General features: G+C 51.6%; 60 protein-coding genes and 1 pseudogene (2 of these 61 only partly in view). 32 read left to right on the top strand and 29 right to left on the bottom strand.

All coding sequences use genetic code 11. The features are described 5' to 3' along the window. A protein-coding gene (locus tag ATL17_RS08335; protein ID WP_133572354.1) for a DEAD/DEAH box helicase crosses the window boundary here: on the bottom strand, window positions 1-243 show its 5' portion. Its footprint begins 1,113 nt before the window's first position; 243 of the gene's 1,356 nt are visible here — the first part of the coding sequence; its start codon is at window positions 241-243; the stop codon falls past the left edge of the window. A 264-nt stretch (window positions 244-507) separates the two neighbouring features. Between ATL17_RS08335 and ATL17_RS08330 the strand changes: the two genes are divergently transcribed. The 6 genes from ATL17_RS08330 (at window position 508) to ATL17_RS08305 (ending at window position 5,472) form a co-directional block, all read left to right on the top strand. Then, window positions 508-1,059, top strand: a complete 552-nt coding sequence (locus ATL17_RS08330; protein WP_133572353.1) for a helix-turn-helix domain-containing protein — start codon at window positions 508-510, stop codon at window positions 1,057-1,059. Between the two features lie 6 nt (window positions 1,060-1,065). Next, window positions 1,066-1,599 (top strand): GNAT family N-acetyltransferase, encoded by a 534-nt coding sequence (locus tag ATL17_RS08325; RefSeq protein ID WP_133572352.1) that lies wholly within the window; start codon window positions 1,066-1,068, stop codon window positions 1,597-1,599. Continuing rightward, the gene (locus tag ATL17_RS08320; RefSeq protein WP_133572351.1) at window positions 1,599-2,057 is read left to right on the top strand and encodes a DMT family transporter; all 459 of its coding nucleotides are present in this window, start codon (window positions 1,599-1,601) and stop codon (window positions 2,055-2,057) included. The genes ATL17_RS08325 and ATL17_RS08320 overlap by 1 nt, the downstream gene beginning before the upstream one ends. 91 nt (window positions 2,058-2,148) lie before the next feature. Continuing rightward, the gene (gene guaA / locus ATL17_RS08315; protein ID WP_133572350.1) at window positions 2,149-3,717 is read left to right on the top strand and encodes a glutamine-hydrolyzing GMP synthase; all 1,569 of its coding nucleotides are present in this window, start codon (window positions 2,149-2,151) and stop codon (window positions 3,715-3,717) included. 205 nt (window positions 3,718-3,922) lie between these two features. Further along, window positions 3,923-4,720, top strand: a complete 798-nt coding sequence (locus ATL17_RS08310) for a phytanoyl-CoA dioxygenase family protein (protein WP_133572349.1) — start codon at window positions 3,923-3,925, stop codon at window positions 4,718-4,720. After that, window positions 4,717-5,472 carry a TylF/MycF/NovP-related O-methyltransferase gene (locus tag ATL17_RS08305; protein ID WP_133572348.1) on the top strand — a complete coding sequence of 252 codons (756 nt, stop codon included), beginning with the start codon at window positions 4,717-4,719 and terminating at the stop codon, window positions 5,470-5,472. The genes ATL17_RS08310 and ATL17_RS08305 overlap by 4 nt, the downstream gene beginning before the upstream one ends. A gap of 56 nt (window positions 5,473-5,528) precedes the next feature. Here the strand turns inward: ATL17_RS08305 and ATL17_RS08300 are convergent, their stop codons facing one another. Continuing rightward, window positions 5,529-6,443 carry an SMP-30/gluconolactonase/LRE family protein gene (locus tag ATL17_RS08300; RefSeq protein ID WP_133572347.1) on the bottom strand — a complete coding sequence of 305 codons (915 nt, stop codon included), beginning with the start codon at window positions 6,441-6,443 and terminating at the stop codon, window positions 5,529-5,531. A gap of 92 nt (window positions 6,444-6,535) precedes the next feature. Between ATL17_RS08300 and ATL17_RS08295 the strand changes: the two genes are divergently transcribed. Then, complete coding sequence (locus tag ATL17_RS08295) at window positions 6,536-7,426, top strand: LysR family transcriptional regulator (RefSeq protein WP_166638956.1); 891 nt, start codon at window positions 6,536-6,538, stop codon at window positions 7,424-7,426. Between the two features lie 18 nt (window positions 7,427-7,444). Here ATL17_RS08295 and pdxR read toward each other — a convergent pair whose 3' ends face one another. After that, window positions 7,445-8,872, bottom strand: a complete 1,428-nt coding sequence (gene pdxR / locus ATL17_RS08290) for a MocR-like pyridoxine biosynthesis transcription factor PdxR (RefSeq protein WP_133572345.1) — start codon at window positions 8,870-8,872, stop codon at window positions 7,445-7,447. Window positions 8,873-8,966: 94 nt separating this feature from the next. Between pdxR and ATL17_RS08285 the strand changes: the two genes are divergently transcribed. Then, entirely contained in the window at window positions 8,967-9,323 is a 357-nt protein-coding gene (locus ATL17_RS08285; protein ID WP_166638955.1) for a nuclear transport factor 2 family protein, read from the top strand. Then, a complete protein-coding gene (locus ATL17_RS08280) occupies window positions 9,320-9,772 on the top strand; it encodes a hypothetical protein (protein ID WP_133572343.1) in 453 nt (150 codons plus the stop codon). Before ATL17_RS08285 ends, ATL17_RS08280 begins: the two co-directional genes overlap by 4 nt. A gap of 2 nt (window positions 9,773-9,774) precedes the next feature. On the opposite strand, the gene ATL17_RS08275 is transcribed toward ATL17_RS08280, so the two are convergent. Beyond that, window positions 9,775-10,416: a glutathione S-transferase family protein gene (locus ATL17_RS08275; protein ID WP_133572342.1), complete on the bottom strand. Its 642-nt coding sequence runs from the start codon at window positions 10,414-10,416 to the stop codon at window positions 9,775-9,777. Window positions 10,417-10,553: 137 nt separating this feature from the next. On the opposite strand from ATL17_RS08275, the gene ATL17_RS08270 reads away from it, so the two are divergent. Further along, a complete protein-coding gene (locus ATL17_RS08270; RefSeq protein WP_133572341.1) occupies window positions 10,554-11,120 on the top strand; it encodes an NnrU family protein in 567 nt (188 codons plus the stop codon). 22 nt (window positions 11,121-11,142) lie between these two features. Here the strand turns inward: ATL17_RS08270 and ATL17_RS08265 are convergent, their stop codons facing one another. After that, entirely contained in the window at window positions 11,143-11,727 is a 585-nt protein-coding gene (locus tag ATL17_RS08265) for a TetR/AcrR family transcriptional regulator (RefSeq protein WP_166638954.1), read from the bottom strand. Between the two features lie 251 nt (window positions 11,728-11,978). Here ATL17_RS08265 and ATL17_RS08260 point away from each other — a divergent pair, with 251 nt between their 5' ends. From ATL17_RS08260 to ATL17_RS08250, 3 genes and pseudogenes are all read left to right on the top strand, one after another. Continuing rightward, on the top strand, window positions 11,979-12,545 hold the full coding sequence (locus ATL17_RS08260; RefSeq protein ID WP_133572339.1) for a carboxymuconolactone decarboxylase family protein: 567 nt from the start codon (window positions 11,979-11,981) through the stop codon (window positions 12,543-12,545). Window positions 12,546-12,679: 134 nt separating this feature from the next. Continuing rightward, complete coding sequence (locus ATL17_RS08255) at window positions 12,680-13,243, top strand: thioredoxin family protein (protein WP_133572338.1); 564 nt, start codon at window positions 12,680-12,682, stop codon at window positions 13,241-13,243. Between the two features lie 205 nt (window positions 13,244-13,448). Further along, window positions 13,449-14,290, top strand: a pseudogene (locus tag ATL17_RS08250) (isocitrate lyase/PEP mutase family protein). Between the two features lie 76 nt (window positions 14,291-14,366). On the opposite strand, the gene ATL17_RS08245 reads toward ATL17_RS08250, so the two are convergent. Both ATL17_RS08245 and ATL17_RS08240 read right to left on the bottom strand, forming a co-directional pair. Continuing rightward, window positions 14,367-14,813: a hypothetical protein gene (locus ATL17_RS08245; RefSeq protein ID WP_133572337.1), complete on the bottom strand. Its 447-nt coding sequence runs from the start codon at window positions 14,811-14,813 to the stop codon at window positions 14,367-14,369. Window positions 14,814-14,881: 68 nt separating this feature from the next. Continuing rightward, a complete protein-coding gene (locus ATL17_RS08240; RefSeq protein ID WP_133572336.1) occupies window positions 14,882-15,235 on the bottom strand; it encodes a TraR/DksA family transcriptional regulator in 354 nt (117 codons plus the stop codon). 141 nt (window positions 15,236-15,376) lie between these two features. Between ATL17_RS08240 and ATL17_RS08235 the strand changes: the two genes are divergently transcribed. The 3 genes from ATL17_RS08235 to ATL17_RS08225 are packed head-to-tail and all read left to right on the top strand — an operon-like array spanning window position 15,377 to window position 18,570. Further along, window positions 15,377-16,096 carry a tetratricopeptide repeat protein gene (locus ATL17_RS08235; protein ID WP_166638953.1) on the top strand — a complete coding sequence of 240 codons (720 nt, stop codon included), beginning with the start codon at window positions 15,377-15,379 and terminating at the stop codon, window positions 16,094-16,096. Between the two features lie 43 nt (window positions 16,097-16,139). Then, a complete protein-coding gene (gene der, locus ATL17_RS08230) occupies window positions 16,140-17,603 on the top strand; it encodes a ribosome biogenesis GTPase Der (protein ID WP_133572334.1) in 1,464 nt (487 codons plus the stop codon). A gap of 28 nt (window positions 17,604-17,631) precedes the next feature. After that, window positions 17,632-18,570 carry a leucine-rich repeat domain-containing protein gene (locus ATL17_RS08225; protein ID WP_133572333.1) on the top strand — a complete coding sequence of 313 codons (939 nt, stop codon included), beginning with the start codon at window positions 17,632-17,634 and terminating at the stop codon, window positions 18,568-18,570. A gap of 6 nt (window positions 18,571-18,576) precedes the next feature. On the opposite strand, the gene ATL17_RS08220 is transcribed toward ATL17_RS08225, so the two are convergent. Next, window positions 18,577-19,176 (bottom strand): LysE family translocator, encoded by a 600-nt coding sequence (locus tag ATL17_RS08220; RefSeq protein ID WP_133572332.1) that lies wholly within the window; start codon window positions 19,174-19,176, stop codon window positions 18,577-18,579. Window positions 19,177-19,332: 156 nt separating this feature from the next. Here ATL17_RS08220 and ATL17_RS08215 point away from each other — a divergent pair, with 156 nt between their 5' ends. Both ATL17_RS08215 and ATL17_RS08210 read left to right on the top strand, forming a co-directional pair. Beyond that, window positions 19,333-19,950, top strand: a complete 618-nt coding sequence (locus tag ATL17_RS08215) for a LysE family translocator (RefSeq protein WP_133572331.1) — start codon at window positions 19,333-19,335, stop codon at window positions 19,948-19,950. Next, entirely contained in the window at window positions 19,951-20,712 is a 762-nt protein-coding gene (locus tag ATL17_RS08210; protein ID WP_133572330.1) for a 2-phosphosulfolactate phosphatase, read from the top strand. On the opposite strand, the gene ATL17_RS16905 is transcribed toward ATL17_RS08210, so the two are convergent. The 10 genes from ATL17_RS16905 to rpsF all read right to left on the bottom strand — a co-directional run bounded on the left by ATL17_RS16905 (window position 20,691) and on the right by rpsF (window position 29,477). Continuing rightward, entirely contained in the window at window positions 20,691-20,852 is a 162-nt protein-coding gene (locus tag ATL17_RS16905; protein WP_166638952.1) for a hypothetical protein, read from the bottom strand. The genes ATL17_RS08210 and ATL17_RS16905 overlap by 22 nt on opposite strands. Next, on the bottom strand, window positions 20,849-21,586 hold the full coding sequence (locus ATL17_RS08205) for an SDR family NAD(P)-dependent oxidoreductase (protein WP_133572329.1): 738 nt from the start codon (window positions 21,584-21,586) through the stop codon (window positions 20,849-20,851). The genes ATL17_RS16905 and ATL17_RS08205 overlap by 4 nt, the downstream gene beginning before the upstream one ends. A gap of 3 nt (window positions 21,587-21,589) precedes the next feature. Further along, window positions 21,590-23,107, bottom strand: coding sequence for an amidophosphoribosyltransferase (purF, locus tag ATL17_RS08200; protein WP_133572328.1), 1,518 nt, complete (start codon window positions 23,105-23,107; stop codon window positions 21,590-21,592). Between the two features lie 121 nt (window positions 23,108-23,228). Beyond that, window positions 23,229-23,813: a CvpA family protein gene (locus tag ATL17_RS08195; protein WP_133572327.1), complete on the bottom strand. Its 585-nt coding sequence runs from the start codon at window positions 23,811-23,813 to the stop codon at window positions 23,229-23,231. Between the two features lie 101 nt (window positions 23,814-23,914). Beyond that, the gene (gene radA, locus ATL17_RS08190) at window positions 23,915-25,312 is read right to left on the bottom strand and encodes a DNA repair protein RadA (RefSeq protein ID WP_133572326.1); all 1,398 of its coding nucleotides are present in this window, start codon (window positions 25,310-25,312) and stop codon (window positions 23,915-23,917) included. Next, the gene (gene alr, locus ATL17_RS08185) at window positions 25,313-26,443 is read right to left on the bottom strand and encodes an alanine racemase (RefSeq protein ID WP_133572325.1); all 1,131 of its coding nucleotides are present in this window, start codon (window positions 26,441-26,443) and stop codon (window positions 25,313-25,315) included. Window positions 26,444-26,488: 45 nt separating this feature from the next. Further along, a complete protein-coding gene (locus ATL17_RS08180; protein ID WP_484177338.1) occupies window positions 26,489-27,976 on the bottom strand; it encodes a replicative DNA helicase in 1,488 nt (495 codons plus the stop codon). A gap of 205 nt (window positions 27,977-28,181) precedes the next feature. Beyond that, window positions 28,182-28,778, bottom strand: coding sequence for a 50S ribosomal protein L9 (gene rplI, locus ATL17_RS08175; protein WP_133572323.1), 597 nt, complete (start codon window positions 28,776-28,778; stop codon window positions 28,182-28,184). 69 nt (window positions 28,779-28,847) lie between these two features. Continuing rightward, the gene (gene rpsR / locus ATL17_RS08170) at window positions 28,848-29,102 is read right to left on the bottom strand and encodes a 30S ribosomal protein S18 (RefSeq protein WP_255768534.1); all 255 of its coding nucleotides are present in this window, start codon (window positions 29,100-29,102) and stop codon (window positions 28,848-28,850) included. 12 nt (window positions 29,103-29,114) lie between these two features. Beyond that, window positions 29,115-29,477: a 30S ribosomal protein S6 gene (gene rpsF / locus ATL17_RS08165; protein WP_133572322.1), complete on the bottom strand. Its 363-nt coding sequence runs from the start codon at window positions 29,475-29,477 to the stop codon at window positions 29,115-29,117. Between the two features lie 388 nt (window positions 29,478-29,865). On the opposite strand from rpsF, the gene ATL17_RS08160 reads away from it, so the two are divergent. The 8 genes from ATL17_RS08160 to gmk all read left to right on the top strand — a co-directional run bounded on the left by ATL17_RS08160 (window position 29,866) and on the right by gmk (window position 36,645). Next, entirely contained in the window at window positions 29,866-30,315 is a 450-nt protein-coding gene (locus ATL17_RS08160) for a GNAT family N-acetyltransferase (RefSeq protein ID WP_133572321.1), read from the top strand. Between the two features lie 47 nt (window positions 30,316-30,362). After that, a complete protein-coding gene (gene fabD / locus ATL17_RS08155) occupies window positions 30,363-31,310 on the top strand; it encodes an ACP S-malonyltransferase (protein ID WP_133572320.1) in 948 nt (315 codons plus the stop codon). A 38-nt stretch (window positions 31,311-31,348) separates the two neighbouring features. Then, window positions 31,349-32,086, top strand: coding sequence for a 3-oxoacyl-[acyl-carrier-protein] reductase (fabG, locus tag ATL17_RS08150; protein ID WP_133572319.1), 738 nt, complete (start codon window positions 31,349-31,351; stop codon window positions 32,084-32,086). A gap of 201 nt (window positions 32,087-32,287) precedes the next feature. Continuing rightward, window positions 32,288-32,524, top strand: a complete 237-nt coding sequence (locus ATL17_RS08145; RefSeq protein ID WP_133572318.1) for an acyl carrier protein — start codon at window positions 32,288-32,290, stop codon at window positions 32,522-32,524. Window positions 32,525-32,573: 49 nt separating this feature from the next. Then, window positions 32,574-33,836 (top strand): beta-ketoacyl-ACP synthase II, encoded by a 1,263-nt coding sequence (gene fabF / locus ATL17_RS08140; RefSeq protein WP_133573134.1) that lies wholly within the window; start codon window positions 32,574-32,576, stop codon window positions 33,834-33,836. Between the two features lie 111 nt (window positions 33,837-33,947). Continuing rightward, the gene (gene mltG / locus ATL17_RS08135; protein ID WP_133572317.1) at window positions 33,948-35,063 is read left to right on the top strand and encodes an endolytic transglycosylase MltG; all 1,116 of its coding nucleotides are present in this window, start codon (window positions 33,948-33,950) and stop codon (window positions 35,061-35,063) included. Window positions 35,064-35,101: 38 nt separating this feature from the next. Further along, window positions 35,102-35,995 (top strand): YicC/YloC family endoribonuclease, encoded by an 894-nt coding sequence (locus ATL17_RS08130; protein WP_133572316.1) that lies wholly within the window; start codon window positions 35,102-35,104, stop codon window positions 35,993-35,995. A gap of 8 nt (window positions 35,996-36,003) precedes the next feature. Further along, the gene (gmk, locus tag ATL17_RS08125; RefSeq protein ID WP_133572315.1) at window positions 36,004-36,645 is read left to right on the top strand and encodes a guanylate kinase; all 642 of its coding nucleotides are present in this window, start codon (window positions 36,004-36,006) and stop codon (window positions 36,643-36,645) included. Window positions 36,646-36,928: 283 nt separating this feature from the next. On the opposite strand, the gene rsmA is transcribed toward gmk, so the two are convergent. The 6 genes from rsmA to ATL17_RS08095 form a co-directional block, all read right to left on the bottom strand. Further along, window positions 36,929-37,768, bottom strand: a complete 840-nt coding sequence (rsmA, locus tag ATL17_RS08120; RefSeq protein WP_133572314.1) for a 16S rRNA (adenine(1518)-N(6)/adenine(1519)-N(6))-dimethyltransferase RsmA — start codon at window positions 37,766-37,768, stop codon at window positions 36,929-36,931. 27 nt (window positions 37,769-37,795) lie between these two features. After that, a complete protein-coding gene (gene pdxA, locus ATL17_RS08115; RefSeq protein ID WP_133572313.1) occupies window positions 37,796-38,803 on the bottom strand; it encodes a 4-hydroxythreonine-4-phosphate dehydrogenase PdxA in 1,008 nt (335 codons plus the stop codon). 20 nt (window positions 38,804-38,823) lie between these two features. Continuing rightward, complete coding sequence (locus ATL17_RS08110; RefSeq protein WP_133572312.1) at window positions 38,824-39,723, bottom strand: peptidylprolyl isomerase; 900 nt, start codon at window positions 39,721-39,723, stop codon at window positions 38,824-38,826. A 77-nt stretch (window positions 39,724-39,800) separates the two neighbouring features. Then, window positions 39,801-42,107 carry an LPS-assembly protein LptD gene (locus ATL17_RS08105; protein WP_166638951.1) on the bottom strand — a complete coding sequence of 769 codons (2,307 nt, stop codon included), beginning with the start codon at window positions 42,105-42,107 and terminating at the stop codon, window positions 39,801-39,803. Continuing rightward, window positions 42,104-43,180: an LptF/LptG family permease gene (locus tag ATL17_RS08100; RefSeq protein ID WP_133572310.1), complete on the bottom strand. Its 1,077-nt coding sequence runs from the start codon at window positions 43,178-43,180 to the stop codon at window positions 42,104-42,106. The genes ATL17_RS08105 and ATL17_RS08100 overlap by 4 nt, the downstream gene beginning before the upstream one ends. Beyond that, a complete protein-coding gene (locus ATL17_RS08095) occupies window positions 43,177-44,274 on the bottom strand; it encodes an LptF/LptG family permease (RefSeq protein ID WP_166638950.1) in 1,098 nt (365 codons plus the stop codon). Before ATL17_RS08095 ends, ATL17_RS08100 begins: the two co-directional genes overlap by 4 nt. A 168-nt stretch (window positions 44,275-44,442) precedes the next feature. On the opposite strand from ATL17_RS08095, the gene ATL17_RS08090 reads away from it, so the two are divergent. After that, window positions 44,443-45,930, top strand: a complete 1,488-nt coding sequence (locus ATL17_RS08090; protein ID WP_133572308.1) for a leucyl aminopeptidase — start codon at window positions 44,443-44,445, stop codon at window positions 45,928-45,930. Window positions 45,931-45,948: 18 nt separating this feature from the next. Then, window positions 45,949-46,407, top strand: a complete 459-nt coding sequence (locus ATL17_RS08085) for a DNA polymerase III subunit chi (protein WP_133572307.1) — start codon at window positions 45,949-45,951, stop codon at window positions 46,405-46,407. A gap of 2 nt (window positions 46,408-46,409) precedes the next feature. Here ATL17_RS08085 and ATL17_RS08080 read toward each other — a convergent pair whose 3' ends face one another. From ATL17_RS08080 to ATL17_RS08070, 3 genes are all read right to left on the bottom strand, one after another. Further along, the gene (locus tag ATL17_RS08080; protein ID WP_133572306.1) at window positions 46,410-47,504 is read right to left on the bottom strand and encodes an alpha/beta fold hydrolase; all 1,095 of its coding nucleotides are present in this window, start codon (window positions 47,502-47,504) and stop codon (window positions 46,410-46,412) included. A 125-nt stretch (window positions 47,505-47,629) separates the two neighbouring features. Continuing rightward, the gene (locus ATL17_RS08075; protein ID WP_133572305.1) at window positions 47,630-48,424 is read right to left on the bottom strand and encodes a DUF4344 domain-containing metallopeptidase; all 795 of its coding nucleotides are present in this window, start codon (window positions 48,422-48,424) and stop codon (window positions 47,630-47,632) included. A gap of 17 nt (window positions 48,425-48,441) precedes the next feature. Next, window positions 48,442-50,328: an ABC-F family ATP-binding cassette domain-containing protein gene (locus tag ATL17_RS08070; protein WP_133572304.1), complete on the bottom strand. Its 1,887-nt coding sequence runs from the start codon at window positions 50,326-50,328 to the stop codon at window positions 48,442-48,444. A gap of 136 nt (window positions 50,329-50,464) precedes the next feature. Between ATL17_RS08070 and ATL17_RS08065 the strand changes: the two genes are divergently transcribed. Both ATL17_RS08065 and ndk read left to right on the top strand, forming a co-directional pair. Beyond that, window positions 50,465-50,890: a hypothetical protein gene (locus tag ATL17_RS08065; RefSeq protein ID WP_133572303.1), complete on the top strand. Its 426-nt coding sequence runs from the start codon at window positions 50,465-50,467 to the stop codon at window positions 50,888-50,890. A gap of 109 nt (window positions 50,891-50,999) precedes the next feature. Further along, window positions 51,000-51,422, top strand: a complete 423-nt coding sequence (ndk, locus tag ATL17_RS08060) for a nucleoside-diphosphate kinase (RefSeq protein WP_133572302.1) — start codon at window positions 51,000-51,002, stop codon at window positions 51,420-51,422. Window positions 51,423-51,470: 48 nt separating this feature from the next. Here ndk and ATL17_RS08055 read toward each other — a convergent pair whose 3' ends face one another. Beyond that, complete coding sequence (locus tag ATL17_RS08055) at window positions 51,471-51,836, bottom strand: VOC family protein (RefSeq protein WP_133572301.1); 366 nt, start codon at window positions 51,834-51,836, stop codon at window positions 51,471-51,473. Window positions 51,837-51,913: 77 nt separating this feature from the next. Here ATL17_RS08055 and ATL17_RS08050 point away from each other — a divergent pair, with 77 nt between their 5' ends. After that, window positions 51,914-53,998, top strand: coding sequence for a molybdopterin-containing oxidoreductase family protein (locus ATL17_RS08050; protein WP_133572300.1), 2,085 nt, complete (start codon window positions 51,914-51,916; stop codon window positions 53,996-53,998). 72 nt (window positions 53,999-54,070) lie between these two features. Then, complete coding sequence (locus ATL17_RS08045; RefSeq protein WP_133572299.1) at window positions 54,071-55,351, top strand: AAA family ATPase; 1,281 nt, start codon at window positions 54,071-54,073, stop codon at window positions 55,349-55,351. A gap of 441 nt (window positions 55,352-55,792) precedes the next feature. Here the strand turns inward: ATL17_RS08045 and ATL17_RS08040 are convergent, their stop codons facing one another. Further along, window positions 55,793-56,045 carry the 3' portion of a sulfite exporter TauE/SafE family protein gene (locus ATL17_RS08040; RefSeq protein ID WP_246028666.1) on the bottom strand. It continues 536 nt past the right edge of the window, so 253 of the gene's 789 nt are visible here — the last part of the coding sequence; the start codon falls outside the window, past its right edge; it ends in the stop codon at window positions 55,793-55,795.

Below are 56,045 nucleotides of genomic sequence, written 5' to 3'. Positions count from 1 at the left end.
CGACAAAATCAAACCGCGAAGGCGTTTGCCTTTTTGGGCGGTGCCTTGCGCTTGCAGCTTTTGCACAAGCGGCAAAGAGAAGGCGGCTGTTTTGCCTGTGCCTGTTTGGGCAAGGCCCACAATGTCACGCCCATCCAAAATCGCCGGAATGGCTTTTGATTGAATAGGGGTGGGCTCGTTCAACCCAAGTTTAGGCAAAACAGAGAGAATCGGCTTCGCTAAGCCGAATAGTTCAAAACTCAATGGAATATCTTTCTTGTTGGCGCCGGCAGCATCCGAGTCTCGTTATGAATTAACTTTGCTCGGCTTATGACAGGGATGTCATTCTGATAGCGCGTGGCCAAAAATTATTTCGGGCCGGTCCAAATCATGGGCCAAACAACATTATGCAGCCTTAAAGTCAAGTGAATTCGCCATGCGCCGCGCACATAGCACCCATTCATCGTTAAATTTTCTATTGTCAAATATGAGAAAATATCTCATTTTAGAGAAAAATAGAGAAGTGCGATGGATCAGTTTACCTCACAATTGGCGGAACGACTTAAGCGATTGCGGCAGGATGCCGAGCTGACGCTGGATCAATTGGCCACCCAATCTGGCGTAAGCCGGGCGACCTTGTCGCGCTTGGAAAAGGCAGAGGTGAGCCCAACCGCCGAAGTGTTGGGCAAATTGTGCGCTGTTTATGGCTTGCCCATGTCGCGCCTGATGGCGATGGTGGAAGACGAATTTGTGCCGTTGGTGCACAAGGCCGACCAAGAGGTTTGGCACGATGCCAAAACCGGGTTTACCCGCACCAAAGTTTCGCCACCCGCCGCCAAGCTAAAGGGCGAAATCATCCGTGGCCAGTTGGAACCGGGCAAGACCATCAGCTATGACCAGCCATCTCTGGCCGGGCTGGAGCACCATTTGGTGATGTTGAGCGGCGCACTGTTTATCCGCATTGATGACCAGCATTACAGCCTGAAAGCAGGGGACTGCCTGCGCTACCAGCTTTTCGCCAGTTCCGAATTTATCACCCCGCCCGATAACGGAGCGGACTATCTCATCATGCTTGTGTGAGGATATATGCAGGTTTTTCGCGCTACATTGGACCAATTTGATCAGCACTTTGATGAGCTGGTGGAGATTTTGCAGCTCACTGTCAATAATGGTGCGGCTGTCGGCTTTATCGCACCTTTGAGCGCTGACCGCGCCAGCCAGTTTTGGCGGCAAAATATCCGACCAGAAATTGAGAGCGGGGGACGCGCGCTGTTTTTGGCTGTGGAGGACGGCAAAGCCGTGGGTACAGCACAATTGATTTTGGCCATGCCCGACAATCAGCCCCATCGTGGTGAAGTTTCGAAAATGATGGTGCACCCTGATCATCGCCGCAAAGGCATTGCCAACCAACTGATCGAGCAGCTGGAAGAAGAGGCAAGGGGCCATCACCGCTGGCAGATTACACTGGATACACGCACGGGCGGCGGGGCTGAGCCGTTCTATCATCGCATGGGCTATATGGTGGCCGGGATCATCCCAAATTACGGCAAAAACGCCACCGACGAGAATTTCCACGCCACTACCTATATGTACAAAACGATAGATGAGGCGCGGGCATAATGCCGACAGCTTGGGCAGTTGGCACACTGATGGTTGCGGCTGTTTTCGGCGGCGCGTTGATCGCGGCGCAAGGCCCCATCTATGCCCGCATGGCTATCGGCTTTGGCAACCCCATTACCGCAACACTGGTGGCGTTCATCATCGCCACCTTTGCCATAAGTTTGGTTGCCATTCTAACGGGCGTGCGCTGGCCCAATAGCGGCACGTTTCAATCCATGCCAGCCTGGGTATGGCTGGGCGCACTGATCGGTGTTTATCAAGTGCTCGTTTCTATCTTCGCTGTGCCACGATTGGGCGTCGCGCCGTTTATTCTGCTTGTGATTGTGGGGCAAATCCTCGCCAGCCTGTTTTACGATCATTTCGGGCTGTTTGAGCTGAAAATGCGTCCGCTCAACATGCAGGCAATTGCGGGGGCAGGGATGGTCTTTCTTGGCGCGTTGTTGGTGATCACGCGATAAAACAATCAAATCCGTCAAAAGCGCACACTTTTTGCTGATTTCGGCGCGAATCCCGGTTGCGGAATCTCACAATTGGGGGTAAAGCGTCGCCATGACAGACCTTACTCACGACACCACCCAAAATATCCTCATTGTGGACTACGGTTCACAAGTGACCCAGCTTATTGCACGTCGCGTACGCGAGGCGGGCGTTTATTGCGAAGTTCATCCCTTCAACAATCTTGGCGACAAGCTTGAAACCCTCAAGCCCAAAGGCGTGATCCTTTCCGGTGGCCCGGCAAGCGTGACCGACGAAATGGCGCCAGATATTCACCCCGACATTTGGGCGCTGGATGTGCCCGTGTTTGGCATTTGCTATGGCCAGCAAGCCATGTGTATGGCCCTCGGCGGCAAAGTTGAAGGCGGCGATCACCGCGAATTTGGCCGCGCAGATGTGGAAATCACCGCGCCATGCCCGCTGTTCGAAGGTGTTTGGGAAGTCGGTCAGAAATATCCTGTTTGGATGAGCCATGGCGACCGCGTGGTGGATATTCCTGAAGGATTTGTGGTGAAAGGCAAGTCGCCCGGTGCGCCATTTGCCTTGATCGCACACGAAGCGAAAAAGCGCTTCGCAGTGCAGTTCCACCCGGAAGTGGTGCACACGCCAGACGGCGCGAAACTGATTTCGAATTTCGTGCACAAAATCTGTGGCTGCGATAATTCATGGACCATGGCAGCCTATCGCGAAATGGCCATTGAGCGTATTCGCGAGCAAGTGGGCGATGCCAAGGTAATTTGTGGCTTGTCCGGCGGTGTGGACTCGTCAGTGGCTGCTGTGTTGATCCACGAAGCCATTGGTGATCAACTCACTTGTATCTTCGTAGACCACGGCCTTATGCGGATGAATGAAGCGGAAGAGGTGGTGACCTTATTCCGTGATCATTACAATATCCCGCTGGTGCATGTGGATGCCGAAGACACCTTCATGGGCGAGCTGGACGGCAAGTCTGACCCGGAAGAAAAACGCAAGATCATTGGCCGCTTGTTCATCGAAACCTTTGAAGAAGAAGCGAAAAAAGTGGGCGGTGCAGAGTTCTTGGCGCAGGGCACGCTTTATCCTGACGTGATCGAAAGTGTAAGCTTCACCGGCGGTCCATCCGTAACCATCAAATCGCACCACAATGTGGGCGGCTTGCCGGAAAAGATGAACTTGAAGCTCGTTGAGCCATTGCGCGAATTGTTTAAAGACGAAGTGCGCGATCTGGGCCGTGAGCTTGGCTTGCCTGACAGCTTTGTGGGCCGCCATCCGTTCCCCGGACCCGGCTTGGCCATCCGCTGCCCAGGCGGCATCAACAAAGAAAAAGCAGACATTTTGCGCAAGGCAGATGCGATCTATCTCGATGAGATCCGCAAGTCTGGCCAATATGACAAAATCTGGCAGGCCTTTGCTGTGCTGCTGCCCGTGCAAACCGTTGGCGTGATGGGCGATGGCCGCACCTACGAATTTGTGTGCGCACTCCGCGCCGTCACCTCCGTCGATGGTATGACCGCCGATTTCTATCATTACGATATGGAATTCCTAGGCCGCACCGCCACACGGATCATCAACGAAGTCAAAGGCATCAACCGCGTCGTCTATGACGTGACCTCAAAGCCGCCAGGGACGATTGAATGGGAGTGAGCCGGATTAGAAAACAGGTCTAAATGTCCTGTTTTCCCGGCGAACGCCCGAAGCCAGCGCAGCGCGGCGGAGGGCCAGATAAATCAATTCAACGGCGCATCGATTGATGTGCCGTTTTTGTTTGTTCGTGTGGCTAAATGCGAATTGGTGGTGGACTTCAGTGTTTGCTCGTTCATTATGGGGATTGAAGTAGTGGGGAGAAAAAATGCGAACTGTAGATGATCATGCTGCAGAGTTGACTGACAAAGGGTTCACCATTGTTCCTGACTTTTTTCGACAGTCCTCAATTTTGGAAGAGATCGAATTTGAAGTCGACGCATTTGGAAAAGAATTGTGCGGCCCTGATTTCAGCTTCGATCATTATGATGCCGCCCTTATCACCCGTGAAGTTCAGTCACTCATCTATGATCGACTGAAATATCTGGTTGGGTTGCCGCGTCTGAGCAGCGCAAAACCGCTGATAGAAATGCTTCAGCAACTCGGCCTTCGGCGTTGCTCGCTGATGGGGTGTGACAATATGCGATTTGATCCGCCACACCAGCCAGATCACCTGTTCGATTGGCATCAAGATACATTGTATCTGTTGGGTTCACTCAATGCAGTGACCGTGTGGGTGCCATTTGGTCGCGTTGATGAGCATCATGGAACCATTGAAGTAGCGATCGGTAGCCACAAGAAAGGTATTTTCCCCTACAAACGCATTTCAGATAAGCCGATTGAGCCCTATGTTCCGTTTTTGCAGCGAGATCTGTCGTTGGATTATGATGTTAATTTTCCGACGGAAATTGTTACCGCAAATAGAGGGGATTTGGTGATTTTTAATCAAATGGCGCTGCACCGTAGCTTGCCCAACTATTCTGACAAACCCCGCTGGACAGCACAAATTCGGGTTTCGGATTTAAGTTGCGATTGGTTTCAAAAATCTCGTTTTCCGATGGGCGATCGAACCAACATTTTTTATTGTGATTATCCGGGGTTCAAACATCCAGAAAGCAAAGTATGAAAACGACAAAGGGTGAAGCCATAAACAAGGCGCTAGATGAAGTTGATCGGGCTGCCCGCCTGTTAGAACTGCAAACACAACTTTGTCCGCAAATGGGCAGTCATTGGAGCTTGCACAGTAACATCTTTCGAGATCGGATAGCCCTTTCGCGTCTTCTTTATTTGGACCATCTTTATCAGCAGATTATACAAGTGCCCGGCATTATATGCGAGTTCGGCGTGCAATGGGGCGGAAGCCTGACGACATTGATGAACCTGCGCGGTATGTATGAACCTTACAATTATTCACGCGCCATTGTGGGGTTTGACACATTTCAAGGGTTTGCTGGCACTGGAGACAAAGACGGGCAAACTTTTGAAGATGGCGATTACGCCACGATCAAAGATTATGAAGCCATTCTTGCTGAACTATTGGCGTTGCATGAGGAGAACTCGCCATTGCCGCATATCAAAAAGCATGAATTGGTTAAAGGCGATGTGAGCAAAACGATTGCACCGTGGCTGGCAAGCAATGAACATGCTGTAATTGCCATGGCAATCTTTGATATGGATATCTATCAGCCCACAAAAGATGCGCTGAATGCTATAAAACACCGCTTGGTAAAAGGGTCGCTGCTTGTTTTTGACGAGTTGAATTGCACTGCTTTTCCTGGGGAGACTACGGCGGTTGCGGAGGTGTTTGGGTTAGAAAACCTGAAACTGCGAAGACATCCGCATCAGCCATTCTGCTCATGGGCAATTTGGGGCGAATAACTCGACTAGCCACATAAATCAAATCAACGGCGCATCATTTGATGCGCCGTTTTGTTTTATTGCGGGATGATGGCGACTGTAAATTGTGTCGGTTTTTCGCCTGATAGCTTGTCGAGCAGGCCTTCGGTGGCATAGATTTTGTCTTTGTGCAGGGCCAGTGAGGTGGGACCGTTGAGGGGGTGATCGAGCATTGTCACCTGTGCCTTGTTGCCCTCGATCTCAAGTTTTGCCAACGCGCCCGCGGCACTTGTGGCGATGAGTTGGTTGGTGCTGAGTGCGCGCATTCCATCGGGGGCGATGATGGGTTGATCTAGGGTGATTTCTTCGGCGGTGAGGTTTGGCGCAGTATCTAGATTGATGCGAAAGAACTGGCCGCTGTTGAATTTGGCCACGATTAAAGAGTTGCCCAGCAGGGCGATGCCGCTCAAATTGAAGCCGTCGCCGGTGAACCTTTCATCTTGTAACAACGTTTCGAATGCATCGGCGCCCGGCTTTAGGACCAGAATGCGTGGCACGAATGAATCTGTGACATAGATGGTGCCATCTGCTGCTTGCACCAGATCGTTGCAAAGACCGCCGCCGGGTAAATCCCAACGCGCTGTTAGGTCGCCACTTTCAATGTCGAAGGAAAGTAGACCGGGCGCGGCCGTGCCGCTAAATTGGTTTAGCCCAAGATCAGAGCTGCAGGCATATAACATATCTTCCTGCGGGGAGAGCAGCAAACCGCCGATCGAGATGGTGCCATTGGTGCCGCCTTCAACAAAGATTGCGGGTTCGCCACCCTCTGCTGGGAGGCGCACAATATGGCCTTTGGTGACACTGCCTGTGTAAATGTCTCCATTTTCACTGATCGCAATGCTTTCGGGGAATTGCGCTTCATCCGGCAGCACAATTTGGTCGGCAGCCATGGCTGGCGCGGCGAGTAGGCTGAGTGCCAAGAGGGCCGAGTAGGCGCCTGTTCGTAATTTCATAATTTGTCCTTTCATGTTGAAGGGGAAAAATATGGACTCTATAGTTGTGCGTAAATTCGCAATAAATGCACATATGGAGTGCAGAAATTATCATGCATGATTGGGATGACTATCGATTTTTGCTGGCGGTGTTTGAGGCGCAGAATATTTCGCGGGCAGCGAAGCGGCTGAACGTGAACCACGCTACGGTTTCCCGTCGACTGGCTGCGTTGGAGGAAAGCATTGGCGCACAATTGTTTGAGCGCAAGCCTGAAGGCTATGAACTGACGGAAGCGGGGCTGGTGATGGTGTCTGCTGCGCACACCATGCAAAAAGCGCTGGCAGATGCGGACCAACTGGTGCGGGCGAACGATGAAAGCCTATCGGGCGTCGTGACTTTATCGGCGCCAGAAAATCTGATCCATGCGGTCATCTTACCAAAACTGAACGCGTTCAAAGCTGATTACCCGAATATAGGCGTGAACTTGGACAGCGCCGACGATGTAAAGAGCATCCACAATCATGATGCTGATATCGCACTGCGGGTAACCAATGCACCTGCGGAAGGGCTGGTGGGCCGGAAGCTGGTGGCACGGCACATGGCGCTTTATGCGTCGCGTGAATATTGCAAAGCGCGGGACGCGGCGACGGACCAAATTGATCATTGGATTGGACGCACAAACGACCCAAAAACGCCCAAATGGGTGACGACGCATTATCCGCGAGCAACAGCTTCGGTACGCGTTAGCTCCAATATTGCACTGCACCAGGCGGCGCGGGCAGGGCTTGGCATTGCGCAATTGCCCTGCCGGATTGGTGACGATGATCCAAAGCTGCAACGTGTTGCACCCTTCAAGGCGGAAAAGGATCGGGACCTCTGGCTGCTCTATAACCCCAATATGCGGCAAACGCCGCGCTTACAGGCCGTGGCCAAATTTCTCACCAATCTGATTTTGGCGGAAAAAGCACTATTTGAAGGGACAATAGCTGGTCCGAAGTTCTAGTGAGGGCTAGTTGCTCAATTACTTGTTGAAACAGTCGGCCAAGACGGCGCAGCCTTTTTGAATATTGTCAATTGACGGTGCAGCGTAGCCGATAACCAGGCCATTGAGCACGTCTGTGTTCTCAAAGGCATATCGACGCAATGAATTGAACGCGATGTTGCTGGCCCCGGCGTGCAGACAAATTTCCTCTGCATTGTAAATGTCGGGTAGGGCAAGCACAGCATGTAAGCCGGAATTGAGGCCACTTAATTGGCCGGGAATCCGGTTGGCGTGTAGCGCCTCAGCCAAAGCCTGACGTTTCTGACGATAGATTTTGCGCATTTTCCGCAGATGTTTTTCAAAGTGCCCATTTTGAATAAACAGTGCCATGGCGTTTTGCAGCACAATGCTGGGCGCATAATCCAGCAATTGCCGCCTTTTGGCGAGGGCGGCGATGATTTCTGGCGGGGCAACCAGATAACCAAGGCGCAAATCTGGGAAGAAGGATTTGGAGAAGGTGCCCATATGAATGACCATCTCCGGCGCGTGCGCGGCCAGAGGGGGTAGCGGCGGCACGTCATACCGGAATTCGCCATCATAATCATCTTCCAAGATGGGCACGCGACGATGCTTGGCAAAGGCCAAAAGCTTGGTGCGACGCGGGGCGGATAATCGCCCGCCCAAGGGAAACTGATGTGCTGGCGTCACGTAAATCGCGCCGAAATTGCTCTGCACCTCAGGTAAAGCTTCGATGTCGATGCCATCCTGATCTGTTGGGCAGGATATGATGTTCGCCCCACCTCGCTGGAAAATCTGCCGCGCCAGCGGATAGCATGGATTTTCCATCACGATGCTTTGCCCTTTGGCCAGCAGAAGCGGCGCAAGCAAATTGCTGGCATGGGCGATGCCGCTAGTGATGATGATGTGATCTGGGTTCACCACATATTGCCGATTGCGCCGCAGATAGGCGGCAATCTCATGTCGCAATGTAATCGAACCTTGTGGATCACCATAATCCGCTTGCGGGGACATAAGGGCGGCTTGTGCGAGGCAATGTCGCCATTGAGCCAACGGCAATTGACTGACATCTGGCCGACAAGGCAGAAAGTTGAACTTAGCGTGCGGTGCCTCATCAATGTCAGGTTCGGCAATGGCGTCAAAATTGAAGGCAAAACCTGCCTCTAATGTGCTATTTTCATGGGCCGAAAGGCGGGTGGGCATAGCTGTCACAAATGTGCCTGCGCCCGCCCGGGTGTGCAAAATGTCCTCTGCCAGCAAAATTTCATAAGCCAATTGGACCGTGCCGCGGGCGATGCCCAATTCGTTTGCCAACTGGCGGCTGGGTGGCAATTGATCACCCGGGAATAATGATTTTTGCTCAATGGCACGCCGGATTTGCTGCGCAAGTGTAGTGGATAAATTTTGCCCGTCACCGGGGTTGCTGAGATCGAGCTGCAAGTCAATCATTGAAAATTGGACCAATCAGATATGCCGATATTGGATCATTTATATAATCCAATATTTTGCTAGGCAATCTCGCACCAACTAAGGGGGCATGCCGATGGACGATAATCAAATTTTGCTGGATCGCTTCAGCACAGCGTGGAGCGAAAGGGATGCGAAGAAAGTGGCGAACTTGTTTGCACCGGATGGTGTTTATTTCGCCTCAATAGGGCCGGAGCCGGGGCACAAAGCGGTGGGTCGCGTGGCGATCAAGAAATTGGTGGCCGCAATGTTTGCCCAGGATGCTGGGGCACAAAGCCAGACAAGCGCGCCAATTATGATGGAGGATGCTGTCTTTTGGACGTGGCAATATGATTTGCCTGATGGCACCACTGAACTTGGATGTGATCTCTTGCGCTTGGCAGGCGGTTATATCACCCTGAAAGATGCCTATAGAAAGGTGCGCCAAAAATGAACGCGATGAAAACTGACCCATATCAAGGCCGCGACTATGTTTATTGCGGCCGCGTGCAACAATTTGGCTTTGAGCTCAAAACCTATTCTATTTGCGCCAAAAGCCGGACGCCACTGGCGACCGATCCTATTTTCAGCGCGGCGATGGAAGCGCTGCGCACCTCTCAAATTATGGACATGCCACACTTGTGCGTTGGCTATTTGATGGTGCACTTTGGCGAGGCGGCCAATTGGGTGCTCACCCGCGTCTGGCGCGAAGGCGACATTGTGGCGGGCCTGTTGACCCACTTTGAGGCGGGCCAGTTACTGCCTGTTGATGAGCCGATGATCGAGTGTGTGTGGGAGGAAGTTATTGTGCATCATGAGCGCAATGCCTGGGTGAAACACATGATGGGCGGCGCGGGCAAAGAGGGCTATTTGGCGGACCATTTAGCCGATGGACAATATTGAGCTTACCCATCCGCCGCTTGGAAATGTGCCAACTGATCAGCATGTGCTTTGACAAAGGCAGGGCGGGCCTCGCCGCGTTCTTTTAAGGCGCGGCAGTTCGGGTAGGCGTTGAGGCCATCAAATCGATCAACCAAGCGCAGCACATCAACCATCAAAATGTCGGCGATGGAAAATTGGTCAGTGAGCCAATGTTTCTCGCCGATGAAACTTTCAAGGTGGGTCAGGCGATTACCAAGGAAATTATCGAACATGCCAAAGCCAGATTGATCATTGTCGGTGCCGGAAAATTTGAACAGAGACCATGGCACGCTGGCCATCTCCATGGAGTTGAGGGCGCCAAACACCCATTGGGTAACGGTGAAGCGATCGGCTTGATTGCTTGGCATCAAATGCTCACTCTGCTCGCCCAAATAGAGCAGGGCAGCACCGCTTTCGAAAATGGTTTGGCCATTGTGCGTCAGCCAGGGGATTTGGCCAAAAGGATGTTTGGCGAAATGCTCCGGGCCACGATCATGAAAGGGTGTGCTTTCAACGCGGTAAGGCAGTTGGGCTTCTTCCATTGCCCAACGCAACCGCAAATCACGAACATATCCGCGCGGCAATTCTGGCACCCAATCATAAGTGGTGATGATAAATTCTGACATGCCGCCCTCCCATAAACGAATGACTTAGGGCTGACAGCTATGGGCAGACGCGTCAACCCTCCGAGGCCGCGTTAAATCTATTGCATCGCTGGGCGAACATTTCTAAATTGCTGAACATATTGTTTTAGGGGGATAAAATGCTCTGGCTGATCTTAGGCTTAATCTTGTTTTTAGGTGTTCACTCGGCACGCATGTTGGTGCCTGATTTTCGGGAAAAATTCATCGCCAAGCGCGGCGAGATGACATGGAAAGGGCTTTATGCTGCCGAATCCCTGATCGGCTTCGCCCTGATCGTTTGGGGCTATGGCCAGGCGCGCATGGATCCGGTGATCATTTATGAAACACCATATTTCTTCCGCCACATCGCCCACGGCCTGATGCTGCTCGCCTTTATCGCTTTGGCAGCCACCTATGTGCCAGCCGGTAAGATCAAAGCGGCGCTGAAACACCCGATGATCCTTTCCGTCAAAATCTGGGCCTTCGCCCACCTTTTGGTGAATGGCGATCTGGCGTCGATCATCCTGTTTTGGAGCTTTTTAGGCTGGGCCGTTTGGAACCGCATCAATTTGAAGCGCCGGGGCGCACCGAACCCGGTTGCCGGGCCAGTGACCAATGACGTGATTGCTGTTGTGGTTGGCGGCGTGGCCTTCGCCCTGTTCGCATTCTGGGGCCATGGGGCGCTGATTGGCGTGCCGTTGTTCTAACAAATATCTGCTGCGGACTGAATTAGTCAGCAATGATTTTCATGGCCTGATCGCGGATTGCGGTCAGGCATGAACGATCAAATACACCGCGGGCCAGAACGCGCAGACCGACGACAAGGGCAAGCAGCGATTTTGCCGCTACCTGTGCGTCTACCATTTGGGAAATTGTGCCTTGCTGGTGACCTCGTTTCACGCATGTTTCAAAAAATTGCTCGAACTCTAAAAGCGCGGCTTTCACCATTTTCTGCACGTCTGGATCATGGTTTGGCAGATCGAGCGCAGTGTTGACCAGAAGGCAACCTTTGCGTTGGCTGTCGGCCTCACTTTCTTCAATCATACGGTCAAACAAAGCCATGATCGCCGCCTTGGGATCGTCTATGGCGCCCATTTCAGTCAATAATCGCTGGCGGTACAGGCGATCATATTGCAGCAGCGAGCGGATGAACAAATCCTTCTTGCTGCCGAAGGCGTTGTAGAGGCTCCCCTTATTGACCTCCATCGCATTCACCAAATCGGTGATCGATGTGGCTTCATAGCCTTTTGCCCAAAAAACCTCTGTGGCTTTTGAGGTGGCTTCATCTAAGTCAAAATTCTTCTTCCAGGGCATGGCACGGCATTCCGGATCATTAATCGCTCTGCACACCATAGTTTTTTTATACCGATCATTCAACACAAAGGCGGTTTGGGTGAAGCCCCGGCGAGGGTGGGTAAAAAAAATCTTTGGAGAAAGCAGTAAAATCAACGTGATGTGCGCTTCTCAAATTTTGTGTTGACCGATCGGTATAAACTTTGCAGATTGTTTGTACTGATTGGTATAAACAATCGATCAGCTTAGAAACGCATCAAAGGAATAAGCCCATGACTGATTTTCGCACTTACGACGCATCCACAGCGCCCTCAGCTTCAAAACCCCTGCTTGAGAAAGCAAAAGCCGCCTATGGCTTTGTGCCCAACCTTTTGGGCACCATGGCTGAAGCACCTGCGATCCTTGAAGGCTATATGACGCTGTCTGGCATCTTCGACAAAACTGATTTCTCTGAAACCGAACGTCAGATTATCTTGATGACCAACAATCGGTTGAATGGCTGCGAATATTGCATGGCGGCGCACACATCGATTTCTCAAATGGCGAAAGTGCCGGCTGACATTATTGAAGCTTTGCGCACAAACACGCCCATCGCCGATGCCAAACTAGAAGCCTTGCGCACCTTCGCGGGCGTGATCAATGAGCGTCGTGGTTGGCCTTCTGATGCCGAAATTGAAGCTTTCCTTGCTGCTGGTTACACGCGGCAGCACGTTTTGGAAGTTATTCTCGGCACCAGCCTCAAAGTGATGTCCAACTACACAAATCATATTGCGCAAACAGAAATCGATAAGGCCTTTGCGCCTAACGCTTGGTCGGCAGATCAAGCCAATGCGGCATAATTGACAAAGCACCTTTATCAGGATGTTCTGGAAAATTATTGATCACAATAACGTCGCTGGAACAGAACACGGTAATTTGGGAGCCCGGTCCTTTGGATCGGGCACCATCTAGCCCACCATAACAGGAGAGCACTATGCTACTCGATACACCCATTTGCGACTTTGGCTGGCAAGCGCCTGAATTTACGCTCAAAGACCCGCACGGGAAGAGCTTCACCATGTCTGAACATCTGGGCGAGAAAGGCTTGTTGGTTGCATTTATCTGCAATCACTGCCCCTATGTGCATGCGATTGGCGAGCGGTTGGCCGCCGATGCAAAAGAATTACAGGGCGAGGGGATCAATGTGTTGGCGGTGATGTCAAACGACTATCAATATACTCCCGCCGACAGCCCCCCAAATATGATAAAATTCGCCAACCATTTCGGATTTAATTTTCCCTATTTGGTCGATGAAACACAGGAAGTTGGCCGCGCCTATGGCGCTGTGTGTACGCCGGATTTCTTTGGTCTCAACAAAGATGGCAAACTTCAATATCGCGGCCGTTTAGATGATGCACGCATGGGGAACCCAGCAGGACGCACCAAAGAACTGGTCAATGCCATGAAGCTAATTGCCAAAACAGGAAAAGGGCCGCAGGAACAAGTCCCATCAATGGGGTGTTCGATTAAGTGGAGAGAAGTCGTTCCTGGTCATTAGGTAACAGAAGAGCCGCTGAAATCACTGTGTGTCTATCAATGCCCGTTTGTTGCGGTGCAGGAGAGCGGTAAAGAGCGTTTGATCAAAATGCGTAGCAGTAAATCTTACGGCTAAGAATAGGTCGTGTCCAAGAGCAGTCGGTTTACGGTTGCAAATGTTCTCTATATGTTCCAAGTTGACTTAGCCGCTGAATTTTTAGGAGGGGATGATGGATCAGGAGGCGAAGTTCGACATTTTTAAGTCGTTACACAACAGAACCGAGGCGTTCATTATGCCAAACCCTTGGAATGCAGGTTCGGCACGGCTGCTTGCCAGCATGGGGTTTGAAGCCATGGCAACGACCAGCGCTGGTTATGCCTTTTCTATTGGCAAGCGAGATTCTTTTGCCGGACTAAGCCGCGACGAGCTTATTGCGAACGCGACCGAAGTTGTTAGAGCTTGCGATATTCCAGTGTCTGCAGATTTAGAGGATGGATTTGGTGATCAGCCCGAAATCTGCGCGGAAACTGTTTGCATTGCATCTGAAATCGGCTTGGTTGGCGGTTCCATTGAGGATGCCACTGGCAATCCCGATGAGCCGATTTTTGAATTTGATTTGGCAGTCGCACGCATTCGTGCTGCTGCGGAAGCTGCGTCGGGACTTCCTTTTCTGTTAACCGCCCGCGCAGAGAATTACCTCTGGGGTCGGCCCAACCTCAAGGATACAATATCGCGCCTGCAGGCTTTCTCGGAGGCCGGGGCTGATGTGCTCTATGCCCCGGTTTGCCGGACATTGAGGCCATCCGAACCGTGTGCAGCGAAGTTGATAAACCGGTGAATGTTGTAATGGGACTTAAAGGTCAGAGCTATACTGTTGAAGAACTATCTGAAGCAGGGGTTAGCCGTATTAGTGTCGGCGGTTCCTTTGCTAGGGCTGCATATGGTGCGCTTAAGCGTGCGGCTGAGGAAGTCAGGGACAAGGGCACATTCACTTACGCTTCGGCTGCTATTCCGGATGCTGTTTTGGCCGGCCTCATGTCGCAAGAGCAATATTCAGGGCGAAAGTGACTGTAATTATATCCATTGCAACATGGACATGCGCCTAACTTGACTATCTGCTTTTGGCACAACATGACGAACTCGATCATTGAGGCGGATTGCTAGAAAGTTTGGGGCGTCGCCTGCCAAGATGATCTAACTCCTCCGCGCGTTTCCCCGCGCGCCCAATATATTCAACAGTGCTCCGCTTGCCGTTGTCATCCTCAATCGTGATGAAATAGCTGACCTCTGTCCTGTGTAAAACGAAGCGAGCTAGAAACGCTTTGTATTCAGACGCATGAACACCGTGCTTCTCACAAAATTGGGGGAACGCATTTTTCAGCAATGGCAAAGCCTGCTCGACTTCCCCATTCTTGATCGCACCGTCAACCTCGCCGGTCAAAAAGTCCGCTGTGATAACACCCTCTTTGTTTGCTGCCGCCTCTGCAAAGATATCTGAAAGAAGAAGACGATTTGGAACAACAAAACTAACGCCACCTGCCAGCGAGGCGGCGTAATTGTGGGCAACGCTATGAAGCTTTTTGTGTCTCATTTGTGAATACTAAACTGGTGCAAAAATGGCAGTGAAGCCACATCGCTCTCGTCAGGTCAACATGAACCTCACTCATTCCCCTCAGCGCACCGAATACAAAATCCTGCTGCAGGGTCGACTTCTAATCGCCGTTTCGCGATCGGGTCGCCGCAGCTGTCGCAATAGCCATAGTCGCCATTTTGCAGGCGGGTGAGGGCCATCTCGATGCGTGTGAGTTCACGTTGGCGTTGGCGTTTTTGAGCTTGGGCCATGGCTTGGCCCTGAAGGGCATCCATGCGGGAAAGGCGGCCAACGGATTGTTGGTCCAGCTCCACCGCTTTGCGGGCCTCTTCGCCCAGCGCATCGATGGCTTGCAATTCTTGTTGCTTTGCTAGCAAAACAGCTTTAAAGCCGTCCACTTCTTGCTCAGTCAATTCATCCATAAGCTGCTGATTTTAACTGCTTTCAGAAAAAATCAAAAGGGGAGTGAATTTTCAGCGCATTTTGCTTGAGATAAATTGCATTTTTGTTTGCATCACACTATGGTGCAGCACTCAAATACGCCCGGAATAAAGAGCCAAACTATGTCAGACGAAATTTTTCACGAAGTAGACGAAGATTTGCGGAATGAACGCATGCGCAGACTATGGAGCCAATTTGGCCCATGGATCATTGGCGCGGCGGTTGTGATCGTGCTGATTGTTGCGGGCAACGAGGCATGGCGCTGGTGGCAAAGCTCACAGCAAAATGCATCTGCTGAGCAATTTGTGGCGGCACTCGACCAAGTGGAAGAGGGCAATTATGACGAGGGCATTGCAGCCCTTAATGAAATTGAAGCCAATGGCGCGGGCAATTACCCGGCTTTGGCAAGCTTCCGCGAAGCAGCGGCTTTGGCGCAGCAAGGCAAAATTGACGAGGCGGTTGCCGCCTATGACGCCATTGCCACAAGCCAAGGCGACCAGCGTTTGCGCGAATTGTCATCGCTTTTCGCAGCTTATTTGCTGGTGGATGGCGGCGACCCATTGGCCGTGAGCCAGCGGGTTGGCGACTTGCAAGTGGATGGCCATCCATTGCGCAATGCGGCACGTGAAGCTTTGGGCTTGACCTACTATCAGGCTGGCCAGTTCGCCGAAGCATTGAACCAGTTTGAAGCTGTGGCAAACGACCCGGCAGCACCGCGCAATTTGGCCCAACGTGTTGGCCTATATCTGGCACAGCTTGAATCTCAAGGCGTGGCAGAAGAAGCGGCCCCAGCGGCAGAGGAAGCAGCACCGGCTGAAACGGAAGCTGCCCCAAGCGAATAAGCGGCGTTTCCGCGATAATATTTAGGCTATTGGAGCCAACAAAATGAGTGTATCTGTTGCGATCGTTGGGCGGCCCAATGTCGGCAAATCGACATTGTTCAACCGTCTGGTGGGCAAAAAGCTAGCGCTGGTGGACGATTCGCCAGGCGTAACCCGCGACCGGCGCGAAGGCACTGGTCGCATTGGCGATCTCACCTTCAATTTGATCGACACCGCAGGCTATGAAGATGCCGATGATGGCAGCTTGGAAGCACGCATGCGCCAGCAAACGGAAGAAGCGATCCGCGTTGCAGACGTGATTTTGTTCATGATCGACGCGCGCGCTGGCGTGACACCGATGGACGAACATTTCGCCCGCTTGCTGCGCAAGGCCGACAAAAAGGTCACGCTGGTGGCCAACAAATATGAAGGTCAATTGGCGGATGCGGGGCTTTATGAAGCCTTCAAACTGGGCTTTGGCGAACCTATCGCCCTTTCTGCCGAACATGGCATGGGCCTGGCCGACCTCTACAACATTGTGGCGACAGCGATTGAAGAAGCGGCAGAAGATTTGAAAGAGGGCGAAGCTGAATTTGAGGCGGCGGTGGCCAACCTTGATGAAAGCATGATGCCGGAAATCAATGTCGATTTGGAAGAAGACGGCAAAGGGGTTGAAGACGGCAAGGGCACCTATGACCCGAACCGCTTCCTGAACGTGGCCATTGTGGGGCGTCCAAATGCGGGTAAATCAACGCTGATCAACAAAATGGTTGGCGCTGAGCGCGTTTTGACGGGCCCGGAAGCGGGCATCACACGCGACGCAATCATGGTGCCTTGGGATTGGCATGGCCGGACCATCAATTTGGTGGACACGGCAGGCATTCGCAAAAAATCGAAAGTGCAGCAAAAGCTGGAAAAACTTTCTGTGGCCGATGCACTGCGCTCGATCCAATATGCCGAAATCGTGGTGCTGATGCTGGATGCAACAATCCCGTTTGAAAAGCAGGATTTGCAGCTTGCGGACTTGGTGGAACGCGAAGGCCGCGCCATCGTGATCGCGCTGAACAAATGGGACCTTGTGAAAAACAAGCAGGAACATTTGCGCGAAATGAAAGAGGCGTGCGAGCGCCTGTTGCCACAGCTTAAAGGCGTGCCCTTGGTGACCCTTTCTGGCTTGCGCGGCAAGAATATTGACCGCTTGATGGAAGCGGTGCTGAAAGTGGAAAAGACTTGGAATTCAAGGATTTCCACCGCACGTTTGAATCGATGGTTGACCGGCATGACCGAAAGCCATCCGCCCCCAGCCGTGTCTGGTCGTCGCATCAAACTGCGCTATATGACCCAAGCCAAAACACGGCCACCAAGCTTTATTATTTTCTGCTCGCGCCCAGATGCGCTGCCGAAATCTTATGAGCGCTATTTGGTGAAGGGCCTGCGCGAAACCTTTGGTCTTGAAGGCGTGCCGATCCGGCTTTGGATTCGGGGTGGGGACAACCCATATCACGACAAAGACAAAGTGAAGCGATAAGCAAAATTGGGATCGTGAAAGGTTGGGTATGATAACGGAACGGATTACGGACCCAACCGATGCGATTGACGCGCAGCAGATCGAAACCGCATTTGCTACAGGCCATGGCGTGACCATTCAGTTCAGCCATGATTGCTATACGCCTGAGCAGTTGCGCGAGATTGATCAACTTTGCCAACAGCACGGCAGCAAGATTGAGGTGCGGTTTTTTGCGCACGATATTGAGCCGTTTGATGCGTCGATCCTATCCGCGCTCCCCAATGTGAAATGGCTGACACTTGGCGCAATGGAAGAGGTGAGGGGCATCGACACGATTGCCCGCTTGCCAAAGCTTGAACAACTGTCGATCGATATCAGCGCGCTGAACGATCCCGCTTTTATCGACAGCTTGCCGCTGGAGCAATTGACCCGTCTTTCTGTTGCAGGAAACCAAAAGCGAAATTTTGACCTGGCAACGCTGGCCCGCGCGCAAAATCTGCAAGATCTCTTTATTCAGGGGCACACCAAAAACATTGAAATTATTGGCGACTTGCCGAACCTAGCCTCGCTTGGACTTAGTTCGATGCCAAACCGTCAAAGCCTAGATTTTGTGAATAAGATTCAAGGGTTGAAATCGCTGCTGCTGATCATAGGCGGTCGAACATCAATCGATGATGTGCAGAACGAGACGCTTGAAGAGCTGCGCATTATTCGAGTGCGGGGACTGGACAGCCTAGGCGATCTTGCACGCTTCCACGCTTTGCGCAAATTGCAGGTGGAAGACCAACTTCAACTCAAGGCGTTGTCGCTTGATGGCGTTGACTTGCACGAACTCACCGTTCTGAATTGCAAAAACCTAGCCGAGATCACCGGACTGGAAGATCAGCGTAATCTGCAGCTCTTCCGGGTCGGCAGAACCGGGTTGGATTTAGATGGATTGGCCAATTTGTCTTGGCCTGAAACCATAACCCAGCTCGACTTAAACTAGATTTGCTTATGCCTTTTGAACAAAGGCTGCAGCGAGGCCGCTGCTGATCAAGCCGAGGGCGGCGCCATATTTTAGGGTGATCTGGCCCGCGTGGTTTTCAAACAGCATGCGGCTATATCCGGCCAAAATGGCGCAAATGGCAAAAATGCCAAAGACCAAAGACATAAACAGCGGCACGAGCACCATCAATTGGGCAATAACATCGGCGCGATGATCAATAAATTGCGGGAAGAAGGCAACGAAGAAGCCAATGGCTTTTGGGTTGAGGGCCGTGATGGCAAACCCTTGCGTGAAGGGCGCCTGCACCTTCTGATTGGTTTCCAGCTTGATTTCGCTGGGCGCACGCAATTGCTTGATGCCCAGATAGATCAAGTAGGCGACGCCCGCCCATTTCACAATGCTGAACAACATGGCAGAGCCTTGCAGCACCGCGCCAAGCCCAAGCAGGGAAATGGTGAGCAACACCGCATCGGCTGCCAACACACCCAATGTGAATTTCAAGCCTGCCAGCGTGCCCTGCCGCAAACTTACGACGAGCAGCAACAAAATAGAGGGGCCGGGCACGATGGTGATCAAAATCACCGCAATGATAAAACCAATCAGCATAATAAACTCCGCAATATGAGTTACATTAGGCCATGAAGACAAAATCAATGAAAGTGATAATTATCAATGGAGCTATTCATTCCATTGATGGATTGTGCTTGACCAAATTGTCATGTCGGATTAGCGTGAGCCGCTAACCACGAATAGAGCTTCACCATGACCACTGTTTCTTTGATCGCTTATTGCATCGCGCTTGCGATTGCTGTTGCCATTCCCGGCCCGGGTATTATGGCCCTGTTGGGCACTGCGCTAGGGCGCGGATTTAAACCTGCTTTTGCCATGCTGATCGGCATTACCTTTGGCGATCTAACATGGCTGACGCTCGCCATTCTTGGCCTCGCTGCCGTGAGTGAGCTTTATGCTGACGCCTTCTTGGTCGCCAAATTTATTGGCGCAGCCTATCTGCTTTATCTTGCCTATAAATTCTGGATGAGCAGCGATGCGCCGAAAAAGACCGAGGTGGTCAACAAACGGGGTATCTTCGCGCTGGCGCTAAATGGCTATATTATTTGTCTGAGCAACCCCAAGCCAATCTTGTTTTACTTGGCGTTGGCCCCGGTGCTGCTGGATATGAGCGCAATCACGCTTTCAGACTATTTCGTGATTTTAGGCTGTACCGCAGCGATTTTGCTGCTGGTTGCCGTGCCTTATCTGTTGCTGGCCGCTGGCGCGCGTGAGTGGCTGTCATCGACCCGCGTTTACAAATGGATGAACCGTTCCGCCGCCGTGATCATCGGCGCCGCAGCATTGGCCATCGGCTTCCGGGCGCATTAAATGCGCGTGCATGTGGAATGGGGGGCAAAAGCGTTAGAGCAGGCAACGGGCACCGCAATCATTGTGGATTGCTTGAGCTTTTCGACCGCTTTGTCTGTCGCCTGCACGCGCGGAGCGAATATTTTTCCGTTTGGCACATATGAGGGCGGCAAGAAGCTAGCCGCATGTCTCTCCATTGACTGTGTCGGCAAACGCAAGGAGCAGGGGCTTTCACTTTCTCCACCCACATTAGATGCGGTGAAGCCGGGGCAAGAGTTTGTTTTGCCATCACCAAATGGTTCAAACCTATCAACCTTATCCAAGGCGAAATACACTTTTGTGGGTGCATTGCGCAATGCGCAGGCGGCGGCCAATGCAGCTACGGAGATGGGCGAGGATATTGTGATTGTGGCTGCAGGTGAGCGCTGGCATGGCGATGGCAGCTTACGACCCGCATTTGAGGATCAACTTGCCGCTGGCGCGATTGCGTCTTTTCTCACTGGCCATAAATCATCAGAAGCCGACGCTGCTATTGCCATTTTCAAAGCGTTTGAGGATGACTTGCTGGGCGCGCTACTGGGTTGCGAGTCAGGAAAAGAATTGGCCGAACGTGACTTCCAACAAGATGTGGAATGGGCGAGCCAATTGAATGTGACTGAGTGTGTGCCGCGATTGCAGACACTTGAACTGACTTATGAAGATATAGGCATGAAAGCTGCAGATATGCCCTGCGATATGAGCCCGAACGAAAAGATCCGGTTTTACTCAAGTTCGCAATTATAGAAGCCGCGGATCAAATCAATACGTCCCCCAGCGTCTAGGCAAGCATCGACAACGAGCCATCGTTCTAAATGCATACCAAGCCAAATGCCGAGTGCCACAAGGGCAAAGCCACCAACGATGATCACGACTTTTCGGTTCACAACGGTGAAACCTTGCCATTGTCTTTGAGGTCAACAAACTGACCGTTTTCGGCGAAGTCAGGCGAAACTAGATCGATGAATTTCGGCGCAATCTCACGTGGATGTGGAATTGTATCCGGATCTTCGCCAGGCACAGCTTTGGCGCGCATTTGGGTGCGGGTGGGGCCGGGATTGACCACATTGATGTTCAATTTGGTGTTTGCATTTTCGCCCGCATAAGACTTGGCCATGGCGTTCAACGCCGCTTTGGTGGCGGCGTAAAGGCCCCAATAGGGCTTGCAGCTATAGGCTGAGCTCGATGACACAAACACAATGCGGCCCGCGTCTGACTGTTTCAACAAAGGCTCCAACGAGCGCACCAAACGGAAATTTGAAATCACGTTCAGGTCGAATACTTTCTTGACCTCTTTCGGGTCCAAATGGCTCACCGGGCTGATGGCGCCGAGCATGCCTGCATTGGCCAAAAGACCGTCCAACTTGCCCCAGCGCTCAAAAATAGCGCGGCCCATGCGGTCAATCGCATCGCCGTCCGTCAAATCCATCGGCACCAATGTGGCTGTACCGCCTGCGGCTTGGATTTCATCATCCAAATCTTCCAAACCGCCAACAGTGCGGGCAATGGCGATCACATGCGCACCGCGCTTCGCTGCTTCAATCGCACTGAAATAGCCAATACCGCGAGAGGCCCCTGTGACCACAATCACACGGCCAGCCAGATCTTGTTGTTCTGTCATGGATTATCCTGCCTCTCTGAGCATAGAGCGTTGTTTAATATTGCCTTTTTCCGCTTCTAAATCCACAAGACGAGTTGGGTATTCGCCAGTGAAATAATGATCAGTGAATTGCGGATTTTTCGGGTCGCGTTCAACGCCGCCCACGGCATTATAAAGACCATCAACCGACAAGAAATGCAGGCTGTCGCAGCCGATAAATTTGCACATCTCATCATGGTCAACATATTGATTTGCCAGCAATTTTGATGGGTCTGGCGTGTCGATACCATAATAATCAGAATGGGTGATCTTAGGGCTGGATACGCACAAATGCACTTCTTTGGCCCCAGCGTCACGCACCATCTGCACAATCTTCACCGAGGTGGTGCCGCGCACAACTGAATCATCTACCAAAATAACGCGTTTGCCATCCAATTGGCCCCGGTTGGCCGAATGTTTCAACTTTACGCCGAAAGCGCGAATTTGTTGGCTCGGCTCAATAAAGGTACGGCCCACATAATGGTTGCGGATAATGCCCAATTCAAACGGAATGCCGCTTTCCTGCGCATAACCAATCGCCGCTGGGGTACCGCCATCCGGGATCGGCACAACCACATCCGCATCCACTTTTGCTTCGCGGGCGAGGTTGATGCCCATATTTTTGCGGACATTGTAAACTGAACGGCCAGAGACAATGCTGTCTGGACGGGCGAAATACACATATTCGAACAGGCACATGCGCTCCGGCTTTTCGCCAAATGGCATGGAGGATTCGATGGTGACTTCACCATTTGCTTGGCGTTCGCAGATGATCACTTCGCCATTTTTAATGTCGCGGACAAATTTCGCGCCAATAATATCCAAGGCACAAGTTTCTGATGCCAAAATTGGCGAGCCATTCAAATCACCAAGCACCAGTGGGCGAATGCCGTTCGGGTCACGCGCACCGATCAATTTGGTACGGGTGAGGGCGATCAAGGCGTAGCCGCCTTCCATTTGGCCAATCGCATCAATAAAGCGGTCTGATGACCGTTCTTTCTGAGACCGGGCGATCAAATGCAACACCACTTCTGAGTCAGAAGTGGATTGGCAGATTGCGCCGTCTTTAATGATCTCTTTGCGCAATTTGAGGGCGTTGGTGAAGTTGCCATTGTGGGCAACAGCAATGCCGCCTGCGCTCAATTCAGCAAACAGCGGCTGCACATTGCGCAGAGCGGTTTCACCAGTTGTGGAATAGCGCACATGGCCGATTGCGGCTTTGCCCGGCAATTTTTCAAGGGTTGCAGCGTCGGTATAATGGTCACCAACAAGGCCCATATGGCGCTCTGAGCGGAATTGTTCGCCATCAAAGGTAACGATGCCCGCTGCTTCTTGCCCGCGGTGCTGCAAAGCATGAAGGCCGAGCGCAGTGAGGGCGGCGGCGTCCGTTTGCCCTAATATGCCGAATATCCCACATTCCTCACGCAACGTATCTCCATCAAGATCGAACTCATTGGTGTCATCTTGGTTCCCGGTGTGACCGGTAGCGTGTGGTGCGTGCATCAGCATTCCCGCCTATAAAGTGAAAGGGGTTACCATATGTTTCGGCTCATTACGCCGCTCTTGGGTGAGAGTCAACTGGCCTCACCCCGAACACAGTTCAACAATTAGGCGAACGATGCCCTTAAGTTGTGCTGGTGCTCAATTCTTCTTCAAGCTGATCAGTGCCTTCAGTGACCGGCACTTCCTGTTCTGGCGCGCTGCTGCCGCGCAAGAAATCTGTGACCATTTCTTCAACATTGTCCGGCAATGCTGCAATCAAATCATCCCCAAAAGATGTGAGCATGGGCAGCGTTTTGCTGTCGGCCGCAAAGCGTTGCAACTCGCTGGCAAACAACCATTGGCCGAAAATCAACAGAACAACCGCGATCAACACACCGCGCACACCGCCAAACACAAAGCCAAGCGAGCGATCCAAAGGACCGATCTTGCTGTCGCTCACCAAATCGGCAATCCACATGGTCAAAAGATGCAGAACGATCAACGCGATAATGAAGCTGGCCAGAACGGTGACAATGTCGGCAACGGTTGGATCTGCCACATAGCTGCGCGCCAATTCAGGATTGTTGGCATACATCCACCAAGCAAAAACCGCAGAGCCACCCCAAGTGACCAATGAAAGCACTTCGCGCGTCAATCCGCGCATAGTGGCCAAAAGCGCCGAGATCAACACAAGAACGCCAACGATAATATCAAAGGTGGTGATCATAAATATATCCCTTTTGAACCACTTTGTGCTTCATTTACCCTTTATCGGCCAGCCTGCCAAGACTTAGCCGCGAATTAAAATAAACTTGGCGCAGCCTGTTGCTAAACAGGCTCACGCTGTGGATTTGCCCGGCCTTTGCTGGCGATTTGCGCCACCAGATCTGCCAATTGCTTATGGCTGCCCAGCTGCATATTCAGCCCTTTATCCACATCTTTCAATTGTGCCGTGTGGGCGATGTTGAAGCCAAGCTTTTGCGCCTCTTTTAACCGCGTGCCAGCATGAGACACAGGGCGCACGCCACCAGAAAGGCTAACCTCACCAAAATAAACCGCATCCGCTGGAAGCGGTGCGTTGGTGAGCGAGGAAACAAGCGCAGCCGCAACGGCCAAATCCGCTGCGGGCTCTGCGATCTTAAGGCCGCCGGCCACATTCAGATAAATATCATTGGCGCCTATACGCACGCCGCAATGAGTTTCAAGCACTGCAAGCACCATGGAGAGGCGTGCATTATCCCATCCGACAACGGCGCGACGCGGCGTGCCCAAGGGAGAGGGGGAGACCAAGGCTTGGATTTCCACCAACACCGGACGCGTGCCTTCCATGCCCGCAAACACGGCAGAGCCTGTTGCGTCCTTATCCCGTTGATCAAGGAACAGGGCAGAGGGATTTGCAACTTCGCGCAAGCCCATATGGGCCATTTCAAAAACGCCAATTTCGTCTGTTGCGCCATAGCGGTTTTTCACGCCACGCAAAATGCGGAAATTGTGGCCATTGTCGCCTTCAAAATACAGCACCGCATCGACCATATGCTCAACAACACGTGGGCCAGCGATCTGCCCATCTTTGGTAACGTGTCCAACCAGCACCACCGCCGCGCCTGATTTTTTGGCAAACCGCGTCATCGCCTGAGCGCTGGTGCGCACTTGCGTCACTGTGCCGGGGGCACTGTCGATCCGATCAGTCCAAAGCGTTTGGATGGAGTCGATGATCACCAAATCTGGCTTGCCCGCCGCTTCCAGTGTCGCCAAAATGGTTTCCACATGGGTTTCACTGGCAAGCTGCACCGGGGTTTTCTCTACCCCAAGGCGAGAAGCGCGCAAACGGACTTGCGCGATGGCTTCCTCGCCAGAAATATAAACCACATTGTGGCCCTTGGCAGCCAAAGCGGCAGCGCCTTGCAGCAACAGGGTGGATTTGCCGATGCCCGGATCGCCACCCACAAGCACGGCAGAGCCCACGACAAAACCGCCGCCTGTGACTCGGTCCAATTCTGAAATGCCCGTGGTGACGCGCTTCGCATCGTCTGTTGCGCCGGTGAGCGGCACCAATTCGATAGGGCGACCAGACGCAATGGCTGATTTTGGGCCAGAGCCAACGCCCGAATTGACCTGCTCTTCAACAATGGAGTTCCACTCGCCACAGCTATCGCAGCGGCCAGCCCATTTTGATGTGACATTGCCACAGGATTGGCAAACAAATTGCGCCTTTGGCTTGGCCATTTATTCTGCGCCCCCCACATAGGAACGGCGATAACGACCCTGAAGGTCTGTCAAAATTTCATAACCAATTGTGCCGGACGCATCGGCAATATCGTCGACCGACACGTTTGGCCCCAAGATCTCCACCATTTCGCCCGGCACAGGACCGTTTGGCCCCAAATCGGTAACGTCGATGGCAGTCAAATCCATGGAGATGCGGCCCAAAACGGGCACCAATTGTCCTTTGACAGCCACGCGGGCGCCCATATGGTTGGTGGCGGAGCTGTTGGCGCGCAAAAAGCCATCACCATAGCCGATGGCGGCAATGGCAATTCGGCTATCGCGCTGCAAAGTGTAATCACCACCATAGCCAACGGTTTCGCCTGTTTTACCATCACGCACCTGCAATATCGGCACGTCCAAATTCACCACATGTGACAATGGGTTGGTGCGGCCAGAAATGGCCCGGCCGCCATAAAGCGCAATGCCCGGGCGTACCAATTGGAAATGGTTCTGCTTGGAGCCCATCAAGCCAGCAGAATTGGCCAGCGAGGCTGGAATGTCGGGGAAATGCGCCATGATCGACTGGAAAAACGCCAATTGGGTGCGGTTTTTCTCATGCGTCGGCTGATCTGCGCAGGCCAAATGACTCATGATCATTTGCGGTTGGTAGCCCGTGCGTTCCAATTGCTGACGCACCCAGCTCACATCGGAAAGCCGGAAGCCCAAACGGTTCATGCCCGTATCGAAATGCAGGCTGGACGGATAGGCTTCGCCATGTTCCACACAAAAGGCCAACCACTCCTCAAGCATAGCCATTGAATTCAGCACCGGCATCAAACGCGCTTGCGCATAGATTTCAGCGGTGCGCGGCCACAAGCCACCCAACACAAAAATATGTGCGGCGGGCAGGGCGGCACGCAGGCGCAAACCTTCTTCCGGATTGGCAACAAAGAAGAATTGCGCCCCTTCTTTAAACAGGGCCTTGGCCACTTCTTCCAACCCCAACCCATAGGCATTTGACTTCACAACGGCAGCAGTGAGGGTGCCTGGCGATATTTTATCGAGGGCAGCCCAATTGCGCGCAATCGCATTCAAATCGATGGTGAGGTGACCTGAACTCAAAAGCGAAGAAGCGGGAATGTCGGTCATATAAGGGTCCAATAGCTTTATTGCAGCACCACGGTGCCGGAAACTTTAATCCAACTGCTCTGGCAGATATTCATCTTTGGCCAAATTGCCAAAGCGCGTCAGATTCGCGTTAAAGTGTAGCTGCACTGTGCCTGTAGGACCATGCCTTTGCTTGGAAATAATCACTTCAGCGCGCCCTTCAACCTCATTCATCTTGGCTTGCCACTCAAAAAACTCAGGCGTGTTTTCCTGTGGCATCTTGCCTTTGAGGTAATATTCTTCTCGATAAACGAACAACACCACGTCCGCATCCTGCTCGATAGAACCAGATTCCCGAAGATCGGCAAGCTGTGGGCGCTTATCATCACGGGCTTCCACCTGACGGGAAAGCTGGGACAATGCGATGATGGGCACATCCAACTCTTTCGCCAGCGCTTTGAGGCTGGTGGTAATCTCGGTCAATTCTTGCACCCGGTTGGCTTGGGACTTCGAAGAGCCTGACAAAAGCTGCAAATAGTCAACGATGAGCAGGTCAACACCTTTTTGCCGCTTCAAGCGACGGGCGCGCGCAGCAAGCTGGGAGATGGCCAAGCCACCAGTATCGTCAATAAATAGCGGCGCTTTCGCCATAATATTGGACGCTTCCACCAATTTGGAGAATTGGCTTTCATGGATTTTACCACGCCGAATATCGGATGAAGAGATGCCAGACTGTTCCGCCAAAATACGCGTGGCAAGCTGTTCCGCACTCATTTCCAAGGAGAAAAAGGCGACCACACCGCCATTGGCTGGCTTGATTGTGCCGTCGGGCAACACCTCTGGCTCATAGGCCTTGGCGATATTAAACGCGATGTTGGTGGCCAACGATGTTTTACCCATCGCAGGACGCGCCGCGAGGATGATCAAGTCAGACCGCTGCAAGCCGCCCATCTTCTGGTCCATATCCAACAGACCAGTGGCAAGGCCAGAAAGTGACCCATCCCGGCGATAGGCTTCGCCCGCCATATTCACCGCTTCACGCAGGGCAGCGCTAAAATCGACAAAGCCCCCGTCCGAACGGCCTTTTTCCGCCAATTCAAACAAGGCTTTTTCAGTATTCTCAATTTGCAGAGAAGGGGGGCTGTCAAAATCAGCCGTATAGGCCTCATTCGCCAAAGTTTCACCCACAACGATCAATTTGCGGCGGATCGCCAGATCATAAATGGTCTGGCCATAATCAGCCGCGTTGATGATGGTGGTCGCATCGGCGGCCAAACGCGCCAAATATTGCGTCATGGAAAATTCAGGTGTCAAATCATCCGGCAAAAAGGTTTTAACGGTGATCGGTGTGGCACGTTTGCCTGAACGAATAATCTTGGTGCAAACAGAATAGATGTCGGCGTGAACCTGTTCGTAAAAATGCTCCGCCAACAAAAAGTCAGACACACGGTCAAACGCCTCGTTGTTCACAAGGATCGCACCCAAAAGTGCCTGTTCCGCTTCAACATTGTGTGGCGCCTGCCGATATTCCTCAGACTGCGCAACGTCGAATTTTTGTGCCGCTTCCATTTCCATACCCCTTAGCCAATTGTCCACATTACGACAATTTTGGCCAGCCTCAACTGTGAGAAATCAGTTTTTACTTCATTGCCTATTCGCTGGCCTGTGATCAATGGGGAAAATCCATCCATTGAGCAATATCCAAAGACCGTTTCTCATTGGCAACAAAAAAGGCCGGGGCAACACCCCGACCTTTAAACAATGTGCAACAAAGAAAAGCTTATTCAGCGTTTTCTTCTTCAGCCTCATCAGAAGCTTCAGCTTCTTCTGCGCCTTCTTCAGTTGCTTCTTCTTCGATTTCTTCCTCTTGAGGCTCTTCATCGAAGCTCACAACGCTCATGTCTTCGCCTTTAGCCTGACGCTCAGCTTCGTCTTGTGAACGTGCAACGTTTACAGTGATTTCAGAAATCACTTCAGCGTGCAGTGCCAAGGCAACAGTGTGCAAGCCAACAGCTTTAATTGGCGCAGCAAGTTCAACTTGTGAACGGCCAACTTTGATGTTGTCTTCAGCCAATGTGTCAGTGATGTCACGTGCAGAAACTGAACCGTAAAGAACACCAGTTTCACCAGCCTGACGGATGATGGTCACTGTTTTGCCATTTACAGATTCGGCAACAGCCATCGCTGAATCGCGACGTTCTGCGTTGCGTTTTTCAATTTCTTCACGCTCAGCTTCAAAACGGGCGCGGTTTGCTTCGTTGGCGCGCAACGCTTTACCTGATGGCAACAAGAAGTTGCGGGCAAAGCCGTCTTTAACAGTCACTTCGTCACCAATGGTGCCCAAACGACCAACGCGCTCAAGTAGGATAACTTTCATTTTATATCTCCAATGCTGTCCCGCATTTCGCGGTTAGGGGAGGTTTCCCCAACGTTCGGCGAACCGAACTTAACTTACAACGTAAGGCAAAAGGCCCAAGAAACGTGCGCGTTTAATGGCGCGAGCCAATTCACGCTGCTTTTTCGCAGAAACCGCAGTGATACGGCTTGGAACGATTTTGCCGCGCTCTGAAACATAACGCTGCAACAAACGAACATCTTTATAGTCAATCTTTGGAGCGTTGGCGCCAGAGAAAGGACATGTTTTACGACGACGCTGGAAAGGACGACGTGTTTGTGTACCTGATAGATCACGAATTGCCATGTTCAACTCTCCTTAGAAACGACGGCCGCCGCCACGACGATCATTACGATCATCACGCTTTTGCATCATTGCAGAAGGGCCTTCTTCAAGCTCGTCCACGCGAACAGTCATAAAGCGCAACAAATCTTCATTAATGCGCATTTGACGTTCCATCTCAGCAATCGCAGTTGCTGGTGCATCAATGTTCAGCAAAGTGTAGTGCGCTTTGCGGTTTTTATTCATGCGGAATGTCAATGATTTCAGACCCCAATATTCAGTTTTAGAAACTGAACCACCGTTTGAGGTGACAAGATCTGTAATTGTTTTTGTAAGCTCTTCCACTTGTGATGTGGAAATATCCTGACGTGCCAGGAAAATATGCTCGTACAATGGCATATTACTTCGCCTTTTGTTTGGTTTACACTTTCGTTCATCCGCCGGCGCAAAGCCCCTTTGAAGCCCTCAAAAGGCGTCAAAGAAATCTTACAAAGAGCGGGAACACGGGAGGCCGATACCGTTCTTGGCATCATCTGTTTGCACCGCCAAATGGCAATAACAAACAGCCCTCCGTTCAGCTCCCGGCCAAACGAACTTGGGCTACATAAAGCGGGATCAGGCAAAAAGCAAGCCTTTTGGCGGGTTTTATTGCCCTTTTAAATAACCCGCAACAACACACTTACGCACAGGCGAAATGGCTTTTGACCGAGTTTGTCCTTGCGTCTCATTCTGAGCAAACTATAAACTCCACGAAAATTTATAAGCATAAAAGGGGAGTGGCCAGCCTATGTCCACGTCAAATGTACGCCCATTGGAGAGTGAAGATAAAGAGCGCTGGTCCGAGCTTTACGCAGCCTATGCGCGCTTTTACAACTCGACCCAAAATGGCGAAATGCGTGAACAGGTCTGGACTTGGCTGATGGACGACGCCAACGAGCTGAAGGGCTTGGTGGCGTTGGATAAAAAGGGCAATGTGGTGGGCATCGCCCATTATCGCCCGTTTTTGCGCCCGCTTGCTGCTTCCAAAGGCGCATTCTTGGATGATTTGTTTGTTGACCCGTCCCACCGCGGCACCGGCGCGGCAGAGGCATTGATTGGTGAAATCAAAGCCGTGGCTGAGAAAAATGGCTGGTCCATCGTGCGTTGGGTCACCGCCGACAACAATTACCGTGCGCGCGCCGTTTATGATCGGCTGGCACGCAAAACCGATTGGCTGACATACGATATTCAGCTTTAGGGCCTAAGCCCATATTTAATTGAGAACAATCAAGTGAGGCTTGAAATATGAGTTCAACCGCATTCACCTTTCCCGGACAAGGCAGCCAAGCCGTTGGCATGGGCCAAGAGCTGGCAGAGCATTATGATGTGGCCAAAAAAGTGTTTGAAGAGGTCGATGACGCGCTGCAAACCAAATTGTCCTCCATCATGTTTGAGGGCCCAGACGAAACATTGCGTCTGACCGAAAATGCGCAACCTGCTTTGATGGCCGTTTCAATGGCGGTGATCCGCGTGCTGGAAAGCAAGGGCGTGAATGTGGGTGACGTGGCCAAATATGTGGCCGGGCACTCCTTGGGTGAATATTCAGCACTGTGCGCAGCTGGCGCACTTTCAATCGCCGACACAGCACGTTTGCTGCAAGTGCGTGGCCGCGCCATGCAACAGGCCGTGCCAGTGGGCGAGGGCGCAATGGCGGCCATTCTTGGCCTTGAATATGCTGACGTGGAAGAAGTGGTACAAGCCGCGGGACAAGGCGCTGTGGTTGAAGTGGCCAACGACAATGCACCAGGCCAAATTGTGGTTTCTGGCGCGGCATCTGCGGTGGAACGTGCCGTTGAAATGGCAAAAGCCAAAGGCGCAAAGCGCGCCATGTTGCTGCCCGTATCCGCACCTTTCCATTGCACCATGATGGGCCCCGCGGCCGAAGCAATGGAAGCCGCTTTGGCGAGCGCTGATGTGAAAGAGCCGGTGGTGCCTGTTGTATCTAACGTGCTGGCAGCGCCAATTTCTGACCCGAGTGAGATCAAAAAGCGCTTGGTTGAACAAGTGTGCGGCAAAGTGCGCTGGTCTCAATCTGTGAGCTGGATGACAGGCGAAGGCGGCATCGACACTTTGGTTGAGTTGGGCACAGGCAAAGTGCTGACTGGTTTGGCGCGACGCATCAACCGCGATGCCAACGCACTGGCCATCAACACACCCGACGATATTGAAAAATATGTAGAAAGCCTGTCATAAGGCGAAAAACTGACCCCAAAACAATAGGGAACGACTAAATGTTTGATTTGAGCGGTAAACGAGCGCTGGTAACGGGCGCAAGCGGCGGCATTGGCCGCGCCATTGCCGAAAAACTGGCTGAAGCTGGTGCAACTGTGGGCCTTTCCGGCACACGCGTGAATGTTTTGGAAGAAGTGGCCAGCGGCATTTCTGGCGACACACACATTCTGCCATGCAACCTTTCTGACACAGAAAGCGTGGACGCTTTGATTCCTTCAGCCGTGGAAGCCATGGGCGGTTTGGACATTCTGGTGAACAATGCTGGCATCACCCGCGACAATATTTTCATGCGCATGAAAGACGAAGAGTGGGATGATGTGATCGCGGTAAACTTGACCGCCGCATTCCGCCTGTCGCGCGCAGCTGTTAAGGTGATGATGAAGCAGCGCTATGGCCGCATCATCGGCATCACATCTGTTGTGGGCGTTACCGGCAATCCGGGCCAAGGCAATTATGCCGCGTCTAAAGCCGGTTTGATCGGCATGTCCAAAGCGATTGCCCAAGAGGTGGCAAGCCGCAATGTGACTGTAAACACCATCGCACCGGGCTTTATCGCCTCTGCAATGACAGACGAATTGAACGAAAAACAGCGGGAAACCATTTTGACCACAATTCCGTCAGGTCGGTTGGGTACTGCTGATGAAGTGGCTGCCGGTGCAGTGTTCTTGGCCAGTGATGAAGCATCTTACATCACCGGGCAAACCATGCACATCAATGGCGGTATGGCCATGATTTAATGGCACTTTGACCGCATTAGAGAAAATGTATCTCAATATGGTCAAATGTGGAAAAGTATGATAATGCCCCGTCCAACACGGGTCCAAAGACGCCTTAACCTTGATTTTATTCAAGATGAGGTGCATTTAAGCGGACAACCCGCCACATTAAGTGGTGCCGTTGAACTAAATTGAAGACTTTTAGGTGAAGAGGAACCAAATATGAGCGATATTGCAGATCGCGTTCGCAAGATCGTTGTTGAGCATTTGAACGTAGATGCCGACAAAGTGACAGAAAAAGCCAGCTTTATTGATGATCTTGGCGCGGATTCGCTCGATCAGGTTGAACTGGTTATGGCGTTTGAAGAAGAATTCAGCGTAGAAATCCCTGACGATGCTGCTGAATCAATTCAGACATTTGGCGACGCCGTTTCTTTCCTTGAAAAGGCTGTTAAGTAAGACCTAGGGGATTTCCCCTTTAGCAGCCGGTAGGACATCTGAAATGAAGTTGCGCAGAGTAGTTGTCACTGGTCTCGGCATTGTGAGCCCTTTGGGTGCCAATGTGGAGACTGTCTGGAAAAACATTCTTGACGGTAAAAGCGGAGCCAAAAAGGTAGACGAATTCGACGTGTCAGATTTGGCATGTCAAATTGCTTGCCGAATTCCGCTTGGTGACACTGCCGATGGGCACTTCAATCCAGATGACTGGATGGACGTGAAAGAACAAAGAAAGGTTGACCCTTTCATTGTTTACGCCATGGCCGCTGCTGGTCAGGCGCTTCAAGACAGCGGTTTTGAAGCCAAAACAGACGAACAAAAAGAACGGGCCGGTGTTTTGATCGGTTCGGGCATTGGCGGCGTGGGCGGCATTTATGATGCCTCCATTACGCTCGCTGAAAAAGGCCCGCGTCGGATCAGCCCGTTTTTTATTCCTGGTCGCTTGATCAATCTCGCGTCTGGCTATGTTTCGATCCGCCACGGATTGAAAGGGCCAAACCACTCAGTTGTTACCGCCTGTTCAACAGGGGCGCACGCCATTGGCGACGCCGCTCGCTTGATCGCGCTGGATGATGCTGACGTGATGGTGGCCGGTGGCGCAGAATCGCCCGTTAACCGCCTTTCATTGGCAGGTTTTGCGGCATGTCGCGCCCTCTCAACTGGTTTTAATGACGATCCTCAACGTGCTTCACGCCCATATGACAAAGACCGCGATGGTTTTGTGATGGGTGAGGGCGCAGGCACCGTCATTCTTGAAGAATATGAACATGCCAAGGCCCGCGGCGCCAAAATTTATGGCGAAGTGGTTGGCTATGGCTTGTCTGGCGATGCACACCACATCACAGCACCTGCCGAAGATGGCAATGGCGGCTATCGCTCTATGCAAGCGGCGATCAAACGCGCTGGCTTGGACGTAAGCGACATTGATTATGTGAACGCCCACGGCACATCGACCCCATTGGGCGATGAAATTGAACTGGGCGCGGTGACCCGCTTGATGGGCGATCATGCGAAGAACGTGACCATGTCTTCAACCAAATCAGCTGTTGGCCACTTGTTGGGCGCTGCAGGTGCTGTTGAGGCGATTTTCTCAGTTCTGGCCATGCGCGATAATATGGCACCGCCAACCATCAATTTGGACAATCCATCAGTGGAAACTGAGATTGATTTGGTGCCGAACAAGGCAAAGGCCAAAGAGATCAATGTGGCATTGTCCAACTCATTCGGCTTTGGTGGCACCAACGCGTCACTCGTGTTCAAAAAGCTGAATTAGGCTTTTCTGCCCAAAATGCGACAAAAAGAGCGGGGACGACAAATCTTCGCTCTTGTTTTTGCCCCAATCATCTATTCAGTATAGCGCCAAAATCAGAAGAAGCAGGGTGCCATGTTTGGAAAACGCAAAAACAAAAAAGTTCGCAAAAAACCAAATACTTTCATTCAAGTGGCGAATGCCTTTCTGACCCTGATCATACTCGGCCTCGTGATCGGCGCTGGCTTGATTTATTATGGCATCAGCCAATTCAACAATGATGGCCCAATTGCAGAAGAAACCATCTTCGCCGTGCCGCAAGGGGCAGGGGTATCCACCATTGCCCGCAAGCTGCAAGATGAAGGCTTGATCTCAAACTCCTATATCTTTCGCTTCGGCACCGTAGCTATGGATAAAGACACAGAGCTAAAAGCCGGCGAATTCCGCATTGCAGCCAACTCTTCCATGCGTGACATTCTGATTGAGCTGACCGAAGGCCGTGCAATCCAATATAATGTGACGATCCCCGAAGGCTTCACCTCCTGGCAGATTGTGGAACGCTTGAAGGCGGCTGAGTTGTTGACCGGCGAGATTGACGAAATTCCGGTTGAAGGCAGCCTTTTGCCGAACACCTACAATTTTGAGCGCGGTGCAACGCGACAAAGCGTTGTGGAGCAAATGAAGGTGGCCCACGATGAGGCACTGGCAGAGATTTGGGAAAATCGCGATGAGGGCCTGCCCATCGAAACGCCAGAAGAATTGGTGATCTTGGCCTCTATCGTTGAAAAAGAAACAGGACTTGCCTCCGAGCGCCCAGAAGTGGCTGGCGTGTTCATCAATCGCTTGAATAAAGGCATGCGCCTGCAATCTGACCCAACCATCATCTATGGCATCACCAATGGTGAAGGTACATTGGGACGCGGGTTGAAACGCTCAGAAATTGACGCGAAAACCGAATATAACACCTACCAGATTGATGGTCTGCCTGTGGGGCCAATTGCCAACCCCGGCATTGAATCCATGAAGGCTGTGGCCAACCCAGCCGAAACCGACGCGCTCTACTTTGTGGCAGATGGTAGTGGCGGCCACGCCTTTGCCAAAACCTATGATGAGCACCGCGCCAACGTGGCCAAATGGCGCCAGATTGAGAAAGAGCGCCAGGAAGCTGCAGAAGCAGCAGCCGAGGCTGAAAAGGAAGCGCTGGAGCGTGAAGAGGCCGAAAAGCTGGACGAACAGAGCAGCAATCAATAAAAGAGGCGAACCAAAGGGCGCACCAAAGGAGAGCTGTTATGTCCAAACCCATCGCCAGTATGACCGGTTTTGCCCGGGCATCGGGGGGCATTGCCGGCGCGTCCTTTAATCTGGAAATCAAATCCGTCAATGCGCGGGGGCTCGACTTGCGCCTGCGCGTGCCACATGGCCTCGACGATTTAGAAAATCTGCTGCGGCAAAAGCTGACCAAAGCGCTTACGCGCGGCTCAGTTCAGCTGAACCTCAACATCACATATGAGCATTTGCAAAGTGAAGTAAGCGTCAATCAACAAGCGCTCGACATTGTTTTGGCGGCGATGGATGATTTGTCACAACGCATCGAAGCAGATCGCCCGCGCCTTGATGGTATTTTGGGCCTTAAAGGCGTGCTGGAGCTGGCCGAGGCCAAACTGACCGATGATGATCTGGTCGCACTTAAAGCTTCCATCCTGCAGGCCGCGGATCAAGCCATTGCCGACCTTATCGCCTCACGCGAGGCGGAAGGGCTGAACATCCATGCATTCTTGACTCAACGTTTGGTTGAAATTGCTGAGCTGACGCTCAAGGCGGAAGAACATCCGGCCCGCAGTCGAGAAGCTATTTTGGATAAGCTGCACGGCCAAATCGCCCTGTTGCAAGAGGGCGAAAATGGCTTGGCAGAGGACCGCCTGCACGCCGAAGCATTGATGCTGGCCACCAAGGCAGATATTCGCGAAGAATTGGACAGGCTGGTGGCGCACGTGGCGGCGGCACGCAAGCTGCTGAAGCAGGGCGGACCCGTAGGCCGCAAGCTCGACTTTCTGTCGCAAGAATTTAACCGCGAAGCCAATACGCTCTGCTCAAAAAGCAATCATGTGGACGTGACGGCGATTGGGCTTGATCTCAAGGCTACAATCGACCAATTACGTGAACAAGTTCAGAATATAGAATAGGATCTTCCATGTTTGATCGTCGGGGCCTGATGCTCATCCTTTCTTCGCCTTCAGGGGCAGGCAAAACATCAATTTCGCGCACCATTTTGCAGCAAGATCCAAACTTAAAATTGTCGATCTCTGTGACCACACGGCCAAAGCGTGCCAACGAGGTGGACGGCGTTGACTATTTCTTCAAAACCGTCGCCCAATTTGAGCAAATGCGCGACAATGGCGAATTGTTGGAATGGGCCGAAGTGCACGGGAATTTCTATGGAACGCCAAAAGCCGCCATCGAAAAAGAACTAGAAGCAGGTCGCGACGTTTTGTTCGACATCGACTATCAAGGCGCGATCCAGCTTTACGAAAAATGCCCAGAAGACATTATCGGCGTATTTATCCTGCCGCCTTCAATTGCCGAGCTAAAACGCCGTTTGGAGCGCCGCGCAGACGACAGCGAAGAGGTGATCCGCCGCCGTTTGACCACCGCCCAGCAAGAGCTGAAGCAGTGGGAAAGCTATGATTACATCATCGTTAACCGGGATTTGGATGATAGTTGTGCAGCGGTTGCATCCATCTTGCATTCAGCACGTATGATGCCTTCAAGGCAGAAAAATTTATCGAGCTTTGTCAAAGGTTTGCAGGGCGAACTTGACACAATTCTGTCATAAAAATTCAGTGCAAATTTTCGTCCGCTGCATTCACCATATATCGAAAAAATATATCCCGCAGCGTTCACAAGCCTGTACATTATATGACTAACGTGCTAATTATGGGTGGCTATAAAGAAGATGTGCAGCTTTGAATTGTTGGAAATTTTCCGCCACCAAGGATAGGTTGCCAGTCCACCATCTTTTTGTGTATGCGCTCACGATACTCAATATTAGGCACGAATATTGCTGTGTCCACCCGCTCGTGGTTCGAGCGGGTGTTTTGCATTTTAGGGGTAGGTTTTTACCCGTTTGCCTCAATCCAGCGGGCCATTTCCACAAATTGATCAGTTGAAATTTGCTCGGCGCGTTCCGTGCCTTTCAGCGACATCGCATCAAACAAAACTGCCAAATCTACGTTCAATGCTTTCAGGCTTTGCCGCAGCATTTTTCGGCGTTGCCCAAAGGCCGCACGGGTAACATGTTCCAATGTGCCCGCCTTAATTTCATTCGCATCTGGCTTTGGTTGAAAATGCACAATGGCCGAACTGACTTTTGGCGGCGGCGTGAAAGCACCGGGGCCAACATTTAGCGCTACTTTGGCGTGGCAGCGCCATTGCGACAAGATGGACAGGCGACCATAGGCCTTGCTGCCAACAGGCGCACAAATACGGTCAGCCACTTCCTTTTGAAACATCAAGGTCAAGCTGTCGAAATAGGGCGGCCACGGATCATCCAACCAGCCGGTCAAAAGCGGCGTGGCGATGTTATAAGGCAAATTCGCAACGATTTTCGTGGGGCCATCTGCAAGCGCACGATAGTCAATTTCCATTGCATCGCCGGAGATGATTTCCAATCGATCAGGATAAGCCGCAGCAATTTCAGCCAACGCAGGCAATGCACGGTCATCTCGTTCAATCGCAATGACCTTCTTTGCGCCAGATGCCAACAAGCCACGGGTGAGACCGCCGGGACCGGGGCCAACCTCGATGATTGTGTGATCTTCAAGCGGAGAGGCAATGCGGGCAATGCGCGCGGTCAAATTCAAATCGAGTAGAAAATTTTGGCCGAGTTCTTTTTTTGCCCGCAGCCCATGTTGCGAAATCACGTCGCGCAGGGGCGGCAATTCATCAATATGGCTCATCTAACGTCCCGATCCATCCATTGCACCTCAGGTGAGGGGCTTTTGGGTCATTTCGTCCGCAATGGCAAGGGCTTTCAAAAAACTATTGGGCGACGCTGTGCCTGTGCCCGCTAAAGAAAGTGCTGTGCCATGGTCCGGCGATGTGCGCACAATAGGCAGACCAAGCGTAATGTTGACGCCCTCATCAAAGCCAATCGCTTTCACCGGGATCAGCGCCTGATCGTGATACATGGCAATCATTGCATCATAATTTGACCAGATGTGTGGGGCAAACGCCGTATCGGCGGGCAATGGGCCGTCAACATTCAAGCCTTCTTCCCGCAATTGCTGCAAGGCCGGCACGATGATGTCGATCTCCTCATGCCCCATCGTACCATCTTCCCCCGCATGCGGGTTAAGGCCAGTTACACCAATCTTGGGTGTGGCAAGTTGAAAACGAGATTTGAGATCATGATGAACAATTCGGACATTCTCCATAATCAACTCGGGTGTAAGCGTTTCAAACACTTGCTTCAGCGCCATATGGATGGTGACCGGCACCGCGCGATGGTTGCCATGCGCCAGCATCATAATCGGCGTGGGAATCTTGCCGCCACCTGCACATAGATCGGCCAAATATTCCGTGTGACCAGGGAAATCAAAGCCTTCCTTATAAAGATTGGCTTTGTGAATTGGGGCGGTAACCAATCCGCGGCACTTTCCTGCGAAAATCGCCTCAACACTTTGGGAAATGGCATCAATCACCAAAGGTGCGGCGGCAGGCGATAAAGTGCCCGGTTCATCCGCAATGCGGTGGCCAAGATCAATAACGGGCAGGGCAGTGGCAAAAAGCTCAGCTGCATATTCTGCCGTGGTGGACGTGATCGGGAAGTCATAGCCAAGCCGCTTGGCACGGGCGGCCAAAAGTTCGGGATCGCCAAATACACAAAAAGCGGGCAGCTTTCGCGCTACCCGCTCTTGATAAGTTTGAAGAATGAGATCTGGCCCAATACCAGCAGGTTCACCAATAGATATGGCAAGCGGTGGAAGGGCCATTACATTAATCCCAATAAAGCTTAGCGATATTCGATGCTTGCTTTCTCACGCAGCTGAGCAAGATATTGCTTGGCTTCGTCCTGGAGCTTTTCTGTGCCCACTTCGTTGCGCAATTTGTTTTTCACAAATGTCAAATCTTCTGCGGCGGTTTTCGCACAAACAGCAAGCATTTGCACGCCGCTAGCAATTGTGCGCGGCTTTGTGATGCCACCAACATTCAAGCCAGCCAGTTCTTTTGCCACAGGATCAGCCAATTGTGTGGAATGGCGACGCCCCATAGTGCGTACCGCTGCGTCTCGATAGGAGAGGGCCAAATCCACCGCATTATCGCAGCCATTAAAATTGCGGCGATATTGATTGGCTTCGTTTGTGCGCGAGCGGGTGCTGCCTGTTGTGTTTAAGAACACAATCTCGGTGAGCATGAAATCATAATTCGTTGCATTGCCGACTTCTTCACGCGCGGCAAGGTCCAACTCAAGGTCAGAGATTTGCACTTTCTGACGCAAAACATTGGCCACAACACCCTGCCAAGCCAATTGGGCCCGCAGCTTGTCTTTTAGTGTTTTGGATTGAACACCAGCGGCGTTCAAAATTTCGGTCAATTTTGATGTGCTCAGCTTGAGATTAACGGCCACTTTGGCATAGGCGTCATTAACAGCAGAATCTGGTACTGAACGGCCGATGCGTTCCATTTCGCCGATCATCAATGCTTCATCGATAAGCTCTTCACGTGCCAATTTCAAACGATCCGCGTTTGATTTGCCGCGACGTTCCAGCCGCATGAAACCCGCACGTTGGCTAATGTCTTGGTCAGTGATGGTTTTGCCGTTCACCACAACTTTGATGGTGGCTGCAAAACTGGATTGGCCAAAAGTCGTCAAACTCAACATGGCGATGAAGACAAGGCTTAGAATGCGCATAGTCAATTATTCCCAATATTATCTCGGAAGTTGTTTAGCACACATGCAGAACAAATGCGGCCATTTTTTGAGATGGACTAAAAATCATAGTCATAGGCGTAATCGCCAATCATTTTCAGATTGAGCTTGGCGCCAATTGTGTCTTTTGGATCAAGCGTATTGGCCGAAGAACGGTTATAATAAATCGTTCCACCCAAATAGCCATCATCATAGGTGAGGTCACTGCCATAGCTGACAAAGCTTTGGTCTGCGATATCATAATTTGAATATGCGCCAACGCTCCAATAATCATCGATATTGAAGCGCACATTGCCGCCCACTTCATGACGATCCTGCGTAGCGCCAGGTGCAACACTTCGATGGGCATAGTTGTAAAACGCCCCAGCGCTGAAAATATCACCACTATATTGCCCGGCAACAGAGCCACGAGCGACTTGGCCATTGCTCGGGTCAATCAGAGTTTTAGCGCCTAAAGTGATGCCATCAAGCGGGGCACCTTGAATGCCTGCAACAATGTAGGAGGGCGACTGATCAGCACCACTACCAATGCCAGTTTGGTTCGGGTTGGCAACCGCAGCCGCATTGGTGCCACCAATATGGTAGGATTGACCAACAACAATATCGACCCAGCGTCCATTGCCGAAATCTGCATTATATTGTCCGCCAATCGCAACACGCGTACCGCTGTCCTGACGATCTTCGTCGGAGAAGCGGTTGAAACTGAAAAGGTTCGTGTCATCAAACACAAAGCTTTGCGCATCATCATTGGTGATGCCTGTATTGGTGGGGCCACCGCGCGATACAATCTGCAAACGTGGCGCGAAATAATGCTTGGTGCCTGAACTATCTGTGCCTACCAACGGCCAACTGACATCAAGGGCTGCAATTGGGGTTGCGCTATACACAACATCCGCTGCGGGTGCCTGAGCGTGACCACTGGCACCATTATATTGAGCATAATCACCGCGCACGCCTAGATAGGGCGCAATCAATAGTCCACCTGGGGCGACCCACTGATTGGTCCAACCTGCCTCTAGGGTCAAGTGAGACTTCGCGCCTTCAAAGCCGAATACATGTGGCGTGCCATTAACGGTGGTCGCATGGTCGCTATCACGCTCCAAATGAACCAACTTGCCGGAAAGGCGAACTTCGCCCCAATCATTGGCAAGCTGTTGTACGTGATTGGCTTCCACCTTTGGCGCAATCAGGGCTTGCTGCGCTTCGTTGGCCGCGCCACTTTCGCCCAAGCCAACATATTGTTCAATGCGGCCATCAATATAGCTGTCACCTTCAAGATAGGTGCCATAAACGCGATTAACGGCATAACTTCCTTCGCGATCACCGACATCATAATCTGTGAGGAAAGAGCGATCTGAGAAAAGCGTATAGGCGCCACCTACCGTTAATTGTTCAGTCGGTGTGTACACTGCTTTGGCTTGAGCCGCGCCGCGCAAATTGCGTTCACCCAATTTGCCAGCAAAGGCAGATGGATTGAATTGATAAATGCCGTAGCCGGTGACTTTAACGGAAGTCACTTTGGTCGAATGCGACCAGTCAAGTTGACCCAACACACCTTGGTTGGTGAAGATCGTTGGGGTCAGCGTTAAATTGGTGCGCGGGTCATGCAAAATGAAGCCCGGATAAGCAATGCCCACACCCAATTCGGAAGAATAGGAGAGGCGTGCTTTCAACAACTCATCATAATCTGTCAAAGACGGATCAGGGATCGTCAGATAAGGAATGGTCGCAATCGGCACGCCAGCGAACACCATGGACGGACGCTCAAAATAGATCGTCTTTTCTTCGGTGTCGCGCACAATGCGTACCGCTTTGATGCGCCAGCCAATTTCACGGCCTTTTTCGTCAACACATGTGCCGCAAGGGGTGATGTCAGCATCATTCAAATCAAGACTACGGTTTGGCTTGATTTCCGCTTCAGCGGCAGAAAGCCAATAACCGGCTTCATCCTGAAAAATCAGATTTTCCAAAAATCCTTGACGAAAATCGCCTGTCAGATTGGCTTTGTCGGCGACGTAAACCAGACCATCAGGATCTTTAACGGCGATATCGCCCAGTAGCTCCACCTCACGGGTGCGCTTGTTGTAAACAACGCGCTGCGCTCTGATCAGGTAGCCTTCGGCCGAAAGTTCCACATCGCCAGTGGCGATGATCAAATCCTGCGCAGGCAAAACGGTGAGTGTTTGCGCGGTAACCTTTAGGTCACTTGTGGTGGAGAGGGCTTGGCCTGCGAAATAGTTGGATGGCAAAAGTTGGGTTTGTTGCGCCATGGCAGCAGGCACAAAAGCGCAGGTCGCTAGCAATCCAAGGCCCAGCAACGCCGACTTCAACTTCCCCTTATGCGTGCAATAACGCGTCACGCTCATCCATCTTCCTTCAGCAACAGAACGGTTGTGCCAATGACAATCGCCACAATTGCAGGTCCCCATGCCGCCAATAACGCATTGATATTGCCAGATTCCCCGGCGCGATCAGCGAGTTTCGTCAAAATATACACGACAAACCCTAACAAAATTCCGTAAATTATGTGAGTACCTGACGTGCCCAGTCGTGAATAACCCGATGTAAATGCAAACGCAATTAATAAAGTGCCAACCAACAAAATTGGCAAGGCTTCCAAGCGTCGCATTCGCATCTGTGCGGCATATTCGGCCGGGGTTGTGACGGTTTTATCACGCAATTGAGATTTCAACTCAAAAATTGACATGCGCGAGATCGACCCGAGCTGTAAGCGCAACTGCGCGGCGCTAAAACTGGTGGGCAATGTAAACTGCTCAAATGCTTGCACGGGTTTGCCTGATTCACTGATGGTGCCGTTGGTAAATTCCCACTCGAAATTCTGATAGCGGGCGCGTTCGGCGACAATTTGGCGATTGTCTCCATTTTGTCCGCCCAGCATAAACACCCGCACGCCATTCATGGCATCACCAGTGTTCAAAATTTCGTCGGCTTTGATGATATAGCGACCGCCATCATAGGACTGCTCAATCCAGCCTGACCGCCGATCCAAAGCGCCTGCGGTGGAGGAGAGGGCCTTCACCCGTGCATCCACCACATCATTAAGCCGCAGCACAATCGGGTCGAGCATATAGCCGACAAACAGACCAACCAGCAGGGAAAAAATCAATGGCGCACGGACCACGCCCCAAATGGATATGCCTGATGCCTTCGCAACAATCAGCTCGCGATGATTTTGCAAATCACTAATGGCAATAACGCCGCCAATCACAAAGGAAATGGGCAATAAATCCATGCTCCACACCGCAGCGGTGAGGCCTGCAGAAGATAGGCTGGTGATGGGGTCGGAGACAAAGCTGGTGCCTGCGCGGTTGCCAAATTCGACAATCTCAATCAACCCGACGAGCGCAAAAAACAAACACATCACCAACAGGATGGATTTGCAGATTTTGATGCTGATATGCAGGCCAATCCGGGTCATGCGACATCTCCCAGCTTGGGCGTACGAGACAAAAGTCCCTGACGCATGATCATGGGGATCGCAATCAAAAGCGGCAAAAGTGGCGGCAAATAAGCCACGAACCACAGGTCGGGCGTGCGATAGATAAACTGCTCGAGCCCTGTGCCAATCACTTTCACCACCACAGCAATGGCCAGCACCACAAAATCCACACTGATGCGAGATTTGCCTCGCATGGTGTTGGGGCGCGACACCATGAAAAAGGCCAAAAGCCCCATGGTAAGCACATAGAGCGCAGTGGTGTTGCGCAGGTGGAAATTCAGCCTGTCGCGACCACTTAACCCGTCAGCCGCCATTTGGGTGAGCAGTAAAAGTGAGTTAGGCGTGACTGAATCTGCGGCGTTGCTGCCCGCCAGATCAGCCAGCGCCAAGGAATAAGTTTCGAACTCAAGCCCGGTCATTTTTCCGGTTTCGTAAGTGTAATATTGAATGGCACCGCGGCTGAGCCGAACGGTGAGGGTGCCTTCAACCTGCGCCAATTGCGACTCTTCCGCCACAATGGTTTGCGAGCGCAACGGGTCACGCGTGTCATAAATGAAAAAACCAAGCCCAGTACCGTCTGGTGCGCGTTCGCGGATCATCATGGTGAGGCCGGAACTGACTTGCGTAAAGCGACCTGGACGGGAAGAGTTGGCCACCAGATCCGCGCTGATTTCATCGCTTTGAACGGCAATATAATATTTGGCGGTGGGCACCACAAAATGGGCAAGCGACAAGCTGACAATGATGGAGAGGCCCATAAACCAAACCCATGACCGAATGAGCGGTCTTAAGCCGACCCCGGCATAAATGGGGAAAATCTCTTTTGACAATTGCAAGCCGCGCACTGTGCGCGAAACGCCAAGGGCGACGCACAAAAACAGCACAATATTGAGAATATCTGGCAGGCTTAGGAAGGATTGATAGACCATGGCGCCAAAGCCTTGGCCCTTATTTGTGACCAAATCCACCGCCCGCAACAACTGCACCAGCCAGCCCAAAAAGCACAGCAAAAACGCGATGCCTGCTGCCGCAATCAGATATTTTTTAAGTATGTAGCGAGTCAGCAATTCCATAGTGAACTTTTGCCACAGCTTGGCCCGCTTCACCATCTTTTTTACATAAGATTTTATCCATCAAAATCTTTTTACTGTTGGTTGCACTTTTCCTCGAACTGACGCAATTTAGTAAAAAATCAAATTTGGCGCGTTCGCGCCTACCTTCAATCAACTGGGATAGGGAATATGGGTCAAACATTGACGATTGCTATTGCTGAACATGGCAAAGGCACAGGGAAAAACATCGTAATCACCTCAAATGGTGATTTGGATTTCTCAAAAGAAGGCAAAGCCATTTGGGCAGAAACTGGCCTTGATATCCAAAAACTAGCGCAAGCAGCCAAGTTTAAAGGCAAAAGCGGCACATTTTTGCCTATCCTTGCGCCGCAAAATTTAGACGCAGACCTGTTGTTGGTTGCAGGCACAGATGGGCTGGCCAAAGACAGCGCAAAGCATGAATTTGCGGCTTTTGGTGGCAAATTGATTGATCAATTGAGCAGCCGCCCTGGCAACACATCGCGCGTAGTGTTGGACGATGATTTGTTTGCTGCAAGCAATGTGGCTGAGGTAGCGGCTGGCTTGAAGCTCAGCCATTATCGGTTTGATAAATACATCACCAAAAACAATGATGATGATCGCGCGAGTGAAATTGAAGTGACGCTGGAAACCGGTCACGCCAAAGACGCGGTTGAAGCGCACAAAGATCGTGATTGCGTAACCGAGGGCACAATTTTCGCGCGGAATTTGGTGAATGAGCCTGCCAATGCGTTGGGCACATTAGAGTTTGCCGATGCGGTGAATGAGCTTGAAAAAGAGGGCATGGAAGTTGAGCTGCTCGACGAAGCACAGATGAAAAAGCTGGGCATGGGCGCGCTTCTGGGCGTGGCACAAGGTTCAGTTCGTCCCCCACGTTTGGCCATTATGAAATGGAATGGCGGCGCAAAGGGCGACGCGCCAGTGGCATTTGTGGGTAAAGGTGTTGTGTTTGACAGCGGTGGCCTTTCCATCAAGCCAGCAGGCGGCATGGAAGACATGAAAGGCGATATGGGCGGCGCAGGTGCCGTGGCGGGTTTGATGAAAACCGTTGCGCTGCGTAAGCCAAAAATCAACGTAATAGGTGTGATCGGCTTGGTTGAAAACATGCTCGACGGTAATGCACAGCGCCCGGGTGACATTGTGACTTCGATGTCAGGCCAAACCATTGAAGTGCTGAACACTGATGCGGAAGGCCGCTTGGTGCTGGCAGACGCGCTTTGGTACACCAAAGAAACATTTAAGCCAAAATTCATGGTCAATTTGGCCACATTGACTGGCGCCAACATGGTGGCATTGGGCAATGAACATGCCGGCCTGTTCTCCAACGATGATGAATTGGCGGAACGCATCACCGCAGCTGGCTTGGAAACCAACGAAAAAGTATGGCGCTTCCCTATGGGGCCGGCATATGACAAGCTGATCGACAGCAAAAACGCTGATATGAAAAATATCGGTGGCCGTTGGGCCGGTGCCATCACCGCCGCGCAATTCTTGAAGCGGTTTGTGGGTGAAACCAAATGGGCGCATTTGGATTTGTCGACCGCGATGGGCGTGCCAGCGACAGCTGTCAACAAAAGCTGGGCAACTGGTTTTGGCGTCTATTTGCTCGATCAAATGGTGCGCAACCATTACGAATAAGCTTTAGGAGCAGGCAGCATGACAGAAATTCTGTTCTATCATTTAGAGCAAAAGCCCGTTGAGGCCGTGCTGCCCGTTCTGCTTGAAAAAACACTTGAGCGGGGGTGGCGCGCCATGGTGCAATGCGCCAACCCCGGCAAAATTCACGCGCTGGATGAGGCGCTGTGGACCTTTCGGCCAGAAAGCTTTTTGCCGCATATGGTGCTGTCTGACCAAATGGATTTGGATGAATTGGCTGAAATGCCTGTGCTGATCGCCGACAATGATGAAAACCCCAACAGCGCCCAAATCCGCTTCTTTGTGGAAGGGGCAGTGCCCGAAAACCCTGAGGGCTATGAACGCGTTGTGTTCATGTTTAACGGCCACGACCCGGACGCCGTGACCCGGGCCCGCCAAGCGTGGAAAACCCTAAATCAAGGCCACGAGCTGACCTATTGGCAGCAAGAACCAAACGGACGCTGGGTGAAAAAGGCTTAGGCCTAATTTGCGATCGGGCGTATTTGCTCTATCAAAATCTGATTGAATTTTTGCGGTTCTTCAAAGGCCGGGAAATGGGCTGACTTCTCGAAACTGAAGAACTGTTTTTGAGGCGCGTTTAGGCGGTCGAAATAGTCTTTTGCCACGTCATGATGAGCTAGAAAATCGTGGCGGCCTTGCAGCATGAATACAGGCACATCGACCGCGGGGATTTCGGTGCTCAGGTCGGTGTTGAAGATGACGGGCAGCAGATTGAATGCGGGCGAGCTCATAATGGACTCTAGAGATTGGGCCTCCCGGACAAAATCAATTTTGTCGTTCAGGCTATATTCTTTGGTCAAAATGAGCGGCTTGATAAACAGGTCAAACGGACCTTTATCATAAGAAAGCCCAAAGCGCGAAACCTGTGCGCGTGCCGTGAGAAAATCTGCATCAATCGGTACGCCGCTGAATGCGCCGACTTTTTGTAGTTGGGCGAGGGCCGCGTCATCATCTGAAGATTTTGCATGTTCTAGCGCCGCTTGAAAAGCGAGGGCCTCGCTGGCGGGGACGTCGGCCAATTGTCCGGTGCCAATATAGGCGTGGTAATCGTCAGGATGGGCCGCAACGGTGGAGAGCGCCAACATGGAACCCCAAGAGTGGCCGAGAATGAAAACCTTGTTCTTGCCAAGGCTTTGCTTGAGATGCGCAGTGACCGCGTGTGCGTCAGCCACAAATTGCTCAACCGTGAAATCATCCGGATTTAAACCACTACGCTGTGACTTGCCTGCGCCGCGCTGATGCCAAAAGGCGAGGGTGAAATGCTGTTCCAACACCGCATTGTGGTGTCGATAAAATGGCGTGTCTGGCGAACCGGGGCCGCCATGCACCAACAACAGCACAGGATTGTCGCGGTTGGCACCACGCAACAGCAAATATTGCTCACTGCCATTGATGGACAATCTTTGCTGCTCGGCAATGGGTTGCGTGCCAAGGTTAGCGCCTGAAATTGCAGGAGTTTTGCTGGGGCTAAACCAAAGTGCAAAGCTAATAGCGATGACGACGGTTAGGGTGAGGGCGCTCAAAGCGAGCAAAATGATTTTCTTTAAAATGGCCATTGGTCCAAGCAGTTAGCTTTATATCAGGACCCCAGAAATTGGCGTTGCCTGGCACAAGTTCAAGCAATATGCCCGGCAGAATTTATGAAAATTGCCCTTGAATGCAGAGCAAGGGCGCCTAAGGGCTATTCCTCAGACAAAATGTCCTCGATCACCAGATCCAAAAACAGATCGGTCAGCTCGTAACACATGACAATCTCAGCTTTTTCCGGATCGTAAAAAGCATTTTGCTCGTCACATGAGGTGGCGCGGAATGTGGTTTCTTCTGGCAAAGTTTCTGCAAAGCGCTGTTGCAACTCTTCCAACATGCCGGAATCCTTGACGATCTTGGCGGAAAGCTCAGTTTCTTCGGTTGGCTCGTCATAGATAATTTTGGCGGTGTATCCATCGCCGCGCATCGGGTCTATAAATGACTCAGTCATCACTGCCCAAGATTGTTCCAACTGCTCATAATCAGCGGCGCACAAATCAATGCGGTCCTCATCCAACCCATATTCAGCAGCAAAATCGCCAAACGTTTCTGCGCTTTGACCCGCCATCAAACATACAATTTGATAAGAGCGTTGAATATCAAGGCTGTGGCTGTCGTAGAAATCAGATTCTTCGAAATCTTCCGTATTGGAAATGTCGGATAAATACCATCCATCGGCGGCGTCGAATAAGATATTGTCATATTCTTCATCGCGCTCGCCCAGCAAGATCACAGACGCGATATTGTCCGCCGCATCTTCTTCTTTGCCCAAGATAGGCAAGCCGAATTGAGCGATCACCAGATGGCCAAATTCGTGATAAAGCACAAAACGCGTATTGTTTTGGGCGAACTCAACGGCTTCATCATATTGTTCGTCGGTGAGTTCTTGCGCCAACACTGGGGACACAAGTGCCCCCAATGTCAAAAGAAGTGAAAAAAGCAATCGCATACTAGACCCCCAAATGCTTAAAGGCCCAGTTCCTCCTGCGCCTCTTCCAAGGTGGCAAGCTTCTCCAGCCAAAGCTCTTCCGCCGCCTCAATATCCTTGGCCAAATCTGCCCGATCTTTGCCCAATTGCACAGCTTTTTCCTGATCTTTTTGAAATAAATCAGGGTCTTCCAAAGCTTCGTCAGTTTTTGCCAATTGTTGATTCAATTTTTCAACCTTGGATTCTAACTGTTTGATTTCCTTGCGTAAGGGGGCAAGCTGCGCGCGTTTTTCGGCAGCGACCTTGCGATCTTTCTTTTTGTCCGCAGGGCTGTTGGCTTTGTTCGGCTCCGGCTTGTCGCGCGTGCCGGTGAGGGACCGTTGATAAGTCTCAAGATCATAATCACACACAGAGATGGTGCCATCTTTGGCAATCCAAAGCTGGTCCACCGTCGCCTCGATCAAATGCCGATCGTGCGAAATGATCAACACCGCTCCTTCATATTCATTGAGCGCCTGCACCAAAGCATCGCGGCTATCAATGTCCAAATGGTTGGTTGGTTCGTCCAAGATCAACAGGTTTGGCCCGTTAAAGGTGACTAAGCCCATCAAAAGACGTGCTTTTTCACCACCGGAAAGATTTTCTGCCAACGTGTCCATGCGCGAGGTGGTGAGGCCCATCTGTGCGACACGCGCCCGCCGTTTCGCCTCACTATCGTAGGGCATAAGCGGTTCAACATGCTCCAATGGCGTTTGCTTTGGCTTGAGCATATCCATCTGATGCTGTGCGAAGTGCGCCACCTCAAGCTTACGCGCTTTGGTGAGCCGACCATCCATCAGCTTCAGTTCACCCGCCAGCAATTTGGCGAAAGTGGACTTACCATTGCCATTGATGCCCACAAGTGCAATGCGATCTTCAGGATCAATGCGGCCGCTGATACGGCTGAGGATTGGCGTGCCTTCTTCATATCCGGTTGCCGCCATTTCCATATCGATAATGGGGGCCGAAACCGCACGCTTAGGCTGCGGGAAGGTGAAGGGGGCCACATGTTCGTCGAACAGTGCTTCCACAGGCTTGATCTTCTCAATCCGTTTCAGGCGAGATTGAGCTTGCTTTGCTTTGGTCGCTTTCGCCCGGAACCGATCCACAAACTTTTGCATATGGGCGATCTGCTCAAGCTGCTTTTCACGCTGCTTGTTGTTGATGTCCATCTGCAAGCGGCGATTTTCCTCAAACTGATCATATGCGCCGCGGTAAAAGCTGAGACCGCCGCGCTCCAAATGCACGATGGAATTGACCGCTTTATTGAGCAAATCCCTGTCGTGCGAGATCATAAACACCGTGTAAGGATAGTTCGCCAAATAGCGCTCTAGCCACAAGGTGCCTTCAAGGTCCAAATAGTTGGTCGGCTCATCGAGCAGCAACAGATCAGGCTTGGAAAACAGAACACCCGCGAGCGACACACGCATGCGCCAGCCACCGGATAGATTGGCGCAAGGTTCGGCCTGTTTGGTTTGGTCAAAGCCCAAACCTTTCAAAATCGAACTTGCGCGTGCTTCGGCAGAATGGGCCTCAATTTCGGCCAAACGGGTGTGAACCTCGCCAATGCGCATCGGATCAGTCACGGTTTCCGCTTCTTCTAAAAGCTGAAGACGTTCCTTGTCAGCTTCCAGCACAATATCCATCACGCTATCTTGGGTGGCAGGCGCTTCCTGCGCCACCGAACCCATTTTTGCGCGGTGATGAATTTCAATATCGCCAGAATCTGTGGGGATTTCGCCTTTTAACAAGCGGAAGAGAGTGGTTTTGCCCGAGCCATTGCGGCCCACAAAACCGGCTTTCGAGCCAGCGGGCAGGGTGAGACTCGCATTTTCAAACAGCGAGCGACCTTCAATAGAGTAATTTAAATTCGTAATTTTCAGCATGATTTCAGCAGCTTTCGAACGGCCTAATTTTGTTCATTATTCGAGATTAGTTTGAAAAGCACACGCCAAACGGAGGCGCAAAAATGCGCGTCACCAACATTTGGGGTGCATTGAAATTTTTCAAACAGGTCTTCGAATGAAACTGCCGGAATCCATTATACTGTCTTTGCTTTTGATTTTTGCACAACCCTTAGCTGCGATGGCGCAAACCGTCAACACTGGGCCGCAAAAACCGCATTTTAACACCAAACCATCTTTAGGGCTTACGCGTGAAAATATCCCCATGGTGAAACGCGTGGGCACCGACCAAATCAATTTTGAATATATGTATTTCGCCCCAAATGGCTGCTGGAGCTTGGCTGGCCACACTTTAGATGTGGGCCGCTATGTGGCGGACCTTACTTTTAACGTGCAAATTGAAGGGGGCATGTGCACCCAAGCCATAAAGCCGCTCAATATGGAAGTGTGGTTCGATGGGCCAAAAGACCTTGAGCGCTTGCGCTTTGAGGTCAAAGATCAATCTGGCCAAGTGATCGAAGCACAGGAGCTTTTGATCGAATAATCGGGCTGTCATCTCACCGTCATCATGAAATGATCTTGGTGCTTGTCATATCCCGATAAGGTCTATAAAACGCAGGCCACATCCCACAAAGCAAAATAAGGGTATTTCAATGGCTTTGGAACGTACATTTTCTATCATTAAACCTGATGCCACAAAGCGCAACTTGACTGGCAAAATCATCGCCAAGTTTGAAGAAGCTGGCTTGCGCATCGTTGCATCTAAGCGCATTCACATGACACGCGAGCAAGCTGAAGGCTTCTACGCTGTACACAAAGAGCGTCCTTTCTTTGGTGAATTGGTTGACTTCATGATTTCTGAGCCAGTTGTTGTGCAGGTTTTGGAAGGCGAAGACGCCATCGCGAAAAACCGCGAAGTTATGGGCGCAACAAACCCAGCTGACGCTGCTGAAGGCACAATCCGTAAAGAATTCGCGCTTTCAATCGGCGAAAACTCAGTGCACGGTTCAGACGCACCAGAAACTGCTGCTGAAGAAATCAAATATTTCTTCTCTGACGACGAAATCGTTGGCTAATCGCCATCCATTTCGTGATGAATTTAGGGTCGCTTCGGCGGCCCTTTTTTATGCGCTGATGGATTGGCCAAACATAAGGCGATGCCCGTCAATGGTCCGGATGCCAAATTCGCGCATGCCATGCGCCTCATCGCGCAGGGTCTTGATGATCTCCACGCCATTGGCCTCATATTCGGCAAAAAGCACATCCACATCCTCCGCCACAATATAGGCCATATAGGAATGATCGCCTGTCTCAGAAGCGGCCATTTCATCGGGGCAATCACCCGCCATGATGGTGACATTGTCGCGCACAAAAAAGCGCCAGCCTTTGTCCTCAATTTCAATCACCTCAAAGCCGAGCTTATCGCGATAAAAGGCGCTGGATTTTGCAAGGTCTTTCACTGCAATCACATATCTTGGTTGCTTGAGCATATTCTCTCCTTGCTTATGTGCTGAACTGCACTAAATTGTGCCGCAAATCCGCAACCAAAAACAGCCCCTTTAGCCCCATGAAAAAAACTGTCCTTAAAGTTGAACGCACTGTCTGTCCTCATGATTGCCCATCCACCTGCGCGCTGGATGTGGAAATTTTGGAAGATGGCAGCATGGGCCGGGTGCGCGGGGCAAAGGATGATCCATATACGGCAGGCGTGATTTGCGAAAAAGTTGCCCGCTATGCGGAGCGCACGCACCATCCGGATCGGTTGCTTTATCCGCTGAAGCGGGTGGGGGCCAAAGGCGAAGGCAAGTTTGAGCGCATTTCATGGGATGAGGCGCTGGATATTGTGGCCGAAAAATTCCTCGCCGCCGAAGACGAGTTCGGCGCGGAAAGCGTATGGCCATATTTTTATGCGGGCACCATGGGCTATGTGATGCGCGACGGGATTGACCGCCTGCGTAACGCCAAAAACTATTCTCGGCAATATGGCACCATCTGCTCCATGATTTCATGGGCAGGCTATGTGGCAGGCACCGGCCGCTTGCAGGGTGTGAACCCGGAAGAAATGGCCCAATCGGACGTGATCGTGATTTGGGGCACCAACCCGGTGCACACCCAGGTCAATGTGATGACCCATGCCATGAAAGCCCGCAAAGAGCGCGGCGCGAAGATCGTGGTGGTCGATATTTACCGCACCGCCACCATGCAACAGGCGGATATGGGCGTGCTCTTGAAGCCCGGCACAGATGGCGCGCTGGCCTGCGCCCTGATGCATATTTTGCTGCGCGATGGCAAAGCCGATCGCGAATTTATGAGCAAATACACAGACTTCTCACCTGAGTTTGAATCACATTTTGAAAGCTGGACACCCGAACGCGCCGCGGACATCACCGGGCTAGACGTAACCCAAATCGAAGAACTGGCCGCATTGTTGGGCAACAACCCGCGCGCTTTTTTCCGTCTCGGCTATGGCTTCACCCGCCAGCGCAATGGCGCCACCGCCATGCACGCGGCGTTGTGCGTGCCTGCGATGCTGGGCGCCTGGCAATATGATGGGGGCGGGGCGTTCCACTCCAATTCGGGCACATGGGGCATCGATAAAAGCCTGATCACCGGATCAGACCTTGCCACCAAGCCCCAGCGGCTGCTGGATATGTGCGAGCTTGGCCCCATTTTGACGGGCGATCAAAAGGCACTGAAAAACGGCCCGCCGGTGAAAGCCATGCTGATCCAGAACTGTAATCCGGCGGTGGTGACACCAGATCAGGAACTGGTGCGCCAAGGTTTTAAACGCGACGATCTGTTTGTGGTTGTGCATGAGCAATTTATGACCGACACCGCGGAGCTGGCCGACATTGTGTTGCCCGCCACCATGTTCACCGAACATGAAGATTTTTACACCCGAGGTGGCCACACGCGCATTCTTTATGGCCCGAAAATCCAGGAGGGGCCGGGCGAAACCCGCTCCAACCATTGGCTGTTTAAAGAACTGGCCAAACGGCTGAACGCCAAGGGCGCGGCCTTTGAAATGGAAGATCGTGAACTGATCGACGAGACGTTCCAAAAGTCCGGCTTTGGCTCGCTAAATGAGGTGGCCGAAGAGGGCTATATCGAACGCGCCGATACTGTGGCCGACGCCCATTATCGTGATGGCTTCGCGTGGGACGATGGCCGCTTCAAATTCGCGCCAGACTGGCTCGCCACGCAAGAGCGCAAAGCAGTAGAATTTGTCTGCGACCCAGCCATTCTGCCCAAATTCGCCGACCATTGGGAAACCATCGAAGCCTGCGACGAGGCGCATCCATTCCGTCTGGCCACCAGCCCAGCCCGCGCCTTCCTCAACACCAGCTTCACCGAAACCCCGGGATCGCAAAAACGCCACCCGGAACCCACCGTGTTCGTCCACCCCGACGATGCCGCAGCGCTCAACATCAATGAAGATGATTACGTCACCGTCGGCAACAGAAGAGGCGAGGTGATCCTCAAAGCCAAAATCTTCGACGGCATGCAACGCGGCGTGCTGATCGCCGAAAGTCTGTTTAAAAACAAGGCACATAAAGGCGGCAAAGGAATCAACACATTAATCGGCTCAGACCCCGTACCGCCGTTTGGTGGGGCAGCGTTTCATGATTGTGCGGTTTGGGTGCGGGGTTGACCCAGCCAATCGATTGAACAACTGTTAAAAAGTGCCAATTATAATGTATTTTTAAACGTGTACGGTTTGACAATGAGAATATTTGCGAAAAATTTTCGTGGTTTTAGTGAAATTGATTTTGATGTTTCACACCCCACATTTCTCGTCGGGGACAATAGTTCAGGAAAAACATCTATACTTCATTTGGTTGAATACGTGTTTCGAACCTCCTTGGTTCAAGCGCCAAACCTTAACTCAAATCATCTACATGACTGGGACGGTTTTACATCACCGTATTTTGATCATGCGGATGTAATCATTGGTTTCGAGAACGATGAAGAACCGGATGAAGAGGGAGAAGTTGGCAAATTAGTCAGAATTCAGACTATTCAACGCGTGAAAGATGAGTTTGGCGAGCCAACAAATTTTGTTTCGAGATTCACTGCTAGTGATGGTGTACATGCAGTTACAATCGCAATATTCAACCAGAAAATTCACGCTGCAAGCTATAATGGTGCCTCCCTGGCAGGATTTTCCGGGGTTTTGGATTTCCATAATTGTGACGATTTAGAATTTTCGCCTGTAGCAGAAGCAGAAGAATTTCACGCAAATCATCCATATGTTGTTGTTAGAGCGATGTCGTTGTTACATTCAATGACGGAAGAATCTGAAGATGTTCAATTTGAGTTTTTCGGAACGCTGCAGGGAAAAAAGTTTTTGCCGTCGTTGTTTCTTGGGCCGCTTCGTAGTGGACCTGAAAGGTACTATGACCAAGAAATCTCCGAGAGCGTTGATGGTCAGAGAACCCTCGCAAATTGGCACAAACTTTCAAAGCATGAGAAACGAAAGTACTGGGTGCCAATTAAACGATTTGCGAACGACAGCGGTCTGTTTTCGCGTTTCGAAGTAGATACAATTAGTGAAAAATTTGCGAGGGCACCTTTGCACGTGCGAATTATTAGAGAGGAAAAAGAATTTTCCTTGTCTGAAGTTGGCGTGGGTGTTTCTCAATCAGTTCCCGTATTGTTACAGTTGATTTGGGGTGCACTGACTGAAAGAATTGTATTGGTGCAACAACCAGAACTACATCTACACCCAGTAGCCCAGGCTGCAATGGGTGATTATTTTTTTGAAATGAATGAAAAAGGTTGCGGGTTCATAGCCGAGACACACAGCGATTATTTAATTGATCGCTATCGATACAGGGTGCGAAAGTCCAGTTCAGAGCAGGGTGCGTGCATAATTTATTGTGAGAATTCGAGGATTGGCAATACCGCCTACAAACTCGATATTGAAGAAGATGGAACAATTGCAAACGCACCAGATAGTTATCGCGAATTCTTTATTAACGAATTAAGCAAGCAAGTGTTTTGAGATGGAGGTACTTATTGAGCCTTGCGTTGTGCAGGAAACTTGGTTTTTGGAGATTTATCCTGAGTTGGTGCGCTGCAAAAACATTGTCCTAATTTGCTCGGAAGATGATCAGTCTAAAAGAGAAATGACTGAAGCTGCGCTTAAACGATATGCTGAGTTTAGAAGGTTGAAGGGTCGGTCGAAGGTCGTGTCTAGGGAGGATGTTGAACCCATCAGAATCGAAATTTGCAACAACGACGAGTTTGAGGCGCATGACGCCTGTGATGACCCTCACATTTTTGCGATTTCGCTTCTCTGCGGGGTCTTTTTTGTCTTCACCCGTGACGAACGAATGGGAAGATGTAAGGCAGCAATGCAGGGCAGTTTATCACCACGACATCGTCGATTCATTCCAATCGTAAATCAGAACTCGTATCGTCGTCATAGGCGAAAGATGTTTTCTCACCCATAAACCTTCCAAAAGAAATAGATCGTCAGCCCCAAAGCGTAAATGATCACAAAGCGGCGCACATAGATGGAGGGGATTAGGTAGGAGAGGCGGGCGGCGAGGTAGCCGCCAATGGTAGCACCCACGAGGGCGACAGAACCTTCCAGCCAATAGATTGAGCCGCCAATGGCCAGCCGGATCACGGCGGTGAGGGCAACCAAGGTGGAGAGCCACAGCTTGATGCCGTTCATGCCATTGATGTCTTTA

Source organism: Maritalea mobilis, assembly GCF_004363175.1.
Classification (GTDB): domain Bacteria; phylum Pseudomonadota; class Alphaproteobacteria; order Rhizobiales; family Devosiaceae; genus Maritalea; species Maritalea mobilis.
This window is presented reverse-complemented; position numbering and strand designations above follow the sequence as displayed.

Coding starts and splice junctions, on each gene's coding strand:
- ATL17_RS08330 (WP_133572353.1), top strand. CDS start 508: ATGGATCAGTTTACCTCACAATTGGCGGAACGACTTAAGCGATTGCGG.
- ATL17_RS08325 (WP_133572352.1), top strand. CDS start 1,066: ATGCAGGTTTTTCGCGCTACATTGGACCAATTTGATCAGCACTTTGAT.
- ATL17_RS08320 (WP_133572351.1), top strand. CDS start 1,599: ATGCCGACAGCTTGGGCAGTTGGCACACTGATGGTTGCGGCTGTTTTC.
- guaA (WP_133572350.1), top strand. CDS start 2,149: ATGACAGACCTTACTCACGACACCACCCAAAATATCCTCATTGTGGAC.
- ATL17_RS08310 (WP_133572349.1), top strand. CDS start 3,923: ATGCGAACTGTAGATGATCATGCTGCAGAGTTGACTGACAAAGGGTTC.
- ATL17_RS08305 (WP_133572348.1), top strand. CDS start 4,717: ATGAAAACGACAAAGGGTGAAGCCATAAACAAGGCGCTAGATGAAGTT.
- ATL17_RS08300 (WP_133572347.1), bottom strand. CDS start 6,443: ATGAAATTACGAACAGGCGCCTACTCGGCCCTCTTGGCACTCAGCCTA.
- ATL17_RS08295 (WP_166638956.1), top strand. CDS start 6,536: ATGCATGATTGGGATGACTATCGATTTTTGCTGGCGGTGTTTGAGGCG.
- pdxR (WP_133572345.1), bottom strand. CDS start 8,872: ATGATTGACTTGCAGCTCGATCTCAGCAACCCCGGTGACGGGCAAAAT.
- ATL17_RS08285 (WP_166638955.1), top strand. CDS start 8,967: ATGGACGATAATCAAATTTTGCTGGATCGCTTCAGCACAGCGTGGAGC.
- ATL17_RS08280 (WP_133572343.1), top strand. CDS start 9,320: ATGAACGCGATGAAAACTGACCCATATCAAGGCCGCGACTATGTTTAT.
- ATL17_RS08275 (WP_133572342.1), bottom strand. CDS start 10,416: ATGTCAGAATTTATCATCACCACTTATGATTGGGTGCCAGAATTGCCG.
- ATL17_RS08270 (WP_133572341.1), top strand. CDS start 10,554: ATGCTCTGGCTGATCTTAGGCTTAATCTTGTTTTTAGGTGTTCACTCG.
- ATL17_RS08265 (WP_166638954.1), bottom strand. CDS start 11,727: ATGCCCTGGAAGAAGAATTTTGACTTAGATGAAGCCACCTCAAAAGCC.
- ATL17_RS08260 (WP_133572339.1), top strand. CDS start 11,979: ATGACTGATTTTCGCACTTACGACGCATCCACAGCGCCCTCAGCTTCA.
- ATL17_RS08255 (WP_133572338.1), top strand. CDS start 12,680: ATGCTACTCGATACACCCATTTGCGACTTTGGCTGGCAAGCGCCTGAA.
- ATL17_RS08245 (WP_133572337.1), bottom strand. CDS start 14,813: ATGAGACACAAAAAGCTTCATAGCGTTGCCCACAATTACGCCGCCTCG.
- ATL17_RS08240 (WP_133572336.1), bottom strand. CDS start 15,235: ATGGATGAATTGACTGAGCAAGAAGTGGACGGCTTTAAAGCTGTTTTG.
- ATL17_RS08235 (WP_166638953.1), top strand. CDS start 15,377: ATGTCAGACGAAATTTTTCACGAAGTAGACGAAGATTTGCGGAATGAA.
- der (WP_133572334.1), top strand. CDS start 16,140: ATGAGTGTATCTGTTGCGATCGTTGGGCGGCCCAATGTCGGCAAATCG.
- ATL17_RS08225 (WP_133572333.1), top strand. CDS start 17,632: ATGATAACGGAACGGATTACGGACCCAACCGATGCGATTGACGCGCAG.
- ATL17_RS08220 (WP_133572332.1), bottom strand. CDS start 19,176: ATGCTGATTGGTTTTATCATTGCGGTGATTTTGATCACCATCGTGCCC.
- ATL17_RS08215 (WP_133572331.1), top strand. CDS start 19,333: ATGACCACTGTTTCTTTGATCGCTTATTGCATCGCGCTTGCGATTGCT.
- ATL17_RS08210 (WP_133572330.1), top strand. CDS start 19,951: ATGCGCGTGCATGTGGAATGGGGGGCAAAAGCGTTAGAGCAGGCAACG.
- ATL17_RS08205 (WP_133572329.1), bottom strand. CDS start 21,586: ATGACAGAACAACAAGATCTGGCTGGCCGTGTGATTGTGGTCACAGGG.
- purF (WP_133572328.1), bottom strand. CDS start 23,107: ATGCACGCACCACACGCTACCGGTCACACCGGGAACCAAGATGACACC.
- ATL17_RS08195 (WP_133572327.1), bottom strand. CDS start 23,813: ATGATCACCACCTTTGATATTATCGTTGGCGTTCTTGTGTTGATCTCG.
- radA (WP_133572326.1), bottom strand. CDS start 25,312: ATGGCCAAGCCAAAGGCGCAATTTGTTTGCCAATCCTGTGGCAATGTC.
- alr (WP_133572325.1), bottom strand. CDS start 26,443: ATGACCGACATTCCCGCTTCTTCGCTTTTGAGTTCAGGTCACCTCACC.
- ATL17_RS08180 (WP_484177338.1), bottom strand. CDS start 27,976: ATGGAAATGGAAGCGGCACAAAAATTCGACGTTGCGCAGTCTGAGGAA.
- rplI (WP_133572323.1), bottom strand. CDS start 28,778: ATGAAAGTTATCCTACTTGAGCGCGTTGGTCGTTTGGGCACCATTGGT.
- rpsR (WP_255768534.1), bottom strand. CDS start 29,102: ATGGCAATTCGTGATCTATCAGGTACACAAACACGTCGTCCTTTCCAG.
- rpsF (WP_133572322.1), bottom strand. CDS start 29,477: ATGCCATTGTACGAGCATATTTTCCTGGCACGTCAGGATATTTCCACA.
- ATL17_RS08160 (WP_133572321.1), top strand. CDS start 29,866: ATGTCCACGTCAAATGTACGCCCATTGGAGAGTGAAGATAAAGAGCGC.
- fabD (WP_133572320.1), top strand. CDS start 30,363: ATGAGTTCAACCGCATTCACCTTTCCCGGACAAGGCAGCCAAGCCGTT.
- fabG (WP_133572319.1), top strand. CDS start 31,349: ATGTTTGATTTGAGCGGTAAACGAGCGCTGGTAACGGGCGCAAGCGGC.
- ATL17_RS08145 (WP_133572318.1), top strand. CDS start 32,288: ATGAGCGATATTGCAGATCGCGTTCGCAAGATCGTTGTTGAGCATTTG.
- mltG (WP_133572317.1), top strand. CDS start 33,948: ATGTTTGGAAAACGCAAAAACAAAAAAGTTCGCAAAAAACCAAATACT.
- ATL17_RS08130 (WP_133572316.1), top strand. CDS start 35,102: ATGTCCAAACCCATCGCCAGTATGACCGGTTTTGCCCGGGCATCGGGG.
- gmk (WP_133572315.1), top strand. CDS start 36,004: ATGTTTGATCGTCGGGGCCTGATGCTCATCCTTTCTTCGCCTTCAGGG.
- rsmA (WP_133572314.1), bottom strand. CDS start 37,768: ATGAGCCATATTGATGAATTGCCGCCCCTGCGCGACGTGATTTCGCAA.
- pdxA (WP_133572313.1), bottom strand. CDS start 38,803: ATGGCCCTTCCACCGCTTGCCATATCTATTGGTGAACCTGCTGGTATT.
- ATL17_RS08110 (WP_133572312.1), bottom strand. CDS start 39,723: ATGCGCATTCTAAGCCTTGTCTTCATCGCCATGTTGAGTTTGACGACT.
- ATL17_RS08105 (WP_166638951.1), bottom strand. CDS start 42,107: ATGAGCGTGACGCGTTATTGCACGCATAAGGGGAAGTTGAAGTCGGCG.
- ATL17_RS08100 (WP_133572310.1), bottom strand. CDS start 43,180: ATGACCCGGATTGGCCTGCATATCAGCATCAAAATCTGCAAATCCATC.
- ATL17_RS08095 (WP_166638950.1), bottom strand. CDS start 44,274: ATGGAATTGCTGACTCGCTACATACTTAAAAAATATCTGATTGCGGCA.
- ATL17_RS08090 (WP_133572308.1), top strand. CDS start 44,443: ATGGGTCAAACATTGACGATTGCTATTGCTGAACATGGCAAAGGCACA.
- ATL17_RS08085 (WP_133572307.1), top strand. CDS start 45,949: ATGACAGAAATTCTGTTCTATCATTTAGAGCAAAAGCCCGTTGAGGCC.
- ATL17_RS08080 (WP_133572306.1), bottom strand. CDS start 47,504: ATGGCCATTTTAAAGAAAATCATTTTGCTCGCTTTGAGCGCCCTCACC.
- ATL17_RS08075 (WP_133572305.1), bottom strand. CDS start 48,424: ATGCGATTGCTTTTTTCACTTCTTTTGACATTGGGGGCACTTGTGTCC.
- ATL17_RS08070 (WP_133572304.1), bottom strand. CDS start 50,328: ATGCTGAAAATTACGAATTTAAATTACTCTATTGAAGGTCGCTCGCTG.
- ATL17_RS08065 (WP_133572303.1), top strand. CDS start 50,465: ATGAAACTGCCGGAATCCATTATACTGTCTTTGCTTTTGATTTTTGCA.
- ndk (WP_133572302.1), top strand. CDS start 51,000: ATGGCTTTGGAACGTACATTTTCTATCATTAAACCTGATGCCACAAAG.
- ATL17_RS08055 (WP_133572301.1), bottom strand. CDS start 51,836: ATGCTCAAGCAACCAAGATATGTGATTGCAGTGAAAGACCTTGCAAAA.
- ATL17_RS08050 (WP_133572300.1), top strand. CDS start 51,914: ATGAAAAAAACTGTCCTTAAAGTTGAACGCACTGTCTGTCCTCATGAT.
- ATL17_RS08045 (WP_133572299.1), top strand. CDS start 54,071: ATGAGAATATTTGCGAAAAATTTTCGTGGTTTTAGTGAAATTGATTTT.